Source organism: Ruminococcus sp. (assembly GCF_019423705.1).
Lineage (GTDB): Bacteria > Bacillota > Clostridia > Oscillospirales > Ruminococcaceae > Hominimerdicola.
On the sequence record NZ_JAHZAX010000009.1, the window covers coordinates 55,427 to 113,097 of the forward strand.

52 protein-coding genes, 6 tRNA genes, 1 pseudogene, 1 riboswitch and 1 other annotated feature (1 of these 61 cut by a window edge) are annotated in these 57,671 nt (G+C 46.0%); of the genes and pseudogenes, 16 read left to right on the forward strand and 43 right to left on the reverse strand.

Translation table 11 applies throughout. The annotated features are described in order from the left end of the window. The 15 genes and pseudogenes from carB to thiD form a co-directional block, all read right to left on the reverse strand. Positions 1–3,738, reverse strand: partial view of a carbamoyl-phosphate synthase large subunit gene (carB, locus tag QZ371_RS08615; protein ID WP_295211711.1) — the 5' portion only. Its footprint begins 318 nt before the window's first position; 3,738 of the gene's 4,056 nt are visible here — the first part of the coding sequence; its start codon is at positions 3,736–3,738; its stop codon lies off the left edge, out of view. Positions 3,739–3,871: 133 nt separating this feature from the next. Continuing rightward, positions 3,872–4,260 (reverse strand): annotated as a pseudogene (locus QZ371_RS08620) (four helix bundle protein). A gap of 95 nt (positions 4,261–4,355) precedes the next feature. Then, positions 4,356–5,432, reverse strand: a complete 1,077-nt coding sequence (locus tag QZ371_RS08625) for a carbamoyl phosphate synthase small subunit (RefSeq protein WP_295211810.1) — start codon at positions 5,430–5,432, stop codon at positions 4,356–4,358. Between the two features lie 135 nt (positions 5,433–5,567). Further along, positions 5,568–6,065: a DUF2798 domain-containing protein gene (locus tag QZ371_RS08630; RefSeq protein ID WP_295211712.1), complete on the reverse strand. Its 498-nt coding sequence runs from the start codon at positions 6,063–6,065 to the stop codon at positions 5,568–5,570. Between the two features lie 370 nt (positions 6,066–6,435). Then, on the reverse strand, positions 6,436–7,179 hold the full coding sequence (gene pflA / locus QZ371_RS08635; protein ID WP_295211713.1) for a pyruvate formate-lyase-activating protein: 744 nt from the start codon (positions 7,177–7,179) through the stop codon (positions 6,436–6,438). A 480-nt stretch (positions 7,180–7,659) separates the two neighbouring features. Further along, a complete protein-coding gene (gene grcA3, locus QZ371_RS08640) occupies positions 7,660–7,911 on the reverse strand; it encodes an autonomous glycyl radical cofactor GrcA3 (protein WP_178182254.1) in 252 nt (83 codons plus the stop codon). A gap of 80 nt (positions 7,912–7,991) precedes the next feature. Further along, positions 7,992–8,219, reverse strand: a complete 228-nt coding sequence (locus QZ371_RS08645) for a hypothetical protein (RefSeq protein WP_295211716.1) — start codon at positions 8,217–8,219, stop codon at positions 7,992–7,994. Then, positions 8,209–10,284, reverse strand: coding sequence for a formate C-acetyltransferase (gene pflB / locus QZ371_RS08650; RefSeq protein WP_295211717.1), 2,076 nt, complete (start codon positions 10,282–10,284; stop codon positions 8,209–8,211). The genes QZ371_RS08645 and pflB overlap by 11 nt, the downstream gene beginning before the upstream one ends. Positions 10,285–11,074: 790 nt before the next feature. Beyond that, entirely contained in the window at positions 11,075–12,493 is a 1,419-nt protein-coding gene (pyk, locus tag QZ371_RS08655; RefSeq protein WP_295211719.1) for a pyruvate kinase, read from the reverse strand. Positions 12,494–12,706: 213 nt separating this feature from the next. Further along, complete coding sequence (gene thiE, locus QZ371_RS08660) at positions 12,707–13,348, reverse strand: thiamine phosphate synthase (RefSeq protein ID WP_295211720.1); 642 nt, start codon at positions 13,346–13,348, stop codon at positions 12,707–12,709. Positions 13,349–13,370: 22 nt separating this feature from the next. Beyond that, positions 13,371–13,841 (reverse strand): GNAT family N-acetyltransferase, encoded by a 471-nt coding sequence (locus tag QZ371_RS08665; RefSeq protein WP_295211721.1) that lies wholly within the window; start codon positions 13,839–13,841, stop codon positions 13,371–13,373. Positions 13,842–13,927: 86 nt separating this feature from the next. Then, positions 13,928–14,743: a hydroxyethylthiazole kinase gene (gene thiM / locus QZ371_RS08670; RefSeq protein WP_295211722.1), complete on the reverse strand. Its 816-nt coding sequence runs from the start codon at positions 14,741–14,743 to the stop codon at positions 13,928–13,930. Continuing rightward, positions 14,743–15,264, reverse strand: a complete 522-nt coding sequence (gene thiW, locus QZ371_RS08675) for an energy coupling factor transporter S component ThiW (RefSeq protein ID WP_295211723.1) — start codon at positions 15,262–15,264, stop codon at positions 14,743–14,745. The genes thiM and thiW overlap by 1 nt, the downstream gene beginning before the upstream one ends. A 449-nt stretch (positions 15,265–15,713) precedes the next feature. Beyond that, positions 15,714–17,027, reverse strand: coding sequence for a phosphomethylpyrimidine synthase ThiC (thiC, locus tag QZ371_RS08680; RefSeq protein WP_295211724.1), 1,314 nt, complete (start codon positions 17,025–17,027; stop codon positions 15,714–15,716). Then, entirely contained in the window at positions 17,024–17,836 is an 813-nt protein-coding gene (gene thiD / locus QZ371_RS08685) for a bifunctional hydroxymethylpyrimidine kinase/phosphomethylpyrimidine kinase (RefSeq protein ID WP_295211725.1), read from the reverse strand. The genes thiC and thiD overlap by 4 nt, the downstream gene beginning before the upstream one ends. 80 nt (positions 17,837–17,916) lie before the next feature. Next, a riboswitch (TPP riboswitch) is annotated at positions 17,917–18,023 on the reverse strand. Between the two features lie 215 nt (positions 18,024–18,238). Here thiD and QZ371_RS08690 point away from each other — a divergent pair. The 7 genes from QZ371_RS08690 (at position 18,239) to QZ371_RS08720 (ending at position 21,598) form a co-directional block, all read left to right on the forward strand. Next, positions 18,239–19,141, forward strand: a complete 903-nt coding sequence (locus tag QZ371_RS08690; RefSeq protein WP_295211727.1) for a DUF5685 family protein — start codon at positions 18,239–18,241, stop codon at positions 19,139–19,141. Between the two features lie 5 nt (positions 19,142–19,146). Next, positions 19,147–19,761, forward strand: coding sequence for a J domain-containing protein (locus QZ371_RS08695; RefSeq protein ID WP_295211728.1), 615 nt, complete (start codon positions 19,147–19,149; stop codon positions 19,759–19,761). A gap of 19 nt (positions 19,762–19,780) precedes the next feature. Next, the gene (locus QZ371_RS08700; protein ID WP_295211730.1) at positions 19,781–20,323 is read left to right on the forward strand and encodes a hypothetical protein; all 543 of its coding nucleotides are present in this window, start codon (positions 19,781–19,783) and stop codon (positions 20,321–20,323) included. A 42-nt stretch (positions 20,324–20,365) separates the two neighbouring features. Then, positions 20,366–21,133 (forward strand): TVP38/TMEM64 family protein, encoded by a 768-nt coding sequence (locus QZ371_RS08705; RefSeq protein WP_295211731.1) that lies wholly within the window; start codon positions 20,366–20,368, stop codon positions 21,131–21,133. Between the two features lie 131 nt (positions 21,134–21,264). Next, positions 21,265–21,338, forward strand: a tRNA-Gly gene (locus QZ371_RS08710). Positions 21,339–21,387: 49 nt separating this feature from the next. Next, positions 21,388–21,464, forward strand: a tRNA-Arg gene (locus QZ371_RS08715). Between the two features lie 56 nt (positions 21,465–21,520). Next, positions 21,521–21,598, forward strand: a tRNA-His gene (locus tag QZ371_RS08720). A gap of 135 nt (positions 21,599–21,733) precedes the next feature. On the opposite strand, the gene QZ371_RS08725 is transcribed toward QZ371_RS08720, so the two are convergent. Further along, the gene (locus QZ371_RS08725) at positions 21,734–22,897 is read right to left on the reverse strand and encodes a leucine-rich repeat domain-containing protein (protein ID WP_295211732.1); all 1,164 of its coding nucleotides are present in this window, start codon (positions 22,895–22,897) and stop codon (positions 21,734–21,736) included. Positions 22,898–23,535: 638 nt separating this feature from the next. Between QZ371_RS08725 and QZ371_RS08730 the strand changes: the two genes are divergently transcribed. After that, positions 23,536–24,504: a C40 family peptidase gene (locus QZ371_RS08730; protein WP_295211734.1), complete on the forward strand. Its 969-nt coding sequence runs from the start codon at positions 23,536–23,538 to the stop codon at positions 24,502–24,504. An 82-nt stretch (positions 24,505–24,586) separates the two neighbouring features. Here QZ371_RS08730 and QZ371_RS08735 read toward each other — a convergent pair whose 3' ends face one another. After that, the gene (locus QZ371_RS08735) at positions 24,587–25,750 is read right to left on the reverse strand and encodes a serine hydrolase domain-containing protein (protein ID WP_295211736.1); all 1,164 of its coding nucleotides are present in this window, start codon (positions 25,748–25,750) and stop codon (positions 24,587–24,589) included. A gap of 188 nt (positions 25,751–25,938) precedes the next feature. Beyond that, complete coding sequence (gene mscL / locus QZ371_RS08740) at positions 25,939–26,409, reverse strand: large conductance mechanosensitive channel protein MscL (protein ID WP_366558723.1); 471 nt, start codon at positions 26,407–26,409, stop codon at positions 25,939–25,941. Positions 26,410–26,656: 247 nt separating this feature from the next. On the opposite strand from mscL, the gene QZ371_RS08745 reads away from it, so the two are divergent. From QZ371_RS08745 to QZ371_RS08755, 3 genes are all read left to right on the forward strand, one after another. After that, positions 26,657–26,732 (forward strand) — tRNA-Gln (locus QZ371_RS08745). Positions 26,733–26,753: 21 nt separating this feature from the next. Then, positions 26,754–26,829: transfer RNA gene (locus tag QZ371_RS08750), tRNA-Gln, on the forward strand. A gap of 243 nt (positions 26,830–27,072) precedes the next feature. Continuing rightward, positions 27,073–27,148: transfer RNA gene (locus QZ371_RS08755), tRNA-Gln, on the forward strand. A gap of 179 nt (positions 27,149–27,327) precedes the next feature. On the opposite strand, the gene QZ371_RS08760 is transcribed toward QZ371_RS08755, so the two are convergent. From QZ371_RS08760 to QZ371_RS08825, 14 genes are all read right to left on the reverse strand, one after another. Next, on the reverse strand, positions 27,328–28,212 hold the full coding sequence (locus QZ371_RS08760) for a peptidylprolyl isomerase (RefSeq protein WP_295211738.1): 885 nt from the start codon (positions 28,210–28,212) through the stop codon (positions 27,328–27,330). An 11-nt stretch (positions 28,213–28,223) separates the two neighbouring features. Beyond that, the gene (gene cysS / locus QZ371_RS08765; protein WP_295211740.1) at positions 28,224–29,639 is read right to left on the reverse strand and encodes a cysteine--tRNA ligase; all 1,416 of its coding nucleotides are present in this window, start codon (positions 29,637–29,639) and stop codon (positions 28,224–28,226) included. Between the two features lie 25 nt (positions 29,640–29,664). Beyond that, a complete protein-coding gene (gene cysE / locus QZ371_RS08770) occupies positions 29,665–30,336 on the reverse strand; it encodes a serine O-acetyltransferase (protein WP_295211813.1) in 672 nt (223 codons plus the stop codon). A gap of 50 nt (positions 30,337–30,386) precedes the next feature. Next, positions 30,387–30,610, reverse strand: a binding site (T-box leader). A 42-nt stretch (positions 30,611–30,652) separates the two neighbouring features. Then, complete coding sequence (gene pgsA, locus QZ371_RS08775) at positions 30,653–31,231, reverse strand: CDP-diacylglycerol--glycerol-3-phosphate 3-phosphatidyltransferase (RefSeq protein WP_295211741.1); 579 nt, start codon at positions 31,229–31,231, stop codon at positions 30,653–30,655. A gap of 32 nt (positions 31,232–31,263) precedes the next feature. Next, the gene (gene rimO / locus QZ371_RS08780; RefSeq protein WP_295211742.1) at positions 31,264–32,592 is read right to left on the reverse strand and encodes a 30S ribosomal protein S12 methylthiotransferase RimO; all 1,329 of its coding nucleotides are present in this window, start codon (positions 32,590–32,592) and stop codon (positions 31,264–31,266) included. A 393-nt stretch (positions 32,593–32,985) separates the two neighbouring features. Next, positions 32,986–33,840, reverse strand: a complete 855-nt coding sequence (locus tag QZ371_RS08785; protein ID WP_295211743.1) for a hypothetical protein — start codon at positions 33,838–33,840, stop codon at positions 32,986–32,988. A 27-nt stretch (positions 33,841–33,867) separates the two neighbouring features. After that, positions 33,868–34,491 (reverse strand): regulatory protein RecX, encoded by a 624-nt coding sequence (locus QZ371_RS08790; RefSeq protein WP_295211745.1) that lies wholly within the window; start codon positions 34,489–34,491, stop codon positions 33,868–33,870. A gap of 3 nt (positions 34,492–34,494) precedes the next feature. Continuing rightward, a complete protein-coding gene (gene recA, locus QZ371_RS08795; protein ID WP_295211746.1) occupies positions 34,495–35,742 on the reverse strand; it encodes a recombinase RecA in 1,248 nt (415 codons plus the stop codon). A gap of 114 nt (positions 35,743–35,856) precedes the next feature. Continuing rightward, positions 35,857–36,693 carry a peptide chain release factor N(5)-glutamine methyltransferase gene (gene prmC, locus QZ371_RS08800; RefSeq protein WP_295211748.1) on the reverse strand — a complete coding sequence of 279 codons (837 nt, stop codon included), beginning with the start codon at positions 36,691–36,693 and terminating at the stop codon, positions 35,857–35,859. Further along, positions 36,687–37,652, reverse strand: a complete 966-nt coding sequence (locus QZ371_RS08805; protein WP_295211750.1) for a DUF1385 domain-containing protein — start codon at positions 37,650–37,652, stop codon at positions 36,687–36,689. The genes prmC and QZ371_RS08805 overlap by 7 nt, the downstream gene beginning before the upstream one ends. Before the next feature lie 30 nt (positions 37,653–37,682). Beyond that, entirely contained in the window at positions 37,683–39,197 is a 1,515-nt protein-coding gene (locus QZ371_RS08810) for a HAMP domain-containing sensor histidine kinase (RefSeq protein WP_295211751.1), read from the reverse strand. A gap of 47 nt (positions 39,198–39,244) precedes the next feature. After that, positions 39,245–39,949, reverse strand: coding sequence for a response regulator transcription factor (locus QZ371_RS08815; protein ID WP_295211752.1), 705 nt, complete (start codon positions 39,947–39,949; stop codon positions 39,245–39,247). A gap of 68 nt (positions 39,950–40,017) precedes the next feature. Next, complete coding sequence (locus QZ371_RS08820) at positions 40,018–41,352, reverse strand: hypothetical protein (RefSeq protein WP_295211754.1); 1,335 nt, start codon at positions 41,350–41,352, stop codon at positions 40,018–40,020. 118 nt (positions 41,353–41,470) lie between these two features. Further along, a complete protein-coding gene (locus tag QZ371_RS08825) occupies positions 41,471–42,817 on the reverse strand; it encodes a citrate/2-methylcitrate synthase (protein WP_295211755.1) in 1,347 nt (448 codons plus the stop codon). A 254-nt stretch (positions 42,818–43,071) separates the two neighbouring features. Between QZ371_RS08825 and spoIID the strand changes: the two genes are divergently transcribed. Further along, positions 43,072–44,046, forward strand: a complete 975-nt coding sequence (gene spoIID, locus QZ371_RS08830; protein ID WP_295211756.1) for a stage II sporulation protein D — start codon at positions 43,072–43,074, stop codon at positions 44,044–44,046. Here spoIID and QZ371_RS08835 read toward each other — a convergent pair. The 5 genes from QZ371_RS08835 to QZ371_RS08855 form a co-directional block, all read right to left on the reverse strand. After that, positions 44,036–44,365 carry a cupin domain-containing protein gene (locus tag QZ371_RS08835; protein WP_295211757.1) on the reverse strand — a complete coding sequence of 110 codons (330 nt, stop codon included), beginning with the start codon at positions 44,363–44,365 and terminating at the stop codon, positions 44,036–44,038. The genes spoIID and QZ371_RS08835 overlap by 11 nt on opposite strands. A gap of 143 nt (positions 44,366–44,508) precedes the next feature. Beyond that, the gene (locus QZ371_RS08840; RefSeq protein ID WP_295211758.1) at positions 44,509–45,783 is read right to left on the reverse strand and encodes an NPXTG-anchored protein; all 1,275 of its coding nucleotides are present in this window, start codon (positions 45,781–45,783) and stop codon (positions 44,509–44,511) included. A gap of 339 nt (positions 45,784–46,122) precedes the next feature. After that, entirely contained in the window at positions 46,123–47,457 is a 1,335-nt protein-coding gene (locus QZ371_RS08845) for an NPXTG-anchored protein (RefSeq protein WP_295211759.1), read from the reverse strand. Between the two features lie 203 nt (positions 47,458–47,660). After that, on the reverse strand, positions 47,661–48,311 hold the full coding sequence (locus tag QZ371_RS08850) for an epoxyqueuosine reductase QueH (RefSeq protein ID WP_366558724.1): 651 nt from the start codon (positions 48,309–48,311) through the stop codon (positions 47,661–47,663). Positions 48,312–48,469: 158 nt separating this feature from the next. Then, a complete protein-coding gene (locus QZ371_RS08855) occupies positions 48,470–48,874 on the reverse strand; it encodes a hypothetical protein (RefSeq protein WP_295211761.1) in 405 nt (134 codons plus the stop codon). 405 nt (positions 48,875–49,279) lie between these two features. On the opposite strand from QZ371_RS08855, the gene QZ371_RS08860 reads away from it, so the two are divergent. The 3 genes from QZ371_RS08860 (at position 49,280) to QZ371_RS08870 (ending at position 52,989) form a co-directional block, all read left to right on the forward strand. Beyond that, a complete protein-coding gene (locus QZ371_RS08860; protein ID WP_295211762.1) occupies positions 49,280–49,489 on the forward strand; it encodes a DUF3343 domain-containing protein in 210 nt (69 codons plus the stop codon). Between the two features lie 7 nt (positions 49,490–49,496). After that, positions 49,497–50,654 carry an aminotransferase class V-fold PLP-dependent enzyme gene (locus QZ371_RS08865; RefSeq protein WP_295211763.1) on the forward strand — a complete coding sequence of 386 codons (1,158 nt, stop codon included), beginning with the start codon at positions 49,497–49,499 and terminating at the stop codon, positions 50,652–50,654. 100 nt (positions 50,655–50,754) lie between these two features. Continuing rightward, positions 50,755–52,989 carry a cell wall-binding protein gene (locus tag QZ371_RS08870; protein ID WP_295211764.1) on the forward strand — a complete coding sequence of 745 codons (2,235 nt, stop codon included), beginning with the start codon at positions 50,755–50,757 and terminating at the stop codon, positions 52,987–52,989. A 125-nt stretch (positions 52,990–53,114) separates the two neighbouring features. On the opposite strand, the gene ispF is transcribed toward QZ371_RS08870, so the two are convergent. The 4 genes from ispF to QZ371_RS08890 all read right to left on the reverse strand — a co-directional run bounded on the left by ispF (position 53,115) and on the right by QZ371_RS08890 (position 55,810). Beyond that, entirely contained in the window at positions 53,115–53,588 is a 474-nt protein-coding gene (gene ispF, locus QZ371_RS08875; RefSeq protein WP_295211765.1) for a 2-C-methyl-D-erythritol 2,4-cyclodiphosphate synthase, read from the reverse strand. Positions 53,589–53,604: 16 nt separating this feature from the next. Beyond that, on the reverse strand, positions 53,605–54,717 hold the full coding sequence (locus tag QZ371_RS08880) for a bifunctional chorismate mutase/prephenate dehydratase (protein WP_295211766.1): 1,113 nt from the start codon (positions 54,715–54,717) through the stop codon (positions 53,605–53,607). Between the two features lie 82 nt (positions 54,718–54,799). Then, entirely contained in the window at positions 54,800–55,381 is a 582-nt protein-coding gene (locus QZ371_RS08885; RefSeq protein ID WP_295211767.1) for a GNAT family N-acetyltransferase, read from the reverse strand. 15 nt (positions 55,382–55,396) lie between these two features. Then, on the reverse strand, positions 55,397–55,810 hold the full coding sequence (locus QZ371_RS08890) for an EamA family transporter (RefSeq protein WP_295211768.1): 414 nt from the start codon (positions 55,808–55,810) through the stop codon (positions 55,397–55,399). A gap of 240 nt (positions 55,811–56,050) precedes the next feature. On the opposite strand from QZ371_RS08890, the gene QZ371_RS08895 reads away from it, so the two are divergent. Next, positions 56,051–56,806, forward strand: coding sequence for a tRNA threonylcarbamoyladenosine dehydratase (locus QZ371_RS08895; RefSeq protein ID WP_295211769.1), 756 nt, complete (start codon positions 56,051–56,053; stop codon positions 56,804–56,806). A gap of 71 nt (positions 56,807–56,877) precedes the next feature. Here the strand turns inward: QZ371_RS08895 and QZ371_RS08900 are convergent, their stop codons facing one another. Together QZ371_RS08900 and QZ371_RS08905 are read right to left on the reverse strand one after the other, a co-directional pair. Then, the gene (locus QZ371_RS08900; protein WP_295211770.1) at positions 56,878–57,048 is read right to left on the reverse strand and encodes a 4Fe-4S binding protein; all 171 of its coding nucleotides are present in this window, start codon (positions 57,046–57,048) and stop codon (positions 56,878–56,880) included. Between the two features lie 178 nt (positions 57,049–57,226). Continuing rightward, the gene (locus QZ371_RS08905; protein WP_295211771.1) at positions 57,227–57,661 is read right to left on the reverse strand and encodes an ACT domain-containing protein; all 435 of its coding nucleotides are present in this window, start codon (positions 57,659–57,661) and stop codon (positions 57,227–57,229) included. Positions 57,662–57,671 lie beyond the last annotated feature (10 nt).

Below are 57,671 nucleotides of genomic sequence, written 5' to 3' on the forward strand. Positions count from 1 at the left end.
GCTGTCAACATTGTTCATAAATACAACAGCGTGTGGGTTGCCCATTGAAACGCAAGTGATGTTGTAATCATTGCCGCCAATGTTCACCTTTCTGTCAACAACTCTGCCCTCAGCGTCAGGCTCAAGATCAACAGGCACAAGATGTGGCGCAAGAATAGCTTTGCCCATATTAACAGTAGCGCCGCTCACCTCGCCGTAATGACGAATAAGTGAAACTGTCATAATGCCCGACAGAGTCTCTATAGTCATTTCGTCCTTGTTTACGATGCCGTTGTCTCTCATAAACTTGGCAACACATCTGATACCGTTGCCGCACATCTTGCCCTCAGAACCGTCAAGGTTGAACATTCTCATCTTGGCGTCAGCCACCTTTGAACGGCAGATAAGTATAACGCCGTCGCCGCCGATACCGAAGTGTCTGTCAGAAAGGTTCAGCGCAAGACCCTCAGGGTTGTCGATCCTCTGATTGAAGCAGTTGAAGTAAATGTAGTCATTGCCGCAGCCCTGCATTTTTGTGAACTCAAAGTTCTGCTTCTCAGTTCTCATATTGTTGATATCAACTATCTCAGTAGTTGACTCTGTGTACTTACTTCTGATAGAAGCCGCAATAGCGTTAGCCGTGTCGATAGAAGTAAGACAAGGAATGTTCCATTCAACAGTCTTTCTTCTGATCTTAACAGAGTCTCTTGTAGGTATCCTACCCTTAGAAGATGTGGAGATAACATAAGCGATCTTTCCGCTCTCGATAAGCGTAAGAGTGTTGTTCTCCTCGTTCTCGTGTATCTTAGCAACTACCTCAGCATTGATACCGTGCTCGTGAAGCACCTTAGCCGTGCCGTGTGTAGCGTATATCTTAAATCCAAGATCAGCAAACATCTTTGCCGTCTGAGGGATCTCAGCCTTGTCAGAGTCTCTAACTGTAATGAATACTCCGCCCTTCTTGCCAAGCTTGTATCCCGCAGCCGTCAGACCCTTGTAAAGCGACTCTTCAAGAGAGTTAGAAACTGCAAGTACCTCACCTGTTGACTTCATCTCAGGTCCAAGGTGGTTATCAACGCCGATAAGCTTCTCGAATGAGAATACAGGCACCTTAACAGCAACATATGGTGAATTTCTGTAAAGACCCGTGCCGTAACCCATATCCTTGAGCTTCTCGCCAAGCATACACTTAGTAGCAAGATCGACCATCGGTACGCCCGTTACCTTAGAAATGTAAGGGATAGTTCTTGAAGAACGTGGGTTTACCTCGATAACATAGATCTCATCGTGATAAGCGATGTACTGAATGTTTACAAGACCCTTTGTGTTAAGTGCGATAGCAAGCTTCTTTGAGCATTCGATAATTCTGTCGATAAGGCTGTCAGAAACGTTCCAAGCAGGATATACCGCAATAGAGTCGCCCGAGTGGATACCCGTTCTCTCGATATGCTCCATAATACCAGGGATAAGTATATCCTCGCCGTCGCAGATAGCGTCGATCTCAAGCTCAGTACCCATAAGATACTTGTCGATAAGTACAGGGTTCTCTATTCCCTGATCGAGAATGATAGCCATATACTCCTTGATATCGTCATCGTTGAATGCGATTATCATATTCTGTCCGCCGAGAACGTAAGACGGTCTCATAAGAACAGGATAATGTATCTTGTTTGCCACCTCGAGAGCCTCGTCGCAGGTCATAACCGTGAAGCCCTGTGGTCTCTTTATCTTGAGCTGCTCGAGCAGTTCGTCAAATCTCTCTCTGTCTTCTGCGGCGTCGATAGCGTCAGGAGGTGTTCCGAGAATATTAACTCCGTGCTCAGCCATATGTTTTGTGAGCTTGATAGCAGTCTGTCCGCCGAATGCAACAACAACGCCAACAGGCTTCTCAACTCTGATGATGTTCATAACGTCCTCATCAGTCAATGGCTCAAAGTAAAGTCTGTCCGCAGTATCAAAGTCAGTCGAAACAGTCTCAGGGTTGTTATTAACGATAACAACGTCATAACCCTTCTCCTTCAAAGCCCATACGCAATGAACGGAAGCATAGTCGAACTCGATACCCTGACCGATTCTGATAGGACCTGAACCGAATACGATAACGGTCTTTCTGTCGTGACCCTTGTTTGCAATGAATTCGCTTGCCTCGTCCTCATTGTCATATGTTGAGTAGAAGTAAGGCGTCATAGCCGCAAACTCAGCCGCACAAGTATCAACCATCTTGAATACAGCGTGTACAGGCTTGTCGATCTTCTTTCCTGTTATCTTCTCGATCACCTTGTCAGTATAACCGATCTTCTTAGCCTCAAGATATGTCTCCTCGTTGAAGTCATCCTTAAGCTTCTTTTCCATATCAATAAGCTTGCAAAGCTTGTAAAGGAACCATTCGTCGATCTTAGTAATGCTGTGTATCTCGTCAACAGAAACACCACGTCTGAGAGCCTCGTATACAACGAACAGTCTCTCGTCTGTGCAGTCATAAAGTCTGTCGTGGATAGTCTTGTCGTCAAGATCAAGCATCTTAGGCGAGATAAGGCAGTCGTGACCGATCTCAGCGCCTCTGACAGCCTTCATTATAGCCTGCTCGAAAGTTGAGCCGATAGCCATAACCTCACCGGTAGCCTTCATCTGTGTGCCCAGCTCACGCTTAGCGTAAACGAACTTGTCGAAAGGCCACTTAGGCAGCTTAACAACAACGTAGTCAAGTGCAGGCTCAAAGCAAGCATAAGTCTTGCCTGTAACAGCGTTCTTGATCTCGTCAAGTGTATATCCGATAGCGATCTGAGCCGCTACCTTTGCGATAGGATAACCTGTCGCCTTAGAAGCAAGTGCAGAAGAACGTGAAACTCTCGGGTTGACCTCGATAACAGCGTATTCAAAGCTGTCAGGATTAAGTGCGAACTGACAGTTGCAGCCGCCCTCAACTTTAAGAGTGTCAATGATCTTCAATGCTGCGGAACGAAGCATCTGATATTCCTTGTCCGCAAGCGTAACAGCAGGAGCGATAACGATAGAGTCGCCTGTGTGAACGCCGACAGGGTCGAAATTCTCCATCGAGCAAACTGTGATAACGTTGCCCTTTGCGTCTCTCATTACCTCGAACTCGATCTCTTTCCAGCCTGCGATACATTTCTCAACAAGCACCTGAGTGATAGGTGAAAGATAAAGACCGTTTCTTGTGATCTCCTTGAGCTCTTCCTCATCATTTACGATACCGCCGCCTGTACCGCCAAGGGTAAATGCAGGTCTGATGATAAGCGGATAACCGATACCCGGCTGATTAGCGAAGTCAACAGCGTCCTCAACAGTATTAACGACCTTAGAAGGGATACAAGGCTGTCCGATAGACTCCATAGTATCCTTGAACATCTGTCTGTCCTCAGCCTTGTCGATAGTCTCAGGGTTAGCGCCAAGGAGCTTAACATTATACTTGTCAAGGAAGCCTTCCTTAGCAAGCTGCATTGAAAGGGTAAGACCCGTCTGACCGCCCAGCGTAGAAAGCAGGCTGTCAGGACGTTCTTTCTTGATAACTCTCTTAACAGTTTCAAGAGTGAGCGGTTCAATGTATATCTTATCAGCCATAGCATTATCAGTCATGATAGTAGCCGGGTTAGAGTTGATAAGAATTACCTCAAGACCTTCCTGCTTGAGCGCACGGCAAGCCTGTGTACCCGCATAGTCAAACTCAGCAGCCTGACCGATAACGATAGGACCGGAACCGATAACGAGAACTCGCTTTATATCTTTATTTAAAGGCACTTAAATTCAATCCTTTCCGAAAAGTTTAGGGAAACACCGAAAGTGAGGAGTGAGGAGTGAGGAGTGAGGAATTGTTCCTCATCTCACTTCCAGCAACGCCAGACATTCAGCTCTCTTATATACTATGAGCGTTTTATTCTTCATCGCCCATTGATTTTGTTATAGAAGACAATATCCTTTTCAATTCTATGCAGTCAAGCTGAATTGAATCATATTGTTCCTTCGTCAGATATTCAGACGCCGCCAGCAGATCAAGCCAGTACATAGTTTCCACATTCTCTTTAAATGCGATATACATTTTAGAACGGAAATCTTTTCGGCTTACCGCACATTCAGCCTCCGCAACATTTGCACCAATGCTCGAGCGCTGCGAAGCACCTGTTTCGACATAACGTACTCACGCTTTTCATCACACAAGTATTTATACAAATTAACTATTCTGAGTGCAAAAGCAAAGCTTTTGCTTGCAATAGGATTTTTGCCGAAATGCTCGCTATAAGCATATGAATAACCATTTTCCATACTTCACCTAAATAATTTACGTTCGGAGCGTATAAGTTATAATAACCTCAGAAGTTTCAGAGCAGGATAATTCCTCACTCCTCACTCCCCACTCCTCACTTGTTAGCATCTATCAGCGAAACGAATTCATCAAACAAGAAATCCGTGTCGTGTGGGCCGCCGCAAGCCTCTGGGTGGAACTGTACAGAAAATGCCGGCTTGTCAAGATATCTCACACCCTCGCAAGTGCCGTCGTTGGCATTAACGTAAAGCACCTTTGCGTTCTCGGGCAGCGAGTCGTTCTCAACTGCGTAACCGTGGTTCTGCGATGTTATGTAAACTCTGCCTGTCTCTGTGTTCTCCGCAGGCTGGTTCGCACCTCTGTGACCGTACTTCAGCTTGTGAGTTACAGCACCGTGAGCAAGGGCAAGCAACTGATGACCAAGACAAATGCCGAATGTCGGTATCTTCATCTCAGATATCTTTCTCAGCTCTTCAATGATCTCAACATTCTCCGCTGGGTCTCCAGGGCCGTTTGAAAGCATTATGCCGTCCGGCGCAAGCTCCTTGATCCTCTCAGCCGTCGTGTATGCAGGAACGACTGTTACCTCGCAGCCTCTCTTAACAAGCTCTCTGCCGATGTTGTGCTTTGCACCGAAATCGTAAAGAACTACCTTTCTCTTGACCTCGCCCTCTGGCTCAAAGGTCTTTTCCTCGCTGCAAGTCGTGTTCTTGACTGCGTCAACTATCGTGTAGTTCTTAAGGTCAGTCAAACCGAAGCTTGAACCCTCCGGAACGATCTTTCCGTTCATAACGCCCGACTCACGCACGATCTTTGTGAGCTGACGTGTGTCGATACCGTAAAGACCAACGATGTTGTTCTTCTTTAAAAAAGTGTCAAGATCACCCTCACAACGGAAGTTGCTGGGCTCTTGACACCAATCTCTAACAATATAAGCTTTAACGTGAGGACATTCACTTTCAAAATCCTCGGGAATAACGCCGTAATTACCAATTAACGGGAAAGTCTGAACGACTATCTGTCCATAGTAACTAGGGTCAGTAAGTGTTTCGAGATAGCCTGTCATAGCCGTAGTAAAAACAATTTCGCCAATAGCTTCGCCTGCTGCGCCAAAGCTTTTGCCCTCGAATATAGTACCGTTCTCCAAAATCAGATATGCCTTCTGCACTATAAGCTCCTCCTTTTTCACGCAAATTTTTACGATTACTATTATAGCACAAATTAAAGTTCTTGTAAAGGGTTTTAACACTTTTTTAACTAAAAAAAAGACCCCGACGAAATATCGCCGAAGTCTAATTACAATACCTTATTCCGCAGCCGCAGATACAGCCCCGTTTTCCTGTTCACGCTCTCTGAAAATAAGTCCGAAAACCGATCTCACCAGCGGGCCTGCAAAGAAAAGCTGCCAGCAAAGCGCCATAGGAAAGTTCATCGCCGTGGTCTCAAGCCATACCGCAATTACTTCCCTTCCTGCATTCTTAAAAAGCAGCGTAGCCGCAAGGCTCATAAGCGGACACATAAAAATGACAGATATCACCGATATGGCAAGCACAAGATGAAACGGATTGTCCTTTCTCACATCAACGATCTTGAACGCCTTCTTTTTTGCTATCTTTCCAACAGCGAAAAAGTCGATAACAAAAGCTATCGGTGCCATAATGATAAGCTCGTGGAAAGCCTTGAGAAAAACAGCGTTTGACATTCCGCCCATATTCAGCGCAATGTTGTAGCATATCATAGCGTACACCATTACAAACACCATAATCACAGTAAAAACGATCTCTTGAAACAAATTCTTTGGCATAAAAAAATCCTCCTTATGATAAAAACTTTACAGCTTTTTTCAGAAGCTGTGTTGTTCGTTAATCATTCAGAGAATGTGCGTTTCCAATATAAACCTGTTCCAATATTCAATTGCTGCATTTTTGCCGTAAATTATTTTACCACATTTGCGCCGCCCCGTCAATCGTCCAAATAAGCAGAAATTTATCCAAATCAAAGCCATAAAAATGTTTATTTTGCAAAAAAATAAAAACGAGCAGACCGAGATCTACTCGTTTCAATTGTAGGGACGAAAAATTGTTATTCGACTAAGCTCATAACAATTTATGGTAGCTTGTTATGTTGTCGCCACATCATTAATCACGCCAACCACGCAAACACGCCATTTCCAGCTACTTCTTCTTTTTCAGTGCCGCCTTCAAGCCGCTCATAACGATATCTCTCGCCTTAACGGCCTCGCTCTTGTCAAGTGGCGGCGTGTCGCCCAGCGGATAATCAATGCCAAGCTGCTCGTACTTGACCTTTCCCATAGTATGGTAAGGCAGCACGTCCAGCGCCTTGAGGGTCTTGAGCTGAGAAATAAACTCGCCCAGCCTGAAAAGGTACTCCTCCTTGTCCGTTATGCCCGGCACAACAACGTGGCGTATCCAAATCGGCACGCCCTGCTCCGACAAAAACTTCGCAAAAGCAAGAATATTGTCGTTATAATGCCCCGTGAGCTTTTTGTGCTCCTCACGGTCAATGTGCTTGATATCCAGCATAACAAGGTCGGTGCATTTGCAGAGTCTTTCAAACTTTTCTGTGTGCTCCGGCGTAAAAGTTATGCCCGAGCTGTCAAGGCAGGTGTGGATATTTTTCGCCTTAGCCTTTTCAAAAAGCTCCGTCACGAAATCTATCTGAACCAGCGGCTCGCCGCCTGTGCAGGTAATGCCGCCGTTTTTCATAAATTCCTTCACCGAGTCGTACTCTTCCAGCAGACTTTCGGCAGTTCTTTTCGTGCCCTTGCCGATCTCCCACGTATCGGGATTATGGCAATAAAGGCACCTCATCGGACAGCCCTGAAAGAAAATAACAAATCTGATACCCGGGCCGTCCACCGTACCAAAGCTCTCCGTAGAATGTATAAATCCTTCCAAAAAACACACCTCTTTTTTTAATTCGCATAATCTGGACTTCGGGCAAGTTACGACTCAGCCCGAAGACTGGACAAACTGTAAACCGTACACAGCATTAAACCGTACATAGTCCGTTTGGTTTGGTGCTGAAACATTGTAGTAATTATCTGTCAATTTGTAAGGGACGGCGTCCTCGACGTCCCACTTTCTCAGCGTCTTTAGACAAGCAAAGGCATTTCTCATTAACCTTTTACATTCTGTCAACAGGTAGGGGCGAACATCGTTCGCCCGTTTTTCGCCAACGTCGCAACTTTTATCGCAACCGACTTGACTGCACCCCCGACCGATCCCCTCAGTCCGACTATACAGCAATCGGGCGACGGCTATACTCCCACACATTGGCGAACCACGCCGCTATGTAAGAACGATCGCCGACCGCCCGTTTGCTTTTATGTTCCGCAAAAAGCACTCAGCTCTTCACGGGGATACTCATATTAAGTATTAAAGGCTCTTGTGGAATGTTCTTGAAATAACATCGTCCTGCTGTTCCTTTGTAAGCTTTACAAAGTTTACAGCGTAGCCCGAAACTCTGATAGTGAGCTGTGGGTACTTCTCAGGGTGAGCCTGAGCGTCGAGAAGAGTTTCTCTGTTAAGTACATTTACGTTAAGATGATGTCCGCCTTTTTCAGCATAACCATCAAGCAGACCGATAAGGTTATCGACCTGTGCATCTGTTGGTTCAAAATTTGCCATAATATCATTTCCTTTCTGTAATTTATGACACCGAAGCTTCAAGAGAGCCGCAAAAACTCTCCTTTGCTTCTTTTAGGACTTTAGTCCTCAGTATTATCAATAGCATCCTCTTCCGTTGGCTGGCAGCAAGCAGTTTTGCCGTCACCTCCGCAATCGGAAGTGCTGTAAGTTCTGACGTTAAGACCATCTGCTGTCTCGTCAAAGTCAACTGTAAGATGACCCTTTCCGTCCTGCATAAGTCTGTCAATGACGTCCACAAGTTCGTTTACCTGTGCTTCGTCCTCGTCTTTCTTTACATTAAACCCCATCGTTGAGCTCCTTAGCTATGCTTTCGATATCGAGATCGCCCATAAATACCTTATCGTCCTTGCCGAGTGCGTCAGGAATAATGGAGAATGTATTAGAAATACCGTCCTGAGCATGTCTGAATGGGAGCTTAGCAACAGAAGAAAGTGAAGAGGAAGCGCCGTGTGTATCTCTGCCGTGCATTGGGTTAGCACCAGGAGCCAGAGGCACGCCGATCTTTCTGCCGTCAGGTGTAGAACCTGTCTTCTTGCCGTATACAACGTTTGAAGTAATTGTAAGGATAGACATTGTAGGAACACCGTCTCTGTAAGTGTGGTGCTTTCTGATCTTATCCATAAATGTTCTTACGAGGTCAACTGCGATCTTGTCAACTCTCTCATCGTTGTTACCATACTTAGGGAAATCGCCCTCAACTTCGTAATCTGTTACGATGCCGTCCTCATCTCTGATGCACTTGACTTTTGCATACTTGATAGCAGAAAGTGAGTCAGCAACAACTGAAAGTCCAGCGATACCTGTTGCGAAGTATCTCTTAACATCTCTGTCGTGGAGAGCCATCTGAACTCTCTCGTAAGAATACTTATCGTGCATATAGTGGATAACGTTAAGTGTATTAACGTAGAGGCCTGCGAGCCATTCCATCATATCGTCGTACTTAGACATTACATCATCGTAATCGAGGTAATCGCCTGTAACTGGACGATACTTAGGACCAACCTGGATCTTAAGTCTCTCATCGACACCGCCGTTGATAGCGTAGAGGAGGCACTTAGCGAGGTTAGCTCTCGCGCCGAAGAACTGCATTTCCTTACCAATTCTCATTGAAGATACGCAGCAAGCGATAGCGTAGTCATCGCCGTGTGTAACTCTCATAAGGTCGTCGTTCTCGTACTGGATAGCAGAAGTCTTGATAGAAGTCTTAGCGCAGAACTTCTTGAAGTTTGTTGGAAGCTTTGTGCTCCACAGAACTGTCATGTTCGGCTCCGGTGCAGGGCCGAGGTTCTCGAGAGTGTGGAGATATCTGAATGAAGTCTTTGTAACCATTGGAACGCCGTCGATAGAAACGCCGCCGATAGACTCAGTTACCCAAGTCGGGTCGCCGGAGAAGAGTGAGTTATACTCAGGTGTTCTTGCGAACTTAACAAGTCTGAGCTTCATAATGAAGTGGTCTACGAGTTCCTGAGCCTCTTCCTCTGTGAGGATACCTCTCTCCATATCTCTCTTGATATAGATGTCGATAAATGTAGATGTTCTGCCCAGTGACATTGCGGCACCGTTCTGCTCCTTAACAGCAGCAAGGTAGCCGAAGTACAGCCATTGGATAGCTTCCTTAGCGTTCTTAGCAGGACGTGAGATATCGTAACCGTAGATCTCACCGAGCTTCTTGAGTTCGCCGAGGGCTCTGATCTGCTCAGAAAGTTCCTCTCTGAGTCTGATGTTCTTAGAAGTCATTCTAACGAGAGAAGTTGCAAGCTGATCCTTCTTGTCTTCAACAAGGTAATCAATACCGTAAAGAGCAACTCTTCTGTAGTCGCCGATGATTCTTCCTCTGCCGTAAGCGTCCGGCAGACCTGTGATGATAGCAGCGTGTCTAGCAAGCTTCATCTCAGGTGTATAAGCGTCAAATACGCCCTGGTTATGTGTTTTTCTATATTCTGTGAAGATCTTTACGATCTCTGGGTCAACTGTGTAGCCATTCTGCTCGCAAGCATTGATAGCCATTCTGATACCGCCGAAAGGCTGAAGTGAACGCTTGAAAGGCTTATCTGTCTGGAAGCCAACGATCTTCTCAAGATCCTTATTGAGGTATCCAGGGCCGTGAGAAGTGATAGTGGAAACGATCTTTGTATCCATATCAAGAACTCCGCCTGCTTCTCTTTCCTGCTTAGAAAGATCCATTACCTGTTCCCAAAGCTTCTTGGTTGCGTCTGTCGGACCTGCGAGGAAGCTGTCGTCGCCGTCATATGGTGTGAAGTTCTTCTGGATAAAATCACGAAGATTTATAGAAGTATTTGACCATCTGCCGGGCTTAAAGCCTTCCCATTCGTCATAAAACTGTCTTTCCATTTTATACTCTCCTGACATACAGATTTCAAGCGGCGTGGTATTCATTTTTGAATTGCCTACCTTATTTATAATACACACCGCTTGTATACTAAAATAGTAACATATTTGTTTTCTATTGTCAAGCAAAAGTCAAAAATATTACTTATCAGCCATATTTCAGTCATATGTTAACATAGGTTTAGTATTCCACAATATTCTCTAAACCCCGATAATATTCGATTTTCAAGCTGCTTTTCGGAGAAGATCAAACGTGATCAAAGCCCTTGGTTATGTACACAATGTCCACATTATCATTTCTCAACATTTGGGTGCAAGTCCTTAGATGCGCCAGCCAAAACTATCACGTCGAGTTTCCTAAGACCTCAGTCCAACAAGTTTCCCTTGCCACTCTACAAATGTCTTTCTACTTATCCCGAAAAATCGGCGAAAAGTTGCATTAAAAATACAACAATTGCTCAATTATTATCAAATTAAAACATAAATCATTGGTTTGTACAAATTAGTGAGCATAAAATTAGTAAAATTGTACAACAAAATAAGGACGACCAAAGGTCGCCCCGAGACTGTTGAAAAACACCAAAATAACGGACGAACGCTGTTCGCCCCTACAATTGACAGGTTCAAAAACGTTGTAGTTAAACCGCACCAAACGCACTTTGTACGGTTTAATCCTGTGTGCGGTTTAAAGTCTGTCCAGTCCTCGGGCTACTATGAGGGCCGCCCGAAGTACAGATTATGCGAATAAAAAAAAATCGGCAGAGTACACCCTGCCGATCTGCGATATCAAAATTTATGCACGCTCAACTTTGAGCAGATTTGTCGTTCCGCTCATTCCAAGAGGTACGCCTGCTGTGATAACAACAAGCTCGCCCTTCTTGAGATAGCCAAGCTCTACTGAGCGCTCGAGGGCGTGACGGATAAGTTCATCGGTGTTGTCCTTTTCCTCGATGATACCGGCCTCGATACCCCAAGAGAGGTTCAGCTGGTGACAGGTCGTCAGATCAGTCGTGAGGGCGATTATCGGGCAGTTCGGACGGAACTTCGAGAGCGTTCTCGCAGTCGTGCCGCCCTTTGTTACTGTAAGGATAGCTGCGGCGTTAAGGTCGTGGGCTGTGGTCACAGTTGCGTGGGAGATAGCGTCTGTGATAGTTGAATTGCGCTCGTCTGCTCTCTTTCTGAAACGACCGATATAGTCGATATCCTTCTCAGTTGTCTCGGCGATAAGGCTCATTGTCTTGACTGCTTCAACAGGATATTTGCCTGCTGCGGTCTCGCCCGAAAGCATTATTGCTGATGAACCGTCATAGATAGCATTTGCAACGTCCGTGATCTCGGCTCTTGTTGGTCTTGCGTTGGAAATCATAGACTCCAACATCTGTGTTGCTGTGATAACGTTCTTGCCTGCGTTGTATGCCTTTCTGATAAGCTCTTTCTGAATCGCAGGTATCTGCTCGAAAGGTATCTCAACACCCATATCGCCTCTTGCGACCATTATTCCGTCAGCGGCTTCAAGTATCTCGTCGATATTTGCAACGCCCTGTGCGTTCTCAATCTTTGCGATGATCCTAGGATTGAACCAGCCAAGGCTCTGTGTGAATTTTCTCAGATATATAACGTCTGCGCCTGTTCTAACAAATGAAGCTGCGATATAGTCAAAGCCCATTTTTGCGCCGAACTCAAGGTCAGCCATATCAGCGTCGGAGATATAAGGCATTGAAAGGTTGACGTCAGGAACATTGATGCCCTTGTGGTCGGAAACAACGCCGCCGTGGATAACTTCGCAAACGATATCCGTACTGTCAACCCTGAGGGCTTTCAGCTCGATATTACCGTCGTTTATAAGAATTCTCGTGCCGATAGAAACGTCCTTTGGAAGCTGTGGGAAAGTGCTTGAGCAGATAGTCTCATCGCCCTCGACTTCTCTTGTTGTGAGAGTGAACTTGTCGCCGTCCTTTATCGTTACAGGCTTGTGATCCTTGAAATTTTTTAGTCTTACCTCAGGACCTTTTGTATCAAGCAGCGTTGCGACGTTCACGCCCAGTTCTTCTCTAAGTCTGCTGACTGTTTCAAAACGTGCCTTATGAACGCTGTGGTCGGAATGTGAGAAGTTGAATCTCGCAACGTCCATACCATTTTTCATAAGCTCACGCATTATGTTTTCGTCATCTGTTGAAGGTCCTATGGTGCATACGATCTTGGTCTTTTTCATTTTTACTCTCCTAACATAGTTACTTGTTTCAACGCATTAGTGCTTTAATTCAAAAAATAAACCTTTTTAAATCATTATAACCGATTTCCTTCAAAAGGTCAATAGGGCGGCATATAAATTTACACAAATTATACATAAATAAATGCTTCCACTTTTCTGTTATCAGCATTTATTGTACAAAAAAACGGACGATTTTTCATCGCCCGTCTGATATTATCTGCCGAAAGTATCGTCGCAAAGGGCACGGAGGTCTTTTGCGGCTTTTTCGATATCTGGCTGGGAAACAACTGCGGAAACCACCGCTGCGCCGTCAATGCCCATACCTTTGAAGTTCGGAACAGTTTTCTGATTCACGCCGCCGATTATAACTATCGGGATATCAACAGCAGCTCTAATTTCCGCAAGCTGTTCCTTTGTGACCGCTCTTGCGTCGGTCTTGGTATTTGTGGCGTACATTGCACCAACACCGAGGTAATCAGCGCCATCGGCCTGAGCTTTTTTCGCTTCTTCAAGAGTTGCGGCGGAAATGCCGATAAGCTTATCATCGCCGAGAATCTTTCTTGCAACGGCGCAAGGCATATCGCTCTGACCCAAATGAACGCCTGCGCAGTCAACTGCTTGTGCGATATCAAGTCGGTCGTTGATGATGAGTGGCACGTTATACTTGTCCGTTATCTTTTTCACTCTTACGGCAAGCTCATAGAACTCTCTCGATGAGCAATCCTTTTCTCTAAGCTGAATGACGGTACAGCCGCCCTTTACGCCCTCTTCCACAGACTGTTCGATAGTATCGCAGGACATAAGTCCACGGTCGGTGCAGAGATACAATGTATAGTCAATTTTTGATTTGTCCATTTTTTTACCCTCTTATTTCTTATCAGAGAATGACTTCCATTCCCGTTTTATATGGTTTAAGGCCTGCTTTTTCGTAGAATTTTCTTGCGGAAGGGTTGCACTCCCACACGTTGAGAGTTACGTTATAACAGCCCTGCTCCTTGGCAAATTTCTTGACGGCCTCATAAAGAACTGAGCCGATATGCTGGCCTCTGCAATTCTCGTCCACGCACAGGTCGTCGATATAAAGTGTCTTGATATCCGTCAGAACGTTATCACCCTTATGCTCCTGAAAAATGCAGAAGGCATAGCCTTTCATAATGTCATTATCGTCAACGGCCGCAAAGATCGGCTTTGAATTATCCTTGAGCATTACTTTAAGCTCTTCCTCGGTATACTTTTTTGCGCCCTCTTTGAAGAGGTCTGGTCTGCCCTGCTGGTGAACTCTTTCCACCTGATAGAGCAGCTCATTCATTTGCGGTATATCCTTTTCATTAGCAAATCTGACGGTCATTGATATGCAACTCCTTTATGTTAATTTGCAAAAAATTTAATGGTATCACATTACTATGATACCACTAAACTTGAAATATTGCAAGACTAAGCTTCTTCTATCTTTGCTTTTGCGGCAAAAACCTTGCTGTTCATTTTGCTGATAGCGTCGATTATTGCAATATGGAAGCTGCCAGAGCCGATGTCGCCAGCTTTTTCGTATGCGAACTCCCCTGCTATGCCCATTGCGGCAATGCCTGCTGCGGCGGCTGTGAACATATCCACCCCTGTGCCTGCGAACGAGCCAACAAGGCCTGTGGTCATACAGCCTGTGCCTGTTACCTTTGAAAGGTATGGGTGGCCGTTGGATATCCTTGCGACCTTTTTGCCGTCTGTGATAGTATCGACTGCGCCTGTTATTGCGGCAACGCAGTTATACTTTGCGGCGGTCTTTTTTGCGACTGAAACAGGGTCGTTTCTCTCGTCGGCTTCGGAGGTATCAACGCCCTTTGTGGAGACTTCCAGCCCTGCGAGATACGACATTTCCGAGAGGTTGCCCCTCAGGATACTGATATCAACATTTTCGAGGATACGCTTTGCTGTTTCGTTTCTGAAATTTGAAGCGCCTGCGCCGACTGGATCGAACACAACGTGGATACCAAGCTCATTGGCTTTTTTGCCTGCGGCGACCATTGACTCGACTGTGCGTGCGTTAAGCGTGCCCATATTTATCACGAGGGCTTTTGAGATAGACGTAATATCGGCTGCTTCTGCGATATCGTCCGCCATGATCGGCGAAGCGCCTACTGCGAGAATACAGTTTGCGACGTCGTTTACTGTGACATAATTTGTTATGCAATGGACGAGAGGGCAAAGTTCTCTTACTTTATCTGCGGCATTTGCGCAGCTTTCAACAATGCTCATTATGCTTTTGCCTCCTTTTGGAAGCCCAAGAAGCTATCGAATACTTTTGCTTTCTTGAGGGCTGTTACGATAACTATTGCGAGGACTGTTCCGCCTGCGCAGCTTACAAAGAATGGGAAGATATACATTGTGATGGCTGCGGCCGGTGAGCCAACGAGAAATCTTGCGACAGGATATGCAAGAAGTCCGCCCAAGACTGACGTGCCGAAAAGTTCGCCAACATAAGCGGCTGGGAGCTTTTTGATATACTTATAAAGCATACCTGCAACGAATGCGCCCACCATTGAGCCGGGGAATGCGAGAAGCGAACCAAGGCCGAGAAGATTTCTGAGAAGCGCTGCTGTAAAGCCTACGCCCACAGCCCAAGCAGGACCTAAAAATACTGCGCCGATGATGTTTACAAGGTGCTGAACAGGTGCGCACTTAGACGCTCCGATCGGGAATGAGACCAATGAACCTACTACTGCGACTGCTACCAATACGGCTGCGAAAACCAGCTTGTGAATGTTTGTCTTTTTCATTTTTATTCCTCCATATCGTATCGCACCGCCGAACGAAAAAGAGTAAAGTTATCCAGCGGCACGCAGACCATAAGCTTATGCTCAAAGCTCATAGTCCGGTGTTAAAATATTTTTCGGTCGGCGCTTGATTGCACCCTCTCACCCCGAAACACGGGTTCCCTCGCTGAATACTTTTTGAAAAAGTTCGCAAGACGCTCCTCTTGCACATTACATTCTTTTTATATCTGCCTTATGCAATTGTACGAATTTTCGTACAATTAATAGGCTGACATTCTTTGATATTGCTGTACGTTTTATTGTACAATTACACGTTGTATCGTATCAAACGGGCGAACGTAAATTGTTATGAGCCTTGTCGAATAACAATTTTCGCCCCTACAAAATTTGTAGGAGACGGCGTCCTCGACGTCCCATTTGTCGTTTTTTACAATGACTTATGTTTCAGACAATTACTTTTCTGAGCAGAACTTAACTTCCTTGCCTTCGAGTATCATATTTGTTGTTCTTACGGCGCACATTTTGCCGCACATTGAACAGGTATGTCTGTCGGCAGGCGGGGTCTGCTCGAAAAATCTTCTTGCTTTTTCGCCGTCGATAGCGATATCGAACATTTCGTCCCAATCCATTTTGTGACGGGCTGCTGCCATTTTATCGTCGATATCTCTTGCGCCCTTTATGCCCTTTGCGATATCTGCGGCGTGGGCTGCGATCTTGCTGGCGATTATACCCTCCTTAACGTCGTCAACATCCGGAAGTCTAAGGTGCTCGGCTGGAGTTACATAGCAGAGGAAGTCTGCGCCGTTTGCTGCGGCGATAGCTCCGCCGATGGCTGATGTGATATGGTCATAACCAGGTGCGATATCTGTTACCAGAGGTCCGAGGACATAGAACGGTGCGCCGTGGCAGATCTTCTTTTCCATTATCATATTTGCGGCGATCTCGTTCATTGCCATATGGCCTGGGCCTTCCACCATAACCTGAACGTCCTTTTCCCAAGCCCTCTTTGTGAGGTTGCCCAGCTCGATAAGCTCTGATATCTGTGCGGCGTCAGAGGCGTCGGCGAGACATCCCGGACGGAGTGCGTCACCGAGGGAGATCGTTACGTCATACTCTCTGAGGATCTCGAGGACTTCGTCGTAATACTCAAAGAATGGGTTCTCATTGCCTGTCATCATCATCCAAGCGAAAAGAAGTGAGCCGCCACGGGAGACGATATTCATTTTTCTGCCTTCACGTCTGAAAGCTTCAACGGCACGTCTGTTGATACCGGCGTGGATAGTCATAAAGTCTACGCCCTCTTCTGCGTGGGCTCTTACGACCTTGAGAAAATCCTGTGCGGAGATCTCGAGAAGGTCTTTATCAAGATAGCCGATCGCATCATACATTGGAACTGTGCCGATCATTGCAGGGGACTTTGCGATAAGTTCTTTTCTGAAAGTATTGGTCTTGCCGTAATTGGAAAGATCCATAATAGCTTCTGCGCCGAACTTTATTGCCATATCGACTTTCTGCATTTCGATATCGTAATTTTTAGCGTCTCCAGAGATACCGAGGTTTACGTTTATCTTGGTCTTGAGGCCTTTACCGATACCCTCGGCGGAAAGTGCGGTATGGTTTACGTTTGCAGGGATAGCGATCTGACCTGCGGCAACGAGCTCCATAAGCTCACTTACGTCCATATTTTCCTTTTTAGCGACGGTCTCCATTTCAGGAGTTACAATGCCTTTTTTAGCGGCTTCCATCTGAGTTTTATAATTTCTCATATTTGATTTCCTTTCATAGCTTTCATAGCATAATAATCATAGAAATGATTTACGGGGCTGTGCCCTTTTCCGACTGTGAATGATCTTTCTATGGCTTCTGTGATATAGTCCTTTGCAGACCTCACGGCGGTGAGCATATCCATTCCGTTGGCGAGGTTTGCGGTTATGGCAGAGGAAAGCGTACAGCCTGTTCCGTGGGTGTTCGGTGAATCCACACGTTTGCTTGAAAGCTTATGGGAGCCTGTTTCGGTGTACAGGATATCAACGGCGTCGCCTGTTAAGTGGCCGCCTTTGACGAGGACGTTTTTCACGCCCATATCCATTATAAGCTTTGCGGCTGTTTCCATATCCTGCTCGTTATGTATCTCCACCCCTGCGATAGCTTCCGCTTCGGGGATATTGGGTGTGAGCAGGTCGATCATAGGAAAGAGCTTTTCCTTCATCGTGGTGACTGTTCCGCCCTCTGAAAGAGCGTCGCCGCTGGTGGCTACCATAACTGGGTCGCAGACTATTATCTTTGGTCTATACTGACAAAGTTTATCTGCAACGGCGGAGATTATCTCGGCTGTGGGCAGCATACCAAGCTTTACGGCGTCAACTTCGATATCTTCAAAGACGGCGTCTATCTGCTTTTTTATCTCCTCTGTGGGGACGTTGAAAACGGACAGCACTCTTGTGGTGTTTTCAGCCACGACTGATGTTATAACGCTCATTCCGAAGGTGCGGTTGGCGGAAAAGGCTTTAAGATCGGCCTGTATCCCTGCGCCGCCCGAACAGTCTGAGCCTGCGATAGAAAGACATTTTTTCATAGAAATATCCTTTCAGCTTTCGGCAGGGAAACACAAAAAGGCACAAAAAATACCCCCTGTTTATGCAGGAGGTATCAGAGATAACTTGTCTTTTTGCTTCCTACAATGGTATTGACCAACAGGTTCTAAGGGTCAGGTTCTACCTTCTCAACCAAGCCTTGCGGCTTTAGTCCCCCTGCAAACTTGATATTCGATTACATTTGCTTATGTGCAAATTTTGCAGCACTCATTCTTGCTGCAATTTCATTATAGCACCGCACTTCTGTATTGTCAAGCAAATTTCTTTTAATTTGGCGTGTATGCGAAATTAAGAGAAGTTTATCACGGGATATACACAATTATGTTTTATAATATGGTATAATATAAAAATATAAAATAAAGAATTTAGCAAAGGGTGTTTTTATGTTCGGGTATGTCCGTCCTTTCAAGCCTTATATGAGAATGTTTGAATATGATATTTACAAGGCTGTTTACTGCGGACTGTGCAAGGATATGGGCAGGCGGTTCGGATTTGTGACACGGTTCACGCTGAGCTATGATTTTGCTTTTTTATCGCTTATGGACTTATCCGTGCGAGGTGAAAAGCTTGACGCTGAGAGACAGCGCTGCATTGCTCACCCTTTCAAAAAAACGATGTGCGCAAAATGCACCTGCGATCTGAGATACGCTTCTTCATCGGCTGTGATACTTACTTATCACAAGCTGAGGGACGATATTTCCGACAAGGGCTTTGGCGGAAAGGCTTTGGCGATTATGCTGCTGCCCTTTTTCAATAAGCCTTACAAGGTCGCTTGTGGTGATTATCCTAAGCTTGCGCCGAAGATCGAAGAGGCTATGAGACTTCAAACAAGGGTCGAGGGCGAAAAGACTGTGGGGATAGATATGGCTTGCGAGCCGACGGCGCAGATGATGACGGCAATATGCGGCGACCTTTGCGGCGATGATGATGAGCGGCGGTCTTTATTGGAGCGGTTCGGGTATCTGCTGGGGCGGTTTATTTACATTTGCGACGCATTGGACGATCTCGAAGATGATTACAAAGAAGGGGGATACAATCCCCTGCTTTTGAAATTTCCCATTGATGAGGGGCTGGACGAGATACCCCGAGAGGATATGGAAAAGATACACGCTTACACGGACGACAGCATTAATTTTACGCTGGGAGAGCTTGCGGAGGTTTACGTCAAGCTTGACTTGAAAAGATATCGTGATATACTTGACAACATTGTATATCTTGGGCTGAAAAACGTGTATAATATGATTAAGAGCGGAAAGTTCCGCAAAAAAGAAGAGAGAGGAAAGTAAAGTTTATGAACGGTAAAGACCCATACAAGGTTTTAGGCGTTTCGCCAACGGCTTCTGACGCTGAGATCAAGGCGGCCTACAAGGAGCTTGTAAAAAAATATCACCCTGACCAATATCAGGACAACCCTTTGGCGGACGTTGCGGCGGAGAAAATGGCTGAGATAAACGCCGCTTACGACGAGATTATGACGGGCAGGCGAAACGGCGGATATTCGGGCGGAAGCTCTTACGGCGCAGGTTCCCAGGGATTTGATCCAAACTATGTGAGAAGCCTTATACAATCGGGCAGCATTACGGCGGCAGATCAGCTTCTTGACAATGTTTCGATGGATATGAGAAACGGCGAATGGTATTTTCTCAAAGGCTCGGTATGTTACAAGAGGGGCTGGCTCAACGAGGCTTACAATCATTTTTCAAGGGCTGTTCAGCTTGAACCGGGCAACGCTGAATACTCGGCGGCTTTGGCGCAGATGAACAGGCAGAGAAGCGGATATATGAACGGCAATCCTACTCAGGGGTATTCTACGGGAGCGATGAGCGGCCCTGACTGCTGCACTTCTCTTTGCTGCGCTGACTGCTGCTGTGAAATGATGGGCGGAGACCTTATACCTTGCTGCTAGATACGGGAATGATGAAGTTATGAGAGACAAAAAGGCATTCCGTGTGGCGCTGGGGGGGATATGCTCGGCGATATGCTTGCTTGCGATGTTTTGCAGCGGTTTTCTGCCGATGCTCAGCTATGCGATACCGACATTTGCTGGCTTTATAATGGTCGTGATGATCGTTGAGGTGAACAAGAGCTGGGCATTTGCGACATACTGTGCGGTGAGCCTGCTGTGCATTTTCACGACGCCGAATTACGAGGCTTCCCTGCTGTTCATACTATTTATGGGATATTACCCCATACTGAAATTTTATCTCGATCAAAAGCCGAACAAGCTTATGGTATGGGTGATAAAATTTGCGGTATTCAATGCTGCGATCGTGATATTCTTTTTAGCGTTCCAATTTATTTTCACCTCGGTGGATATGCTTGAGGGAATGGAGATGTTCGGGCGTTACGCTGTGCTTGTATTATGGGCGATGGCGAACGTATTCTTTTTGGTATATGAATATGCGCTTACGCAGCTTACTGATATGTACATAAACTGGTTTAGAAAAAAGATACTTAGGCGGAAATAGAAAAACAGACAACAAAACAAAAACAACAAAAGGGTGAGCCGTATGATGGACGAACAAAAGAAAGAAAAAACATTAGACGAAAAAGAGAAAGAGATATTAGACGAGGCAACTATTCAGACGCAGAGGCACAAAAAGAAGATACAGATAATAAGTCTATCGGCGATAATTGCGGTGATACTTATTGCGACTGTGGCGTGCATACCGCTTATAAAGGCGCTTTACAGCGACAACGGAATGGCGGCTTTGGAGCAGAAGCTTGACAATTACAGCGGTTTTGTGGGAGTTTTGATATTCACCTTCATACAGGCTTTGCAAGTTGTCATTGCGGTGATACCGCCGATACAGGTGGTTGGCGGAGTGTTGTTCGGCTGGTTCTGGGGTGGGTTATTATCATTCCTTGGAACGCTCCTTGGAACGATGGCGATATTTGCACTTGTGAAGAAATTCGGTCGGCCAATAGTTGAGGCCTTTGTTGACGAGAAGCAGCTGAAAAAGTTCAAATTTTTGCAGGATGAGAAGAAGCTGACGGTGATACTGATAATTCTTTATCTTATCCCGGGCATACCGAAAGATGTTATATCATACATTGTGCCGCTGACGCCGATCAGCAAGCGTGATTTCTTTTACTACGTTATGCCTTGCCGTCTGCCAGCGATAATGCTTTCGACGATACTTGGCAGCAATGTTAAGAGCGGAAACTTCACCATAGCGCTTGTTGTGCTTGGCATTGCCATTGTACTTGGCATTATCGGTTATTTATTCAAAGATGTTATTTTGAATAAAATGAAGCAACACAAGAAGTCCAAATAGGCATTAATGCACAAAGTTGGCTTTTCGAGAAAAAAATTATAAAAAGTGCTTGACAAAGGGTGTTTGGTGTGCTATAATTAATATCGTTGATTGAGCGGTACACAAAACAAACACCTCAGTCAAGCGGGTATGCGGGTGTAGTTCAGTGGTAGAACTCCAGCCTTCCAAGCTGGTCATGTGGGTTCGATTCCCATCACCCGCTCCAATATATCTTAGATCCTTATCCAAATTTAAGGTATTGATGAGTACAGTATGCGTCATTAGCTCAGTTGGATAGAGCAACCGCCTTCTAAGCGGTAGGTCACTGGTTCGAATCCAGTATGGCGTACCATTTAACTCGTTACAGGCTTTCGTCTGCTGCGAGTATTCTTTTCTAAATAGGATATGGTGGGTATAGCGTAGCTGGCCTAACGCGTCAGTTTGTGGCACTGAAGACCGTGAGTTCGAATCTCACTACCCACCCCACCGAATACGTTCTGCTTTTTGCAGGACGTATTTTTTTGCTTACTTGGATTTTCAAAACGTTGCTCGTTTTTATCTTCTTACAGAAAAAGAGCAACAGAAATCTCTTCCTGCTGCTCTTATCCAGAGGTTATATTTTTATAATGCGAAATTCTTATTCTCTGCTGCGAACACCGAGCTCGCAAATTTGAAGCTATCAAGCTCCGCTGCTTTCGTTGCTGAGCCAAAGGATATATTATCGAACGCCACTTCCGACACACCCTGTGCGCCCTCTTGCACGATCACGCTTCTCAGACTTTTACAGTCGCAAAAGGACTTATCTCCCACGCTTTTTACTGCGCTTGGTATAACGACTTCCCTAAGCGCTTCGCAACTATGGAATGCGTCTGCGCCGATCTCTACCAGCTTTGGTGAAAATCTTACTGTTCTTACATTTTTACAATTTGCAAAGGATTTTTCGCCCAACATAAGGACGGAATCTGCAAGGTAGACTGTTTCAAGGGCTTCGCAAAGTGCAAATGCGCAGCTTTCGATAGTCTTAGCGCCGCTTGGTACTGTCAGCTTTTTCATTGCTGAGCAACCGAAAAACGCAAAGCTTGCGATCTTTTCTACCCCGGCAGGTATGCTGAACTCTTCAACTGACGAACAGCAGGCAAACACGCTGTCGCCAATCTCGTTCAGTGCCTTTGGGATATTTACCAATCTAAGTGAGCCGCAACCCTGAAATGCACCTTTTTCTATGATGGCGATATTATCGCACAATTCTATCTCTTTAAGTGACGAACAGAAGCCGAACGCAAACTCGCCGATCTTTTTCACGTTTGTCGGCATATCGACTCTTTCGAGGCTGTCGCAGTCATAGAATGTGAAAGGCTTGATCTCGGTTACATTCTGTGGAACTGCCGCAAATCTCAGGGATTCGCAGCTATAAAATGCTTTCTCGCCGATATACTGAACGCTTTCAGGTATTGTTACGTTCACGAGCTCGCAGCATTTGTAAAACGCTTTTCTGCCGATAGCAACAACTCCCTCGGGGATAACGGCACACTTCATTTCATATAGGTGAGCAAATGCGCTGCCTGCTATGGCAACTACCTTTCTGCCGCCCAGCACGCTTGGCACCATAAGCACTTCGACGTGGCTATTGCCGCAGAAACCTGTCAGCACGCAATTGTCGTCAACTGCAACATTTTTAAAATGGCCGCAGATCTTCTCGCTGCTGATCTTGCTGTCTGCACCGCAGCCGACAGCCTCCAGCGCTTTCATAAAGCCGCTGTCACCCATAAAATTTACGTTCATCATCAGCGATTACCTCCGCATTTTATCATCTTAAACGTTTTCTGTTCGATATACTCAAATTATACTACACAATTATAACTTTGTCAATGGTTTTAGCAATATTCTATTTATAAAAAATTAATTTTTAGCTATATTGACTGTTTACACCGTCTAATTTTGACGTTTTACACAAACGAGCTGTTAATTTTGTTCTTTTTTAAACATTTATTTTGCTATTATATTGCAGCCTTTAGATATATTTACAGCGAACGTTTTCGTAATTGGGCGTATCTGCGGGCTTCCCTGTTTTGAAAACTTTGCTGACATTTGCACAAAATTGCGCTTTTATTTGTAATGTAGTTGTAACCTTTATATAGTTTATATGGATATTGTGTTAAATAAATTTGTTTGCACATTAATATTATCGGCTTATTATTGCATATTCTGTCTTTTTATAGGTACTTGTTGAACCTGTATATTCTATTTATACCATATTATACTATCTATGTTTACAAAATGGATACTTAACTATTACAGACTGTAATAATTATTCTGATATAATAATATACATAGGCATATGGCTTATACAAAAAACTGAATTGTAAAGAAAGGGTTGGTTTGTCATCAATATCAAAAAGATAACTGCAACTATTTTATCAGCTATGACAATGCTTGGCTGCACGGCGCTTATGCCTGTGGGCAGCGATCTGCCTGTAATGACGGCTTACGCTGCAAGCGCTCAAAGCTCCGCAAAGCCTGCTGTCACCACAAAACAGGCTTATTCAAACAAGATCGAATTATCAGTTAAAAATCTCGGCAGCTTTACCTCTTCCACGATTTTTGAGGTTTATGTTGACGGAAAATACGTTAAGAAATACACATATCAGACATTGAAAAAGAAAAACCTCATCGAGATATTCCACAACGGAAGCGTTTATCTCAAGGGGGCGACGAATTATACTGTAAAGCTCAAGGCCGTTATCGGCGGCGAAAGCAAGGAATCTGCGGCGGTAAAGATCAAGACCGAGGACAAGACTTATTACAAGATCACAAAGGGCGTGCAGCTTTACACATACAAGAACGGCAAATTCAGCAAAGCTTCCAAGACCACGAAAATGGTTATGCCTGCCTGCGTGCTGACATCGTCGAAGGCGAAGCGCATTGCAGGACAGAGCAAGAGCCTTGACAACGGCTGGCTGCTCATCAATGAGGGCGATTACAAGGGCAAGTACGTCAAGGTCGGCACGGGGGTCAGCAGAACGCCCCAGCGCAATGCTAAGATCAAGAAGGTCGTTGACTATGCCGCAAGTATGAACGGCGGACGCTACGTTTACGGCGGCGCAAGCTATCGTGCCACCGATTGCAGCGGATTGACTATGCAGGCGTACAATCAGATCGGTGTAAACATCAGCCACAGCGTTTACACTCAGTCCAAAATGGGCAAGGCGGTGTCGATGAAAAACATTCAGGCAGGCGATATCATTGTATGCAACAATTACGGACACGTTGCGATGTACATTGGCGACGGCAAGATCGTACACGCAATGAACAGCTATTATGGAATTCGCATTCAGCCATTGAACAGAATTTCTTACTGCGGCAGGATAAACACCATACGCAGGATAATATAGTGTACAAAAAAACGGACAACATTATGTTGCCCGTTTTTATTTTATATACGTCTGCGTAAAATTTAATTGCTCTTTTCGGCTATCAAAGCGCACCGAATGCGATATTTTGCAGTCTTATAACGGCGTCCGTTGTGCCTGCACCTGCTTGCTGGATAAAATAGAGGACGGATGCTTCCTTGACGGGATCTAGGCTGAAATAGCAGCCCATCCAGCCGTCCCAGCCGAAAGAGCCTTCCGACTGTATAAGGCCTGCTCTTGCAGGATCTTTGAGGACACGCATAAAGTTGCCGTAGCTATGGCCTATTGTGCTATCCCAATTAAGGCTTTCAGTCTGTTTTGGTGTGAGGGAGCTGCGGCGCATATACTCAACGGTGTTTGCGCCGAGGACACGCTTGCCATTAAGTTCGCCGTGGTTCATCAGCATTTTGGCGAACTTTGCGTAATCGTCCATTGTGGAGATAAGGCCTGCTCCACCCGACTCGAATGCCGGCGGCTCTTTATAGTCCGTCAAACAGAGGTGGAAGTGGGTGAAAGGCTTTATGCCGTTGTCAGAATACTCATAGCATTGTGCAAGGCGGTTGTATTTTTCCTGCGGTATCCAAAAGCCTGTATCGTTCATTTCAAGAGGCTCGAAAATTTCTTTTTGCAGGAATTCGCCGAACTTCATACCTGTTACGGCTTCAACGACTGCGCCCATTATATCAGCGGAAGCGCCGTACATCCACTTTTCGCCCGGGTCGAACACCAGCGGACACTTGCCCATTTCCATTGCGAAGTCATAGGTATTGAAGAGCTTTTCGCCCTTGAGGTAGTTTTCAGACTGACCGCCCCAAAGAGCACCCATTTTCTGTCCTGCAGGCGTCCAATCGGGATAAGGGATACCAGAAGTCATATTCAGCAGGTCGCCGATAGTGATATCACGGGAAGCTGGTCGCTCACCGTTTTCGTCAAGGACTTTCGGGTCAGCAAAGGTGGGGATATACCACTTGAGAAGGTGCCTTGTATCAAGAAGTCCACGCTCGATAAGTATCATTGCGGCGCAGGCTGTTATTGGTTTTGACATTGAGAAGAGGCGGAACATTTTGTCCTCTGTCATCGGGATATCACGTTCCATATCAGATTTTCCGAATGAGCGGCGGTAGACGGTTTCACCCTTATGGATAACGCAGAGGTTTGCGCCGGCTATGCCGCCATTTGCTATTTCTTTTTCGACGACGGGGGCTAAGTATTTGAAATTTTCGTACATATCAAGTCCTCCAATTTGATTTTCTGTATAGTTTGATTATAGCACATTTGCGTGAAAAATTCAACCGAAATGTGCTTATTTACGCAAAAAAGCGGACGATCATCTCGTCCGCTTATGTACTTATATATTTTTGATATGCACCGTATGATCCTCTATCGTGATCTTGCGATCTTGCGATCTTGTGATCGTTATTCCTTTGCTTCCGTGTCAGCTTCAACAGGCTGTGTGCTTGCTGCGACTGCGTTCTGTGACTGCTGAGCTTTCAGAAGGTCTCTGATCTCTGTAAGGAGAGCGATGTCAACAGGTGGTTCAGCAGGAGCTTCAGGCTCATCGTGCTTGCCAAGTGACGCCAGTTTATTGATAAGCTTCATTATAACGAAAATTACAAACGCCATAATGATGAAATTGATAACGGCGGTAAGAAATGCTCCATAGTTTATGTACTGATTGCCGAGGAGGTGAATCTTGCCCTCCACGTCAGCGCCGCCGATACAGCCGATGATCGGGTTGATGAAGTTCTCTGTGAAAGAAGTTACGATGTCTTGGAAAGCTGCACCGATGATAACGCCGACAGCCAGATCCATTACGTTTCCTTTAAGTGCGAACGCCTTGAACTCATTGATAAACTTCTTGATAAATCCTAACTTCTTTTCTTCCATTTTACGGTTACGACCTTTCTTATATAAGATTACTTTCATTTTATCATATTTTTTTATTTATTTCAATACTTGTCCGCCTTTTTAAGCATTTTTTTAGCCTTTGTTTACTCTTTTGACGATTTCAAAGGTTATCGGCGGTGTTTTGTTAATGAACGATTGAAATTATGTAAAAAATATATTATAGCTCTTGCAAAGTAAAAAAAAGTATGGTATAATAAATAAGCTGTTTGAGTGAGGGACACTATGATGGGATATAGCCAAGAGGTAAGGCAGCGGACTTTGACTCCGTCATTCCGATGGTTCGAATCCATCTATCCCAACCAACAACACTTTTTGACACACATTGGGGTGTCGCCAAGTGGTAAGGCAACGGACTCTGACTCCGTCATTCCGAAGGTTCGAATCCTTCCACCCCAGCCAGGTTAGCGCTATACGATTTGTATAGCGCTTTTTTGTTTGACAAATTTGACAGCATAACAGACGGGCGAACAATGTTCTCCCCCTACCCTGCATATCAAAAAGAACCTAACATATACTTCCCATCTTAATTTTACAGCGCATAATTCGTGACGAAATTGTAAACAATCAAGTTTACCCCTTGCAATCTGTTTCAAAGTATGCTATAATAATTAAGTCGTTTGAGAGACAAATAAAATTGAACATTGGGGTGTCGCCAAGTGGTAAGGCAACGGACTCTGACTCCGTCATTCCGAAGGTTCGAATCCTTCCACCCCAGCCAGTCAAGTCGCTGTACATTGTATGGCGACTTTTTTTGTGCTTTTAATTTGTTATCATAACGCAACGATAAGTACAAAGACGGGCGAACGATGTTCGCCCCTACCCTGTAAAGAAAAAAGCATACAAAAAAACGCCACAACATACTGCTTGATATGCTGTGGCGTTTTATTATTACGCTTTTTATTCGGCGCTTGTGTCTGTATCTGAAAGGCTTTCAGAGCTTTCTGCTGTGCTGTCTGAGCTGTCGGCTGCAAAAGCTGCGCTGCTTTTATTCTCGCCGTAGGTGGACATATAGACCTTTGTGAACTGGATATCCTCAGTTGGCTGCAAGGTCTCTGAGTCTGTGATATCTGCGGCGCAGATCGTATCGTAGATATCCATTCCGTCGTAGACCTGTCCGAAGATCGTGTACTGCTGGGAGAAGTTCAGTACGCCGCCATACTGCTTGAAGGCGTTCGTGACGTCCTCATTGATGTTGTTGCTGTCGGCAAGCTTGCTGTCAAGCTCTGCCTGCTCCTCGTCTGTGAGGGTGTAGTTATCAACGAAAAGGAGATAGCTGTTTGAGACGGTCTTTTTATTGAAGAGGTGGCCTTCCTCTTGTGTATATGCGCAGAGTGCGCCTTTGAGCGGCCATAGGTTCTTTGAATACTCCGCCTCGACTGTTGTGGTATCGGTATCGGAAGTGGTCTGACCGTCGGCCTGCTTTGTTCCGCCGATAAAGTACACGCCGTCCTGCACCATACTTACATATGTGCCGTCATAGTAGCCGTCATTCACGAGGTCGGTGAAAAACTTACAGTAATTTGGGGCTTCATCGGGGAAGAGCACGGCTTTGAACGTGCCTTTATTTGTCTCGAACACGACAACGGGGCTATCGTCGGCAGGTTCGTTCATCTGAATGATCTTTGCGTCGGAATAGTCGATATCCTTCTTATTACTTCTGCCTGTGCAGGCATAGAACAGCACGAAAACTATTACGAAGCATATTGCGATCATCGAGAACTGAAAGTAAGTTTGGAACTGCTTTTTGCGGTAAGGTCTGATGTCCTGATTATTTTTGCTCATTTTGCGCTCCTTTATTTCTTTCTTACCTTTGTGCCCTGTCTTGTTTCCTCGACGATATAGCCAAGCTCGCCGATCTTATCTCTGAGCTGGTCAGCTTTTGCGAAGTCCTTTGCCTTTCTTGCGGCTTTTCTCTCTTCAAGAAGCTGTGCGATCTCGGCAGGTATCTCTTCATCGTCGCCGCCTGCAAGCTTTTCTGCGGCCTTGATAAGGTCGAGAGAGAGCACCTTGTCAAAGTCTACGATAAGGGCAAGCTTTGTGGCAGGGTTCGTGTCGGCCTTGAAAACGTCATAGAGGGCTGTTACTGCATTTGATGTATTGAGGTCATCGTCCATTGCTGCGCAGAAAGCGGCTTTGAGCTTATCAAAGGCTTCCTTATCGACAGCTTCGTCCGCCTTTTTATCCGCCATAAGCTGTGCTATCCTTGCGGTGAGCTTGTTATAAGCGATCTTTGCGTTGTCGAGGTTCTCATAGCTGAACACGAGGGACTTTCTGTAATGGGACTGGAGGCAGAAGAATCTGTAAACCAGCGGATCGTAGCCCTTTGATTCGAGAAGGGAGACTGTGAGGAACTCGCCCTTTGATTTTGACATTTTGCCGCTGTTGGTATTAAGGTGGTAAATATGGAACCAATAGTTACACCACTTGTGGCCGAGGTATGCCTCAGACTGTGCGATCTCGTTTGTATGGTGTGGGAAAGCGTTGTCGATACCGCCGCAATGGATATCAAGCTTTTCGCCAAGGTGCTTCATTGAAATGCAGGAGCACTCGATATGCCAGCCGGGGTAGCCGACGCCCCAAGGGGAATCCCACTTGAGTTCCTGATCGTCGAACTTTGATTTTGTGAACCAGAGGACGAAGTCGGCTTTATTGCGCTTATTGGAGTCCTCTTCAACGCCCTCACGAACGCCGACGGCAAGGTCTTCCTCATTGAAGTTATGGAAAACGTAATACTCGTCGAGCTTTGAGGTATCGAAATAGATATTTCCGCCTGCTTCATAGGCATAGCCTTTTTCGATGAGCGAAGAGATCACCTTGATGAAGTCGTCAATACAGCCTGTTGCAGGCTCGACAACGTCAGGGGTCTTGATATTGAGCTTTTTGCAATCGGCAAAGAAGGCGTCGGTATAGAATTTAGCTATTTCCATAACTGTTTTGTGCTCACGCTTTGCGCCCTTGAGCATTTTATCGTCGCCTGTATCGCCATCAGAGGTGAGGTGTCCCACGTCGGTGATATTCATTACACGCTTAACGTCATAGCCGTCATAGCGGAGATACTTCTCGAGGACGTCTTCCATAATATAGCTTCTGAGGTTGCCGATATGGGCATAGTGATAAACTGTCGGGCCGCAGGTATACATTGACACCTTGCCGGGCTCATTCGGTACGAACTCTTCGATCTTGTGTGTAAGGGTGTTGTAAATGTTCATTGCTTTGACCTCTTTCTATGACCTGTTATTTATCTTCCTGTGTGTTTTTCTTGATCTGCTGGAGCTTTTCAAGCTCGGCCACTCTCTTTTCCAGCTTGACGAGCTGGCGCTTTGTCTGGCAGAGTTCCTGTGCGACGGGATCGGGAATATGCACTTGATCGAGGTCGCAGGTGCGCTTGCCGTCCTGCTTTACTATCCTTGCAGGAACGCCGACGGCTGTTGAATTGGCAGGTACCGGTTCAAGAACGACGGCATTTGCGGCGATCTTTGCGTTATCGCCGACTGTGAATGGGCCGAGGACTTTTGCGCCGCAGCCCACCATTACGTTGTTGCCCAAAGTCGGGTGCCTTTTGCCTTGATCTTTGCCTGTGCCGCCCAATGTGCAGCCTTGATAAAGCAGGCAGTAATCGCCGATCTCTGCGGTCTCGCCGATAACGACGCCTGAGCCGTGGTCGATAAGCAGACCCTTGCCGATCTTTGCGCCTGGGTGTATCTCGATACCTGTCAGCATTCTTGCGAACTGTGAGATACATCTTGCGATGACCTTATGCTTGTGAACATAGAACCAATGGGATACTCTGTAAAACGCAACTGCGTGAAGTCCCGAATATGTGAGTATCTCCAAGGTGCTTGTCGCAGCAGGGTCTCTGTCCTTTATGGTCTGTATATCGTGTTTGATATTTTCTATGATAGTCATTACGATCTCTGCCTTTCTATACAAAAAAGCCTCCGAAGCGTGTTGTGCGCTTCGGAGGCAGATTTTACTCTACGGTCCCACTCCGATTTTCTCCGCTCAATATCGAACGGAGCTTTACATCATTAACGCTGATGGAACGAAGGGGAATACTGAGCGTGAGCCGTTGTTCGCCCTCTGCTGTCAGCCGCACTTCACGCCGAGTCCTTAAAGCCTTGCACCAAACGGCTTCTCTCTGAAAATTACCTCTGCGTTACTTTTGCTGATACGCATTTATACTATTATATTATATTATATTCATTTGCCGACCTGCGGTGAATTATTTGCCCGAGTCGATATATTTCCAATAGCCTTTGAGATAAACTGCGCCCGAGATGATAGTCAGCGCAACAGCAATCCAAATAAGCACCTCATTCACAAGGAAGATAGGTGTTCCCCAAGTGAAATCGGGGCTGCCCTTTGGCGCAGGGAAAACTATCTGGAGCACCATAATTGCGATAAGTGCGACCATTGTGAAAGCGGTCTTGAGCTTGCCCCATATTCCTGCGGCAACCACAACGCCCTCGCCTGCGACCACAAGTCTAAGACCTGTTACCATAAATTCTCTTGAAAGAATGAGCACCACGGCAACAGGGTCGATCCACCTTTCAAAGGTAAAGCAGATAAGCGCCGTCATAACGAGGAGCTTATCGGCAAGGGGGTCGAGGAACTTGCCAAAGGTGGTGACAAGGTTGTGCTTTCTTGCGATCTTGCCGTCAAACCAGTCTGTAATGGAAGCGGCGGCGAATATCACCAGCGCATAGACCATATGGTGCGGTATTTTGAAAACCAGCACGAACAGAAGGAAAAACGGTATAAGGATAACTCTCAGAACTGTTAATTTATTAGGTAAATTCATATTGATTTCCTTTCAAAAAGACTTTTGCAAATTCACACCTTAGAGCCGATAAGGTCATAATCCATTGTGTCGTCGATCTTGACGTTCACATACTCGCCGACTCTTACCTTATCGTCGCTTAGGAAGAATATCTTTCCGTCGATCTCGGGAGCGTCTGCGGCGCTTCTGCCGTAATAGCACTCGGCGTATCTGTCAAAGCCCTCGCACACGACCTCGATAGTCTTGCCAAGAGCCTGCTCGTTGAGCTGCTCGGAAATTATCATCTGCTCTTCCATAATAACTTCCGCTCTGCGCTCTCTGACCTTCATCGGTATCTGATCCTCGAACTTCTCGGCAGGAGTTCCCTCCTCGGCGGAATATGAGAAGCAGCCAAGTCTTTCAAAGCGTGTTTCCTTTACGAACTCGCAAAGCTCCTCAAACTGCTCCTCGGTCTCTCCCGGGAAGCCTGTTATGAGGGTAGTTCTTATGGTGACATTTGGTATTTTGCTTCTTATCTTATTTATAAGCGTATCGAGGCTTGCCTTATCGCCCTGTCGGTTCATACGCTTGAGCACCTGTCCGTTACAATGCTGTATCGGGATATCGAGGTACTTAACGAGCTTTTCCTCGCTGGCGATAGTGTCGATAAGCTCATCGGTAATTCTTTCGGGGTAGCAATAAAGCGTTCTTATCCACTTGAAGCCGTCGATCTCGCAGAGAGCTTTCAAAAGCTCGGGGAGCATTGACTTGCCGTAGATATCCTCGCCGTATCTTGTGGTATCCTGCGCCACAACGACAAGCTCGGTCACGCCGTTTTCTGCAAGCCAGCGTGCTTCCTTGACGATATCCTCCATAAGGCGGCTCCTATACTTGCCTCTTATAGCTGGGATAGCGCAATAGGTGCAGTTATTGCTGCAGCCCTCGGCGATCTTAAGGTATGCGTAAAATGGTTCGGTGGAAATGATCCTTCCGCCCTCCATTGAAAGCTCGGTCTTTGTGCCATAGGAACAGACGCATTGCTTATCAACGAGTATCTCTCTAATTATGTCACATATCTTGCCGTTTGAACCGATACCAACAACGGCGTCAAGCTCGGGTATCTCTTTTTTCATTTCGTCACGATATCTTTCAGCAAGGCAGCCTGTTGCGATAACGGCCTTTATCCTGCCCTCTTCTTTAAGGGTGCAGAACTCAAGGATAGTGTCGATAGCTTCCTGCTTTGCGGACTCGATAAAGCCGCAGGTATTGATAATAACCACATCAGCCAAAGCGGCGTCGGAAACGATCTGAAAGCCCTGCTGTCTCAGATCATAAAGAATGTGCTCAGCGTCCACCTGATTTTTAGGACAGCCGAGAGAGACCATTCCCACTCTAGTAGCCATTTAAAAATCTCCAATCCAATGCTTGCCAAAAGGCAGCATTACAGTATTCCAATAATCTATATTATTATCTCACTTTTGCACACTTTTGTCAAGTCCCTTTTCGTCACTATTGTATGACAAAAATCAAAATATTTATGAAATTTTCACAAAAGATAGGTGTCGGCGATTTGGCAGAGTATTTAAACACAAAAAAAGGCCGGCGCAAGTGGGACGTCAATTTATCAGCGAGTACATTGAGCTGATAAATTTCGCCGTCCCCTACATTCTTTATATCAACACAAATGAAGTCCCTAAAAGCTGCAACTTTCAGGGACTTCATTTGTGTGTCGATATATATACAATCAATCTCGTGGTTGATTGCATTATACATCACTTTTATATTTTTGTCAAGCCTTAATTTTTCTTTTCGGGATAGGTGACGGTTATCTCGTCCCCTGCCTGCTGCGACCAAACGACATAATCGAGCTTGCCCTCATCGAGGAAAACTGTGAAATAGGTGTCCTCGAGGTCATCGGACAGCAGTTCTTTTATTTTTGTGATGAACTTATCGTCCTCGGTGGAGATATAATTCATATAGTCGAATTTATAGCTTTTGTCCTTTGAAAGCTCTGTGACTGCCTTATCGGCGGCTTCATAGACCGCTTGGGCGTTGGCTTCGGCTTTCTTTGAATCGTCATCGCTTATAATGCCCTCGGCATAGGCCTGCGCTTTTGTGCCTGCAAAGCAAACTTTCCAATCGTTGTCCTTATCAAGCACCATTAAAATATACTGCAATGAAGTGACTTCGCCCTCTGAGCTGTCATATGCGATAGTCACATAGAGCTCGGCCGCTTTTGAATACTCTTCGCTGATGTTCACGCTGTCGATAAAGCCGCTTTTTTCCTTGTCAAAGCTGTATCTCACACCGCTCAGCTGTTCGTCCGTGCCGTACTCGTTATCGTTGCCCATATGCTGCTTCATATACTCATAGTCCGCCGCATAATCGTCGGTCATAAGCTTTACCATTGACTGATCGAACTCGGCGTTTGCGGCTTTGAGGTAGAGAGCTGCAACGTCCTCGGCTTCTGCGAGAGGGTCGGCTTTTTCAATGCTGTCAGTGGTGGTATCGTCAGTTGTCTGAGCTGTCTGCCCTGCCGTCCTGCTGTCGGCAACAGTCGTAGTATTATTATCGCCGCCGAAATCCAGCGAACAGCCTGTTATAGGTGCACAAGCCAGCACCGCTGCCGCAATAAGTGTCAGCTTTTTCATCTGCGTTCCTTTCTTTGCAAAGTGTCTTTATTCTTCCGTTTCGTAATCCTGCTTGATATCGTTTATAACTTCTTTGATGATATCATATGAATATCCCAGCCGAACGAGGGCGTTTTTCACCTTGATATCGCCCTTTTCGCCGTCAAGATAGCGCAGATACTTGCGCTCAACAAGCTCATAGAGCCGCTCATAAACGCCGTCCTCATACTCTTCAAGGGCTTCTTCGATTATTTCTTTTGTGAGACCCTTTTGACGCATTTGCTGGAAGGCTCTGTATCGGCCGTACTTTCTGACCTCGACATAATTCCTTGCCAGACCCTTTGCATAGCGCCTATCGTTTATGGTGCCAAGCTCCAGCATTTTATCCATTACGGTGTCGCATATCTCTTCGCTGTAATTCTTTTCAAGCTTTTTATAAAGCTCGATATAGGAATAGTCACGATAGTCCAGCAGATAAAGGGCACGCTCTCTCGCCTTGCGGTACTCGTTATCGAAAAGCACCTTTTCCCACGCTGATTCGGGGATATCAAGCCCTGCCCTCAGACCATAGGCGGAGACGATCTCGTGATTGAGAAAGGCAGGCTCGCCATCCTCAAACTCGATCATATATGTTGCGCCTTTATACTTTGAAACGCCTGTTATTTTCAGCATTTATCAGTCACCAAGAGTGCTGAGGTCAACGGGAGCGAACTCCTCAAAGTCCTCCTCGGGATTTACAACGGCAGGCTTATCAGCTGCTGCCTTGCGGATCTTCTTTGCAGGCTTATCATCCTCTGCTTCTGCGCTCTGAGCGGCCGCGCCTGCGTTTGCCTTGGCTTCAAGCTTTGAAGTCTTTTTATCCTTCTCCTGTGCCGCAAGAGCCAGCGCTGCTTGATTTTCCTTGATCTTTGCTTCGATCTCCGCCATAATGTCGGGATTTGCCAACAGGAATTCCTTAGCGTTATCTCTGCCCTGTCCGAGCTTCATATCGTTATAGCTGAACCAAGCGCCGCCCTTCTTGACAACGTTGAGATCGACTGCCATATCGAGGACTTCACCCACACGGGAGATACCCTTGCCGTACATAATATCGAACTCGCACTCCTTGAACGGCGGTGCGACCTTGTTCTTTACGACCTTACACTTTGTTCTGTTACCGATAACTTCTGAGCCGTTCTTGATCTGCTCGCCTCTTCTTACTTCTATTCTTACGGAAGCGTAGAACTTGAGTGCACGGCCGCCTGGGGTTGTCTCAGGGTTGCCGTACATAACGCCGATCTTTTCACGCACCTGATTGATGAAGATAGCTGTTGTATTTGACTTTGCGATAACTGAAGTGAGCTTTCTCATTGCCTGCGACATAAGTCTTGCAAGCTGACCAACGTGAGTATCGCCCATTTCGCCGTCGATCTCTGACTTTGTTACCATTGCGGCAACGGAGTCGATAACGATACAGTCGATTGCGCCCGAACGTGCCAGCGCTTCTGCGATCTCGAGTGCCTGCTCGCCGCTGTCCGGCTGAGAGACCAGCATATTGTCGATATCAACGCCAAGCTTGCCTGCATAGATCGGGTCGAGGGCGTGCTCAACGTCGATGAACGCAACTTCGCCGCCAAGCTTTTGGGTCTCGGCGATAACGTGGAGGGCAACTGTTGTTTTACCCGATGACTCAGGGCCGTATATCTCGATGATACGTCCTCTCGGCACGCCGCCAATTCCCAGCGCCATATCCAGCGTCATTGAACCTGTTGGGATAGCTTCGATATCCATTGCCTTTGCTTCGCCCAGCTTCATAATTGCGCCCTTGCCAAACTGCTTTTCGATATATGCGATGGCGGTATCGAGGGCTTTTTTCTTTTCCTCTGCGTCTGTTATTTTTGTGACAGCCTTAACGGCTTCCTTTTTCTTCTTGTCGATAGCCATTTATTTGACCTCCTCAAATATGGTGGATCTTCTTCTGTATTTATATCATAACACACTAACTGTCCATTTGTCTGTACAGAAAGGATATTTTTCGCATTTGTACAGATTTTTGTACTATTCTTCAAAAATGCCCGAAACGCAGCGGACAACTCCGCACAAGTCCTTGCGGCACCTTACGTTTTTGAAGCCGTGCTGTATCATAAGGCGCATAACCTCGTCCTCTTGACCTATGCCGATCTCAAAGAGCATTACGCCGCCGTTTTTGAGCTTTTTCTTCCATTTGCGGACAATATCACGATAAAAGTCAAGTCCGTCCTCGCCGCCGAAAAGCGCTTCCTTTGGTTCAAATGTCACCTCACGCTGGAGGTTTTCCATATCCTCCGCTGTGAGATAGGGCGGATTGCATATGATAAGATCGGCCATTGGTGCGGCGTTTATAACGCTTTCGTCCTTGACGTCCCCAAGCAGCAGCTCCGCTTTTGAGGCGTTTGACCGAACATTCGTCTTTAGATACTCTACCGCCTGCGGTGAACGCTCAATGCAGAGCACTTTCTTGCAGGAGAGATTTTTATCCAAAGTAACACCTATACAGCCCGAACCCGAACAGAGGTCGATAACTGTGATATCGGATTTATCCTTGAACATTTTAAGGGCGATATCAACGGCGGTCTCGGTATCCTGTCTCGGGATAAGGACGCCCTCGCCAACTTTGAATTTCAGTCCGTAAAATTCCCACTCTCCCAACAGATATTGCAAGGGATAGCCTTCGCAGCGGCGTGAAATTATTGCTTTTATCTTTTCCGCCTGCTCCGCCGTAATATTGTCGGCATTGCCTGTGATATCCTCAAAGACCCAGTTTGCTTCGCAAGCGCTGTTCTCTTCAAGTCCGTTTTTATCAAGAAGCTCCACACATTCTTTTAGGAGCTCGGCTCTTTTAAATTCTTTTACCATTTGTCTTCTTCCTTATTTTCGGGGATACAAGCCTTCAATGCGGCGATAGCGCACTCGATCTGGCTTGCGTCGGGCTCGCTGGTGGTTATTCGCTGTATCCAAAGGCCGGGGGCGGAGATTATTCTCGTGAAGATATTGTCATATCTGCCCGCAAGTCTTATAAGCTCATAGGCGATACCCGTTACAACCGGCAGGAGCGCAACTTTTATCAGCACTCTGAGCATAATATTTGCCCAAGAAACTCTGAATATGGTGTTGACAAAAATGCTTATGAACAGCACAAGGAAAATGAAGCTTGTGCCGCAGCGTGGGTGAAAACGTGTGAACTTCTTGACGTTTTCCACCGTCAGCTCCTCCTCGTGCTCATAGCAGGCGATAGTTTTATGCTCTGCACCGTGATATTCATACGTACGTCTGATATCTTTCATTAGTGCGGTCAGAGCGGTATAGCCGATGAAAACAGCTATTTTGAGCAGTCCCTCGATAACGTTCTTGCCAAAAGAGGAAAGGCTTATGATATGCTTATCAATGAATTTTGATATCAGCGACGGGATATACATAAAAAGCAGCAGTGCCAGCACAACGCCCAGCACCATTGATATGCCCGAGATTATGGGCGTAAGCTTATCGCCAAGCTTTTCGTCCAGCCATTTCTCAAAGGCGGTCATTTCTTCCTCGTCGTCCTCAGTCATCTGCTTGTTCGCCGATCTTGTCAGGCATTTATAGCCGTCGATCAGCGAGGTGAGGAAGCTGAAAATTCCTCTCACGAATGGCGTTTTGCGATACCAAGGGGGATTTTTGCCGCCCTTTATCTCCCACTCTTCAAGGTCGATAGTTCCGTCGGGCAGGCGGCAAGCCATTGCGGCTTTGTCGATACCCCTCATCATAACGCCCTCGATAACAGCCTGTCCGCCGATCTTGGTCTTGAATTTTTCCTTTGGTTGTGATTTACCGCTCATTTTACTTTCCTTTCCAGGGACAGCGCCGTTTTACTTGGGCGCATTTTCATTGTCAATAGGTTCGATAGGCTCTGAAGATATCAGTTCCACATCGACTGTTGCCTGATTATCTGGCTTTTCTTTCTGCTCGATACAAGGCAAGGTTATCATTACTGTTGTGCCGACGCCCTGCTCGCTGTTTATTTCAAGTGAGCCGCCGTGGCGCTGGATAATTTCATCTGCCACCGCAAGACCGATACCCGAACCACGTCTTGTATGGTTGGCCTTGAAGAACTTTGTTTTGACCTTCGGCAGGTCTTCTTTGGATATTCCCATACCTGTATCTGAGATAGAGATACAAATTTCGTTATCCTCTTCATAGGCTTCAACGGATACTGTATCGCCCTTGTTTGAATACTTTATAGCGTTATCGACGATATTTATGAACACCTGTCTGAGCCTGTTCTTATCGCCGTAAACGAACGGCAGCATTTTTGGCTCGTAATAATTCAGCGTTATGCCGAGGGCTTTCGCACGCTCTTGATAGATGAGCACGGTCTCGCCAAGTTCCGCAAGGATATCTATGGTATCCATAATAAGGGTGAGCCTGTTATCCTGTATTCTCGAGAAGTCAAGAAGCTCTTCGACCATTTGTGAAAGCCTTTCCGTCTCGCTGGTGATAACACGCATACCTTTCTTAAAGGTCTCCTTATCGTCGTACATACTTGTGACGGTCTCAGTCCAGCCCTTTATTGCGGTGAGCGGCGTTCTAAGCTCGTGGGATACTGAGGAGATGAACTCATTTTTCATCTGCTCGGTATTGGAAAGCTCCTGCGCCATATAGTTGATAGAGTCGCAAAGCTCGCCAAGCTCGTCGTTGCGCTTTTTCTCAAGACGTTCGCTGAAATCCCCTGTTGCGAATTTTCTCGCAATGCTGTTTATGCTTCTTATCGGCATTACGATAGACTTGATAAAGAACATTCCCGAGAAAAACAGCAGCAGCACTATTGCCAGCACTATTATAGTTATCAATATGGATATCATCAAGATCTGATGATCTATATTCTTCATTGAGGACAACATTCTCAGCGCTTCATACTCGCTTCCCCTCGGTGATATAACGGAGGTTACCGCCATTACCTTTTCCCCTGTGGAAAGGTCGTATATCTGCACGCCGACGCCTGTATCGGACTTTTTGGCTTCCTCATAATCGCTCATACTGTCGTCCACCGATGGTGAAAAGCCCGATGAGGTAACGTCAACCTCGCCGTCGGTCTTTATTGCCATAAGCTCGATCTTGTCCTTTTCGTCATAGCCCTCGACTATTGAGCGTATTTCCGTATTATAATTTGTCTGATCGTCCCCCGAGGCGTTCATTACCGCCGTGGTGACTATCTTCATTTTTGACGTTAGATACTGTCTTGCAGAGCTGTAATAATAATTTCTCACAACAAAGATAAGAAGTATCTCAAGCACGACAAGTATCGCCGTCACGACGCCGATATTATTTCTCAGCCAATGCTGCGTAATACTGTGCTTGCTGCTTTTTCTGTTTTCTGCACTCAACTGCTAAAAACTCCGTTCGTTATGACTTTACGCTTCTCGATTTGCGCTCAGTTCGAGCCGCCTGCCCATTTATAGCCGAAGCCCCAAATGGTAAGGATATACTTCGGGTTGGAAGGTTCGTCCTCTATCTTCATTCTTATTCTTCTGATATTTACGTCAACGATCTTATCATCGCCGTAATAGCTTTCGCCCCAAATATGATTAAGTATGCTGGAACGATCGAGGGCGGTGTTCTGATTTTTGAAGAAATACTCCATTATCTGATACTCCACCTGAGTGAGGTCGATCTGCTCGCCGTTTTTGAAAACAGTTCTGCTCTTGAGATTGAGGGTGAACGGACCTGAGATTATCCGCGAAGCTTCTTCGGGCTTTGTACCGGAACGATTGACACGTCTGCAAACGGCGTCAACTCTTGCGATAAGCTCGGATATCGAGAACGGCTTTGTGATATAATCGTCTGCGCCGCTCATAAGGCAGGATATCTTATCCATTTCCTGTGACTTTGCGGAAAGCATAATTATACCGATAGAGCTGTTTCTCTCTCTTATCTTCTTGCATACCTGCATTCCGTCGATGCCGGGCATCATAATATCCAGCAGGGCAACGTCAAAGCCGCCGTCCTTTTCGTCATATGCTTTTAGAGCGTCCTCGCCGCAGTTTACGTCAACTACTTCATAGCCGCTTCTCACAAGGTTGATAACGACAAATTCTCTGATGGAATCTTCGTCTTCGCACACTAATACTCTTTTCATCTGATCTACTCCTCTCCTGTAATAAAGGCACTAAACGCAAATCACGCCGCCTTGAAAATAATCAGTTGTCAGTTTATGATATAGAAATTGTTTTGTATCTCATCAATTGTGGGGATAAGTTTTTCTCGCCTGTCGGAATTGAGCTTCACAAAAAAGTCAAGCTGACCTTTGCTGTCGATAAGCTCATAACCATCTGACAGATATTGGTCTGAATCATTTTTTGAAGAAACTGCTATCCGCATAAGCTCTTCAATGCTGGTGTTTATATCCCCTGTATATTTATAGAACACAAGCTCGCCTGTGTCGGCGTCCTTTTTGACTGTGACGGAATCGTTCCAGCGGTTAGGAAATGTAAGGAAATATCCGTCCGAAATGGAATAAAAGCCCGTATATTTGGCTTCAAGGCTGTAAAAGTCCTTATAGACGTTCCAAGTTGTCATATAGAGCATATCGTCCGCCACGGCATTTTCATAGCCTATCATCGGGGCTGTGGAGGGTATCTCAACAACGCCGTCGCTGTCAACATCCTCGCTGTAATATCCGGCAGGTCGGGTACAAAGTGGCAGGAGCTTTTCGCTTCTCAGCTGCATAGGGTCTTGCAGGCTGGAATATCTGTAATATATTATCTCAGTCTGAAGCTCACCGCTGCTTGTAAGGCCGTCAATGAATATAGCCTTTCGTCCGCCGTCGATAACGCCTGTTCTTGTTGAGACATAAGAAGTCACGTTATCGCACATATCAATGCCCTCGTCACGGGTTATCTCGCCGTTTTGCATTCTGAGCATTGAAGCCTTTGCGCTGACTGCGCCTGTATCGCTCTTTGTGCTGCGCTGGACTGTTATAAGCTCGTTATAGCCGTCGTTATTTATATCAAGCGGTTGGAGTATCGAATATGTATCAAGTCCGACACGCTTGAAATCGCCGTCTGAATAGCTGTATATCTCGAGGGTCTTGTCATCGTTTGCAAGATTTTGATATCCCACCAGCACGTCTATCTGATTGCCGTTGCCCATTGGCGAGATTATTACCTGGTCGATATCCGTGCCTGCGCCTGCAAGCTCCTTGACGGAATGCCATTTGCCCTCGTCATTTTTATCGAGGATATTCACCCTAAGTCCGTCCTCTTCCGAGCCGTTTGAGGTATACTCATAGAAAACTATAGCCTCGTCAGTTGATTCGTCGTCGATATTTGCGATAACATACGCCGAGCGGTTCTCGCCGTTTTTAGGATATTTCAGCGTGATATTGCTTCCAACGCTTTCTATAAGCGCTTGGTGTATCTCGCTTTGCTCAGAGGTGAGCTTGGGGGCGTTCAAAAGACCGTCCACCGTAAAATTCAGCGCCGTACAGCCCGTCATAGCCAAACAGGAAAGGCAGGCGGCAGCTTTCATAATAGTCTTCAAAATATCCCTCCACATCGCAAACAATAAAAAATAGAACCGGACATATTTGCATATACCCGATTCTATTATAACATACTAGAAAATATATTTCAAGTCTTTTTGCGCCCACAAGAACATATTATCTCTCATCGAGAGGGATATATTTCTTTTCGCCGGAGATAGCCTTATAAGCAGGTCTGATGATACGCTTGCCTGTTACCAGCTCCTCAAATCTGTGTGCGCACCAACCAGCCATTCTTGACACGGCAAACATTGGTGTGAAGAGATCCTCAGGGATACCAAGCATTCTGTAAACAAAGCCCGAATACATATCGACGTTTGCGCACATTGCCTTATCGCTGCCCTTGATCTTCTTGAACAGCTCAGGCGTGAGCCTTTCGACAGTTGCAAGAAGCTTGAACTCCTTCTCGAACTCTGTGTTCTCTGCCATTTTGCCTGCATTTTCCTTGAGTATAACGGCTCTCGGGTCAGACAGGGTGTAAACGGCGTGACCCATACCATAGATAAGTCCTGTATGGTCGAATGCTTCCTTATTAAGAATCTTTGTAAGGAAGTCGGCAACTTCGCCTTCGTCCTCCCAGTTCTTTACGTTGTCCTTGATACACTGCTGCATTGCTGCCACCTTGAGGTTTGCACCGCCGTGACGTGGGCCTTTAAGTGAACCGATAGCTGCGGAATATGCAGAATATGGGTCTGTGCCCGATGATGTAAGAACTCGACAGGAGAATGTTGAGTTATTACCGCCGCCGTGCTCAGAGTGGAGCATAAGCATAAGGTCGAGTATCTTCGCCTCTTCGTCAGTAAACTGTCTGTCGGGACGGAGTGCGGAAAGTATCATCTCGGCTGTGGAATGTGTCGGGATAAGCGGGTGCATAAACAGGCTGAGGCCGTCATAGCAGCGTTTTTTTACCTGATATGCCGACACCATTATATTCGGCAGCTTTGAGATTATGGAGATAGCCGTTGCCATTTCATACTCAGGTGAACGGTTCTCCGGATTATCGTCATAGGAATAAAGAGCCAGCAAAGCTCTTGCCATTTTATTCATAATACTCTTTGACGGAGCTTTAAGTATCATATCCTCAAAGAAGTTATTTGGCAGAGGTCTGTTCTCAGCCATTATCTCTCTGAAAGCTGTAAGCTCTTCCTTGTTTGGCAGGTCGCCCATAAGAAGGAGATAGACTATCTCCTCATAACCGAAACGGTTTTCTTTCTGTGCATTGCTGACAAGGTCGTTGATATTATAGCCACGAAAAATCAGTTGGCCCTGTATAGGCGACTTTTCTCCTTCGTTTACCACATAGCCATGTACGTTACAAATATTAGTAAGTCCAGCCATAACGCCTGTGCCGTCAGAATTTCTCAGACCTCTTTTGACAACATATCTGTCATAGAGCTTAGGGTCGATGGTGTTGTTGGCGATGAACTGCTCACACAGGAGCGATCTTGCTGTATTGTTTATCATAGAAAAAAATCATCTCACTTTCCGTTTTATCAACGTATATTATGAATATAAATTAAAATATAAAATATATTATACACCTTTTTTATATTCTTGTCAAGTATTCGCAGAGGTCGTCGAAAAATAAATTTATTTCAAAGTCCTTTGATACGCACTTTAAAAAATTTCTGTACAAAAATATTCCCAAAAGTAATATTTTGCTCAGCCTGTGAATATAAATATAATACTGTATAGTCAAAATGAGAAAGGACAGAAAAATGAAAGACATAATGCAGATAACGGCGGCATTTGCGGTGCTTCTGACCATAATACCGATGATAGTGTTCCTGCGTGCGGAAGCTCCAGAAGCGAAAGCTGCCTCCGCTGACAGCGCCAAGGTCGTTTCGGTCTATTTCACCGAAAGCGGCGAGGTCAAGGACTACACTCTTGAGGAATATCTCACAGGGGCTGTGCTGGCGCAAATGCCTGCGGACTTTGAGGACGAGGCTATCAAGGCGCAGGCGGTGCTTGCTCACACATACATTGAGCGCAGGAAGCTTACGGAAGCCCAGTCCCCCACCGCTGAGCTAAAAGGTGCAGACATAAGCGACGACACGACGCTTTACCAAAGCTTTTTCACCGAGGAGGCGGCAAAGGCTTACTATGGCGATGATTACGAGGCGGCGCACAAAAAGGTGGCAAAGCTTGTCGCCGAAGTATCAAGCGACATCATCACCTATGAGGGCGAGCCAATAATCGCCGCATTTCACGCCGCTTCAAGCGGTCAAACGCAGTCGGCAAAGGTCGCTTGGGGGCAGGATATACCTTATCTCCAGTCGGTAAAAAGCGAAAGCGACTTGGAGCTTGAAGGCGCAAAAAGCGTTGTGACATTGACCGCCGCACAATTTCGTGACAAGCTGAAAAAAGCCTGCCCCGACGTTGCCCTCACCGACTTATCGGACGCTGAGAATTGGCTTGAATGCACCGCCGACAAGACGGGCTATGTGACAAAAATTACCGTCTGCGGCAAGGTCATTGACCGCAATGTTTTTCTTGAAGCCTTTGATATCGCCTCGCCCTGCTTTGAGTTTGATTTCAAGAACACGAAATTCACTTTTACGGCGCAGGGCTTTGGACACCTCGTCGGAATGAGCCAATATGGCGCAAACGCTATGGCGAAGTCGGGTTCGGACTACAAGGCGATAATTGGGCATTATTTCACGGGTGTGGATATCCAAAAAGTTACTGCTTAGGCACAACGGCATAGAAAACGAGGTCGCAGTCGCCGTCATTCACGAAGCTATGGGTATGGTTTTCGGGGCAATAGTGGCAATCGCCTGCATTAAGGCGCTCTTCGCCGCCGTCATAGAGCATTTTTCCGCTGCCTTCGAGAACAAAAATTATCTCGCAATTGCCATGATGTGTGTGCATACCGATAGAAGCGCCGGGGATAAGTCTGCCCTTCATAATCTTGTTGACACCGTCATCGAAAGCCTTTGTTGCGAAGCTTTTTTCGCCGCCCTTGAAATTCGGCACGATGTTTTCGTTTATTTGGTCAAAACTGATCTTCATAATATTACCTCCAAAAGTTTATGAAATCTAACGATTATATTATACCACTTTGCTATTGATATTGCAACAAAAAAAGGCCTGCCCCGAAGGACAGGTCTTTGATTATTTAAGTATAAAACTTAGCAAGCTATCTGATATTCAGATTACTTTCTCTTCTTAGTAGCTACAACAGCAGCACCAGCAAGAGCTACGCCTACTGCAGCAAGAGCAGCAGCGCCTGTGCTTGGGTTTGTGTTAGATGCGTTGTTAGCAGCCTTTGAAGATGTTGTGCCCTTAGAATCAGTTGCCTTTGAATCTGTTGTTGATTCTGTCTTAGAATCAGCTGTTGAATCAACTACTGAATCAACTAACCCAGTGTCGCTGTCGCTGTCACTATCGCTATCGGAAGGTGTTGGAGCTGGTTCCTTATCTGTAAGAGCCTTAACGCTTGTTACCTTAACTGCGAATGGGATAGCATCGTCGCTGTCAGCGGCAAAGTTTGTCTGGAGATCCATAAAGAGATCGCCTGTTACATCAAGAGCAGAATCGAACTTGATGAGGAATGTGTAAGTGCCGTCAGCATTTACAGTAATTGTGTCTGTTGTGCAGCCAGAGTTTGCTGAATTGCCGTCACCCCAGAATGCAGGAGCGCCGTCAGAGAATACAGCGAAGTTGATAGCGAAATCAACAGGATCAACGATACCTGAGATATCAGCTGTTACAGCGATGGCATTTGCGCCCTGAAGATCAGCAGGAGTGATGATCTTGTCCTCATCAGCTGCCCAAGGGTTGTGAATGTTTACTCTAGCGATACCATTGTCTACCTTAGCAACGCCGTCACCGGAAAGTGCGAGCTCAGTTGCGTCATAATCGCTGAGGTCAACTGAATTTCCGCCAGCAGGGTTTGTAACAACAACGAGTGGATCGCCGTTCTTGTCAAGAAGTGTGAATGCGTTGAATGTGAAGTCAGATGTTGACCAGTTCTGGAGCCATACCTGTGCATATGTATCTGTATCAGCAAATGCAGCAGCGTCGCCCTTAAGAACGAAGTCATAAGAACCGTCCTCAGCCTTTGCAGCTGTGATGTCCTTAGCGCCATCCTGGAATGACCACTCTGTTGAAGCCCAGCCTGTGGACTCAGAGTTGTAACCCATTCCGCCGCCTACCCAGTCACCTGCTTCAATAGCAGCTGCTGTGTCAGCGCCTACTGTTACGTTGATGTCAACGCCATATACGTCTGTTACAGCTACGCCTGTACCTGTAAGAAGACCTGTCTTTGTTACGTTGCCTTCCTTATCTGTCTCATCGATAAGGGAAATTACTCCGCCTGAAAGATCAGCTTCTGCCTTTACTGGATCAGCAGCAAATGCAGCAAGTGACATCATTGAAGCTGCCAGCGCAGCTGCTGACATACCTGCGAAAATCTTAGAAATCTTCATTTTGATTTTCCTCCATTTTTAATTTATTCAATAGATGTTGAGCGATATCTCCCCAACATAAATTGTAATCATATTGTATCATATCATTCACAAAATTACAATAACCTTTTTTCACAAATTTATCACCTTGCTTTATGCATTTTAGCCAAATCTGCACATAAAATCTCCTATAATGTAGAAAAAGAAAAGGTTTTCAAACCTAATATATGTAATTCCTTTTGTGCAATATATCAACAAAGGCTAATATTATTATATAAGTACAGTAAAAAAAGACCCGCCCCGAGGGACAGGTCTTTGATTATTTAAGTATAAAACTTAGCAAGCTATCTGATATTCAGATTACTTTCTCTTCTTAGTAGCTACAACAGCAGCACCAGCAAGAGCTACGCCTACTGCAGCAAGAGCAGCAGCGCCTGTGCTTGGGTTTGTGTTAGATGCGTTGTTAGCAGCCTTTGAAGATGTTGTGCCCTTAGAATCAGTTGCCTTTGAATCTGTTGTTGACTCTGTCTTAGAATCAGCTGTTGAATCAGACTCAGCTGGTGAATCTACATCAGAGTCACCGCCATTGTTGTCGCCGTCAACCTTTGGCTGCTCTGGGTTAGCATATACGTTGTCGCCTGTTGGGTTGAGGATGATGCTGTCAAGTGTAATATCATTATCAGAATAATCCTGCATCCAAACCTGTGCGTATGTTACATCAGTAAAGATAGGCTCATCGCTTGTGAATGTGCAAGCATACTTGTTATCGCCGATCTTTGTGAGTGTGAGCTCCTTAACTCTGTCAGCAAGTCCATCGCCGTCAGCATCAACGTAGTTACCATCTTCGTCAGTAGCGAATGCCTGAGTTGTGAACTCGTGACCAGCCCAACCTGTGGACTCAGAGTTAAAGCCAACTGCTCCACCTACCCAATCAGCTTCTGCAAGCTTAGCATCGTCTGCATTGAGAATGAATGTGATGGACTTGATGTTAGCTTCTGCAAGCTCTTCAGCTGTTGCATAGTAACCTACCTCTGTGCCAGTAGTTGTATCGGAGTTTTCCTTGTCAGCACTGCCGAGGAGATAGAATACGTTAGCACCTGTGTTGAAGTTGCAGTTATCTGGTGTGATAACAAAATCCTTAACGCCTGTGTCAGCAGGATTTGTAACAACAACGAGTGGATCGCCGTTCTTGTCAAGAAGTGTGAATGCATTGAATGTGAAGTCAGATGTTGACCAGTTCTGGAGCCATACCTGTGCATATGTATCTGTATCAGCAAATGCAGCAGCGTCGCCCTTAAGAACGAAGTCATAAGAACCGTCCTCAGCCTTTGCAGCTGTGATGTCCTTAGCGCCATCCTGGAATGACCACTCTGTTGAAGCCCAGCCTGTGGACTCAGAGTTGTAACCCATTCCGCCGCCTACCCAGTCACCTGCTTCAATAGCAGCTGCTGTGTCAGCGCCTACTGTTACGTTGATGTCAACGCCATATACGTCTGTTACAGCTACGCCTGTACCTGTAAGAAGACCTGTCTTTGTTACGTTGCCTTCCTTATCTGTCTCATCGATAAGGGAAATTACTCCGCCTGAAAGATCAGCTTCTGCCTTTACTGGATCAGCAGCAAATGCAGCAAGTGACATCATTGAAGCTGCCAGCGCAGCTGCTGACATACCTGCGAAAATCTTAGAAATCTTCATTTTGATTTTCCTCCATTTTTAATTTATTCAATAGATGTTGAGCGATATCTCCCCAACATAAACTGTATCTACATTGTAACATACATTTAACAATTTTTCAATCAACATTTTTCACAAATTTATCACAAGTGCTTTAGCAATTTGCACAATTTTGGCTACAAAAATTAATTTAAAATGCCAATAACAAATATTGCGCCGATAATTCAGTCATTTTGCACAAGCTGTTCGGCGAGTTGTCGCTCACGTTCACGCTTTGAGAAAGCGCAGCCGCAATAGTCCTGTCGGTATAGGCCGTACTCCGCCGAAAGCTGTATGGAACGCTTATAACCCTCACGCTTTTTGAAGTCGGCAGGCAAGGCTTTCACGTCATATATCTCCCCAAGCTCTTGCGATATCTCGTTGAGCTTTGGTGCGTTTTTATATGGAGATATCGACAGGGTCGTGGTGAAATAATCAAAGCCCAGCTCTTTGGCAAGCTTTGCCGTGCGCTCAAGTCTCAGCCTATAGCATTTGAAGCATCGTTCGCCGCCCTCGGGGATATGCTCGAAGCCCTTTACGGCTTCAAAAAATTCTTTCTCGTCATAACCACGCTCCACGAACGTGACAGGATTTTTCACAGGCATTTGCGCTATGAGCCTTTGAAGCTCCGCTACACGCTTATCGTACTCCTCATGGGGATAAATGTTCGGGTTGTAATAGAACACGGTTATGTTGAAAAATTGTGAAAGATATTCCAGCACATATGACGAACAGGGCGCACAACAGCTATGCAAAAGCAGCGTTGGGGTCATTTCCTGCTTTTGGTTATCGGCGATTATTTTATCAAGCATTTTCTGATAGTTTATCTTCTGCATCATCTGCATTGCTCCCTTTGTGTAATAACATTACGACAATAACGTGCTATGAACCAACGGGACGTCGAGGGCGCCGTCCCCTACAAATAAAATGTTGGCAAAATTGCGTTATCGTATGTATTATAAATAGTATACCACAATTCGGGCTTTGCCGCAAGCTATATTTTCATCTTGAACTTGTTTCTGCAATTCGGACAGCAGACTGTATGCTCGCCCTTGGCTTTTGGCAGTCTGAGGGTCTTTTTGCAGGTGGGACACTTGCAGTAAACGTGAGTTTTTCTGTCTCTGAACTTTCTCTGACAGAGGGATATCTTCTTTGAAACGCCGCCGAATATCTGCTCGAACTTCTGATTTTCAGCATATCGCTTCTGCAAATTCCTTGAAAGCGATCTTACCACCGCAAGGATAAGTATAGCATACACAATGAGCTGAACTATCCAAGAGCGTATGAACAAATTTGCGGCGCTGACTATCACAGCAAGCACGCAGAACCCGTAAAAAAGCTTATCTATTCCATATCTGCCCTGAAAAAATCTTGACAGCTTGTACATAAATCCATTCATTCTGATTACCTCTTTTCTTACTCTCGGCGATATATCTTCGCCACATTATAAATAGTACACCAAGTTTATAAACTCATTATTAACTTTTGTCAAATTTCACATACATTTCACAAAAGACAAGGTGCATAAGCCTATGCGCTTCAGACTGCCGCAAAAGCCGCAAACCAACGGGCGACCAAAGGTCGCCCCTACATTAAATTGCGTATTTTAGCACATATGTAGGGGAAAATTGTTGTTCGACAATGCTCACAACAATTTGCGTCCTCGACGTCCCACTTGTTTGAACCATTATCAACAAACTGAGGCATATAATCCTATGCACTTCCCTGCAATGGTGAACATATAATGTACTGTGTTCGTAACAGGCAATGCGGACAAGGACATTTCAAAGAAGGGGTAAACAAAATGACTAAGAGATATATTGCAATGACTTCCATAACCTACGCCATGAAGGCGAAAACTTTGCTTAATGAAAAGAAATTTTACTGTGAGATAGAAAGAACGCCGAAAAATCTCGGCACGGGCTGCGGATATTCCATAGTTGTAAAGGCCGACCCGCAGGAGGTCGCCGCTGTGCTTTCTCAAAACCGTATACCTTACAAGGAGATACTCTGACAAGGGGGTGACTATCATAAACGCAAACGATCGGATAATAAATTTTGACAACTCGGCAACGAGCTTTCCAAAGCCCCCTGCGGTGAAAAACGCTGTTGCGCTGGCGGTGGCGCAATACGGCGGCAATCCCGGACGGAGCGGTCACAAGCTTTCGCTGCGGACGGCTGAAAAGGTCTTTGAGGTGCGGAGCCTTGCGGCGGAGATGTTCGGGGCTGAAACGGAAAATGTGGCTTTTACGGTCAACTGCACCTTCGCCCTCAATATGGCGATAAAGGGCATTATGCAGTACGGCGGACATATCATCATATCAAATTATGAGCACAATTCCGTGGCAAGGCCTGTTTACGCTCTGTCCCAGACAAGGGGCGTTGAATACTCTATCGCCAAAGTTGAGGACGACGACAATGCCACTATCGAGAACTTCCGCAGGCTCATCACGCCGAAAACAAAGTGCATATGCTGCTGCATCGCTTCAAACGTAACTGGGCGTATCCTGCCATATCGTGAGATAGGAAAGCTTTGCAAAGAGCACAACATCTGCTTTATTGCTGACGGCGCACAAGGCTGCGGACTGCTTGACCTTTCACTTGCAGACGGATTTAACTTCATCTGCACAGCAGGCCACAAGGCACTTTACGGCCCCACGGGCACGGGGCTTCTCATTACCGACGGCGAATATCCTCTTTCGACTATCGTTGAGGGCGGAACCGGTGCGACTTCATCGGAGCTTGCGCAGACGCCGTTTTTGCCCGAAAAGCTTGAAAGCGGAACTATCAACACGGTCGGCATAATCGGTCTTGGTGAGGGGCTTAAATTCGTGAAGAGCAAAACTCCGCAGGTCATAAGGGCGCACGAAGAAAAGCTTTGCAGGCAGCTTTACGGCGCATTGTCAAGGCTTGACAACGTGAGATTCTATGAGCCGAACGTCAGAAAAGTGCCAATACTTGCATTTAACATCGGGGATATGAACTCCCAGCAGGCGGCTTCAATGCTCAGTCAGAGGGGCTTTGCTCTCCGTGGAGGGCTGCAATGCGCCGCCGTGACCCACAACACTCTCGGCACAACTGAACAGGGCGTTGTACGCTTTTCGCCGTCGGCGTTCAGCACCCCTGCGCAGGTGAACGCACTTGCGGAAGAGATAAAAAAGCTTGCGAGAGGACAGTAAGTTTTGGGCATTATGAGGGCAAAAAACTGTTGCAATAAGATGAAGAGTGTGCTATAATGATACTATCTAAAGTTGTGTAAATTATCGGAAAGGACTTTTTATGAGCGTTGATAATAAAGACGAGAGACTGATCCCCGACAGATATGATCGGGTACTGAAACGTGATAAAAAGAAAATGATAGCTGCCGCTGCTGCCTGCACCATCGTTATGGGCGCAGGCTTCGGCGGATACCTTTACTACGGCGCATTCTATGCGTCGGGCTGGCACACCCACGACGGCAGCACATATTATATAATGAAAGAGACCGGCGAAAAAGCTCTTGGTTATCATATGATCGACAACACCTGTTATCTTTTTGACGACAAGGGCAATGCTATGGCGGACGGCTGGCAGACATACCGCGGCGATAAATATTACATCAAGGACGGCGTCGTTCAGCGTGGAAAAATAAAGATCGACGGCGAGGAATATTACTTCTCGGAAGAATCAGGCATTTTCAGAACGGGGCTTTGCGAGATAAACGGCGGCGAATATTATTTCGACGATCACGGCTTCCCTGACACGGGTTTTGACAGTCAGGGCGGATATTACTATGACGAAAACGGTCAGCGTGTAACGGGATGGACGAAGATAAACAATTTCCAGTATTACTTCCTCAAGACCGGCAAAATGGCAACGGGCTTCATTGAGATCGACGACAAGCTTTATTACTTCAACAGCGAGGGTCATATGGTCACAGGCTGGCAGGAGATCGAGGGCAAGAAATATTACTTCTCCAAGACAGGTGTGGCTCACAAGGGCTGGATGGAGATTGAGAAGAAGTATTATTACTGCGACGAAGAGACCGGCGCTTGCGCACAGGGCTTTGCGGAGATCGATGGGTCAAGCTATTATTTCAACGACAGCTGTGAAATGGTCAAGGGCTGGATAACAATTGACAAGAACAGGTATCATTTCTCTGACGACGGAAAGATGACCACAGGCTGGTATGAAGAACCCCCGAACAAATATCACTTCAACAGCAAGGGCGTTGCAGGCAAGGGCTTCCGTGAGATCGACGGCAAGTATTATTACTTCAACAAGAAAAATATCCTCCTTGACGGCTGGCAGACCATAAACGACAACCTTTACTATTTCGGCAGAGGCGGCGTTGTTGCGGACGGCTGGCAGGAACTTGACGGCGACACTTACTACTTTGACAAAAAGACTCACGCTGCGGCAACGGGCTGGACGAACACAGACCAGTATACGGACGCTGAGAAAAAGACTATCAAGGACTTCAAGAGCAATGTTTCAAGCCTTGTGAAGTATGAAAAAGACGATTACAAGAAGGACGAAAAGCCTGACGAGGAAGAGACAAAGAAGCTTGAAGAGCTTGCGGAGAAGTTTGACAAAAAGACATTCAACGCCTTTGACCGCAAGGTATACGAGAAATTCGGCGGCGCTGTTTTCTATCAGTATTATTTCTATTCCGACCACACCCTTTGCACGGGGCTCACGAAGATAGACGGATATTATTTCTACTTTGACGAGGAGACAGGCAAAAAGGCAACAGGCTGGAAGACCATTGACGGCAAGCGTTACTATTTCGGCGTGACGGGCGCTGCTATGGTGGGCGAGTTTGAAGTTGACGACAAGAAGTACACATTCTCCAACGAGGGCGTATTTGCTGACGGACTTGTGAAGATAGACGGCGATCTGAAATACAAGAAGAGCGATGACGAATGGGCAAAGTCTGAATTTATCACCGCAAACGGAAAGATATACTATTTTAATGAGAGTGAAGCCGCTGTTACAGGCTGGCAGACTATCGAGGACAAACGTTATCATTTCGACAGCGAGGGCAGGCTCACCACAGGTCTTTTCAAGGACGATTCGGGTATTTACTACATCGACAAAAACGGCGCACAGACCGACAAATGGGTTGCTGTTGGCGACAAGACTTATTACTTTGACGGCGAGGGCAAAGCTGTTGCAGGCTGGACGGATATTGATGGCACGACCTTCTATTTCAACAATGACGGCGTGCTCCAAAGCGAATGGACGACCATTGACGGCAAGAAATATTTCCTGCAAAACGGCGTTATGATAAGAGGCCCTGTTTATATCGACGACAAGTTCTACAACTTCGGCGAGGACGGCTATCTCAAAGGCGGCTGGATAAACTGGTGCGGACAGAAATTCTACAACAACAAGGACGGCACAGTTGTGACGGGCTGGAAAAAGATAGGCGGCAAGCGTTACTACTTTGACGGCTCGGGAATGATGCTCATAAACACCACCATTGACGGCTATGACCTTGATAATGACGGTGTTGCGCACAAGGCAAAATAAAAATGCGTTAATGCGCTGCGCAAAAAAAAACGGGCGAACGCTGTTCGCCCCTACAAGTGTAAAAGATAGAATTGCGACAAAAAAGGACTGCTGAGTTTTATGACAGCAGTCCTTTTGATTTTGTATTATATTTCTTCCAGCAGGCACACAGACGTTGCCGATATGCCAAGGCCTTCGCCTGTAAAGCCAAGTCCCTCTTCGGTGGTGGCTTTGACTGATATTTGCGAGATATCGCAGCCGCAGACTTCGGCGATACGCTCACGCATTTTCACGATATAGGGCGCAAGCTTCGGTCGCTGGGCACAGATCGTGGCGTCGATATTGCCGATATTATAACCCTTTTCCTTGATTATCCTGCATACCTCAGCCATAAGCTTCATACTGTCAGCGCCCTCATATGCGGGGTCGTTATCGGGAAAAAGATGTCCGATATCCCCCAAGGCAAGTGCCCCCAACACAGCGTCCATAATTGCGTGGGCGAGGACGTCTGCGTCAGAATGGCCTAGCAGGCCTTTTTCATACTCTATCTCAATTCCGCCGAGGATAAGCTTTCTTCCCTCGACCAGCTTGTGAACGTCATAACCGTGTCCGATACGCATTTTTATCCCTCCAACGTTATATTTCTTCATAGTTGCCAAGAAACTTGAAATAGGAAAGCTCAGAATTGAGCTCGCTCATAAGCTTTGCAACGTCGGGCGAATTGATAGCGCCCTCGAAATCGAGATAGAAAACAACGTCAAAATCCGTGTTTGCGATAGGTCGGCTTTCGATCATCGAAAGGTTAAGGCCTGCAACGGAGAACTTTGTCAGCAGTCTGTAAAGCGCCGATGATGTGTGCGGCAGGGAAAGAGACACCGACACGATGTTTGCGTTATCGGAGCGCAAGGTCTCCTTTGAGATCAAAATGAACTTAGTGTAATTCTCCGCAGCGTTTGCGATATCACGGCGAAGTATCTCAAGCCCCTGCTCCTTTGCGCAGGTCTCAGAGCATATCGCCGCATAAGGCTCGCTGCTTTCCTTTATGTAGCAAGCCGCTATCGCCGTATTTGCGTACTTATGGCTCTTCAAGCCGTTGTCTGCCAAAAAGTCAGAGCATTGGCTAAGCGCCTGTTCGTGAGAATAAACTATCTTGATATCCTCGAACTTTGTACCCTTTTTCACAGCAAGGCAATGGGATATTTTTACCTTTGTTGCGGCACATATCTTGAAATCGTGCTTTTTCATAAGCTCATAGGTCTGACCCACAGAGCCTGCCGTTGAATTTGCGATAGGCAGGATACCGAAATCTGCGCCGCCGTTTTCAACGGTCTTGAACACGTCGTCAAAGTCCTCAAAGAATATCGGCTCGAAATCCTCGAATATCTGTCCGCAAGCGATGTGTGAATAAGAGCCGCTGGTTCCCGGAACCGCAACGGTCTTTTTACCTGACAAGTCCAGTTTTTTGTACTCTATCTTATCGAAATCCGCAAAAAGCTCCTGATACTGGCGGCACTTTGAGATATCCATAATATTCTGGAAAAAGACCTTTGAAGCGCTTGCAAGCCCCTCGGGAGCGTTTGCGCCAACTCGTTCAAGTATCTCCTGCTCACGTCCGCTCTGAAAAACAGGCAGATCGTTTGCGATCTTGTATTCAGCCACCTTAAAGCACAGCCCCATACGCTGATTAAAAAGCTTCTGAAGCTGTTCGTCGATAGCATTTATATTACTTCTCAATTCTTGCAGATCCATAAATTTGCTCCTTTAAATCAATAAATTATCATAAAAGCCGCTATATATTTTATCATATTTTAGCAGCATATTCAAGCACTTTTTATGAATTTGAAGTTATTTTGCAAGCTTCGGGAAAACTTATCACCTTTGGCGGCTGACCGGAATACTCTTTGAGCTGTTTCCCAAGCCAAACCATATCGTAACGCCTGCCGAATTTATATGCGCAGCCCCCGAAAGTGCCCACAAGCTTATAGCCAAGCCTTTCGTGAAATCTCACGCTGTCGTTGGTGAGATATTCGTCCTCTGTTTTGGTGCAGGCAATGCAGGCATAAAGATTTGTGATATTCTGCAAAGCAAGGCAGCGCTCAAGTTTGGCGTATAACATTCTGCCGATACCCTTGCGGTGCTGACCCTCTTTGACATATACCGTTGTCTCCACCGACCAGTCATAGGCGGCCCTGTCCTTGAAAACGCCTGCATAGGCATAGCCCAATATCTCGCCGTTTTCCACAGCTTTGATATACGGATAGCGAGCCTTTATGCTGACGATACGCTGAGAGAATTCCTCCACAGTCGGCACGTCATATTCAAATGTTATGGCGGTCTTTTCAACATATGGGCGATAAATTTCCAAAAGCTCTGCGGCGTCGGTGACTTCCACAGCTTTTATTTCGATACTCATTGTATTATTTGCTCCTTAAATTACCATTAAGATAGTGCCGGCGGTGACAAGCGCCGCACCGATAGCTGACTTTGCCGTGAAATCCTCGTGGAGAAATATTACCGCAAGGATAAGTGTGATAACAACGCTGAGCTTGTCCACAGGTGCCACCTTTGAAGCGCTGCCCATTTGGAGCGCCTTATAATAGCACAGCCAAGAAGCGCCCGTTGCCAGACCCGAAAGTATAAGGAACACCCAGCTTTTCTTTCCGATAGACGTTATTCCGCCCTGAGTATGGGTGATGAAAACCATTGCCCAAGCCATTACCAGCACGACGCAGGTACGCACGGCGGTAGCAAGATTAGAATTCACCCCGTCAATACCGACCTTTGCAAGTATTGACGTTGCGGCGGCGAATACCGCTGACAAAAGTGCAAATACAAACCACATATTATGACCTTCTTTCACGTTATATTATAGCACTTTTTTTACATATTGCAACGATATCGGCGCAGATTTTACTTTTCTCCGATGATTCGCGGTAAATTTCGGTGAATTATCAGAAAATTAATAAATCGCTCTAGTTATCGCCCTTGAATTAATTATAGTTTTATGGTATGATTATTCTCAGTTATATGCAGACGGCGAAGCTTTCAATGCCGTCTTTATGAAAGGCTGGAATATACAGGTATGCTTAATCAGTTTTCAAGAACGGAGCTTCTTTTCGGCAAAGAGGCTATGGAAAAGCTTTGGAACAGCAGAGTTGCTGTTTTCGGAATAGGCGGCGTGGGCGGATATGCCGTTGAGGCGCTGGCAAGAAGCGGCGTTGGAACGCTCGATCTTATTGACGATGACAAGGTCTGTCTCACAAATCTTAATCGTCAGATATTCGCAACAAGAAGCACAGTTGGCAAATACAAGGTCGATGTTGCCGCAGATCGTGTGCACGATATATGCCCCGACATAACAGTGAACACATACAAGTGCTTTTATATGCCCGACACCGCCGATCAGTTCGATTTTTCACAGTACGACTATGTTATCGATGCTATCGACACAGTAACAGGAAAGATCGAGATAATAAGGCGTGCCGAGGCTTCAAAGACCGCTGTTATTTCATCAATGGGCGCAGGTAACAAGCTCGACCCGACAGCATTCAAGGTGGCTGACATTTACAGCACAAAGGTCTGCCCTCTTGCAAAGGTTATGCGCCGTGAGCTCAAAAAGTACGGTATCAAAAAGCTCAAGGTGGTTTACTCTGAGGAACAGCCTATCAGACCTATCGAAGATATGGCTATATCCTGCCGTCAGCATTGCATTTGCCCTCCCGGTACTGCAAGAAAATGCACTGCTCGCCGTGATATCCCCGGTTCAAACGCATTCGTGCCGTCAACTGTTGGTCTTATCATCGCAGGCGAAGTCATCAAGGATATCGTCAATAAATAAAAAGCGCAACAGCAAAACAAAAAACGTCTGCCCGCAATGGACAGACGTTTTATTTTTCAGCTATGTATAAATTACTCAGCCTGTGGTGCACCAACAGGGCAAGTACCTGCGCAAGAACCGCAGTCAATACACTCGTCAGCGTTGATAACGCACTTTCCGTCAACCTCAGAGATTGCTCCTACTGGACAGGCGTCCATACAAGCGCCGCAGCCAACGCACTCGTCACTAATCTTGTAAGCCATTTTTACAGACCTCCTTATATAAAGATAACATAAATTCTAAAGGTACAGGCAACAAGCCTTAAAATACCTATACTTATATAATATCACATTTTGAGAAAAAATCAAGAGGTTTGCGTGATTTCATAAAAATTTCACATTGCTTATATACAAAAATGACTGAGCGTTAACATAGACAAACTTAAATGTCGCTGAGCACGTCCTGTGTCGCCAGCGCAAAGCCTGCTTCTGTCAGAGCTTGCACCGCCGATGTGACGTTTTCAACTCTCACAATAAGATATGCCGTGTTATCCTGTGTGTTTATAAATGCGGAATACATATACTCAACGCTTATGTTATCGTTGTAAAGTGTCTGCATTGCCGCAGCAAGTCCGCCCGGTGTGTCGCTTATCTTTACTGCGAGCACGCCTGTTTCAGTAACGGAGAAGCCGTTTTCCTTGAGGACTGCCTTAGACTTGTCGCTGTCGTCAACGATAAGTCTCAAAATACCGAAATCCTTTGTGTCAGCAAGGGACATTGCACGGATATTGATATCGTTATCCCCAAGTATTTTTGTAACGGCAGACAATCTGCCAGGTCTGTTTTCAATAAAAACTGAAAGCTGTTTTACTGTCATATTATTACCC

Bases quoted from the DNA above. Each gene is read 5' to 3' on its own strand.
- thiW (WP_295211723.1), bottom strand. From the start codon at position 15,264: ATGAAAAAGACAAACATTCACAAGCTGGTTTTCGCAGCCGTATTGGTA.
- pyk (WP_295211719.1), bottom strand. From the start codon at position 12,493: ATGAAAAAGACCAAGATCGTATGCACCATAGGACCTTCAACAGATGAC.
- QZ371_RS08835 (WP_295211757.1), bottom strand. From the start codon at position 44,365: ATGAAGATCAGTTTTGACCAAATAAACGAAAACATCGTGCCGAATTTC.
- grcA3 (WP_178182254.1), bottom strand. From the start codon at position 7,911: ATGGCAAATTTTGAACCAACAGATGCACAGGTCGATAACCTTATCGGT.
- thiC (WP_295211724.1), bottom strand. From the start codon at position 17,027: ATGAGAAATTATAAAACTCAGATGGAAGCCGCTAAAAAAGGCATTGTA.
- prmC (WP_295211748.1), bottom strand. From the start codon at position 36,693: ATGGTAAAAGAATTTAAAAGAGCCGAGCTCCTAAAAGAATGTGTGGAG.
- cysE (WP_295211813.1), bottom strand. From the start codon at position 30,336: ATGACTATCATAGAAAATATCAAACACGATATACAGACCATAAAGGAC.
- QZ371_RS08815 (WP_295211752.1), bottom strand. From the start codon at position 39,949: ATGAAAAGAGTATTAGTGTGCGAAGACGAAGATTCCATCAGAGAATTT.
- QZ371_RS08725 (WP_295211732.1), bottom strand. From the start codon at position 22,897: ATGATGAACGTAAATTTTATGGGTGACAGCGGCTTTATGAAAGCGCTG.
- QZ371_RS08645 (WP_295211716.1), bottom strand. From the start codon at position 8,219: ATGGGGTTTAATGTAAAGAAAGACGAGGACGAAGCACAGGTAAACGAA.
- QZ371_RS08905 (WP_295211771.1), bottom strand. From the start codon at position 57,661: ATGACAGTAAAACAGCTTTCAGTTTTTATTGAAAACAGACCTGGCAGA.
- cysS (WP_295211740.1), bottom strand. From the start codon at position 29,639: ATGAACATTTACAACACCCTTACACACAAGATCGAAGAGTTCGTACCG.
- QZ371_RS08860 (WP_295211762.1), top strand. From the start codon at position 49,280: ATGACTAAGAGATATATTGCAATGACTTCCATAACCTACGCCATGAAG.
- QZ371_RS08895 (WP_295211769.1), top strand. From the start codon at position 56,051: ATGCTTAATCAGTTTTCAAGAACGGAGCTTCTTTTCGGCAAAGAGGCT.
- QZ371_RS08845 (WP_295211759.1), bottom strand. From the start codon at position 47,457: ATGAAGATTTCTAAGATTTTCGCAGGTATGTCAGCAGCTGCGCTGGCA.
- QZ371_RS08690 (WP_295211727.1), top strand. From the start codon at position 18,239: ATGTTCGGGTATGTCCGTCCTTTCAAGCCTTATATGAGAATGTTTGAA.
- QZ371_RS08900 (WP_295211770.1), bottom strand. From the start codon at position 57,048: ATGGCTTACAAGATTAGTGACGAGTGCGTTGGCTGCGGCGCTTGTATG.
- pgsA (WP_295211741.1), bottom strand. From the start codon at position 31,231: ATGAATTTACCTAATAAATTAACAGTTCTGAGAGTTATCCTTATACCG.
- QZ371_RS08825 (WP_295211755.1), bottom strand. From the start codon at position 42,817: ATGATAAACAATACAGCAAGATCGCTCCTGTGTGAGCAGTTCATCGCC.
- ispF (WP_295211765.1), bottom strand. From the start codon at position 53,588: ATGCGTATCGGACACGGTTATGACGTTCACAAGCTGGTCGAGGGAAGA.
- spoIID (WP_295211756.1), top strand. From the start codon at position 43,072: ATGAAAGACATAATGCAGATAACGGCGGCATTTGCGGTGCTTCTGACC.
- QZ371_RS08665 (WP_295211721.1), bottom strand. From the start codon at position 13,841: ATGACCGTCAGATTTGCTAATGAAAAGGATATACCGCAAATGAATGAG.
- QZ371_RS08840 (WP_295211758.1), bottom strand. From the start codon at position 45,783: ATGAAGATTTCTAAGATTTTCGCAGGTATGTCAGCAGCTGCGCTGGCA.
- thiE (WP_295211720.1), bottom strand. From the start codon at position 13,348: ATGGACAAATCAAAAATTGACTATACATTGTATCTCTGCACCGACCGT.
- QZ371_RS08700 (WP_295211730.1), top strand. From the start codon at position 19,781: ATGAGAGACAAAAAGGCATTCCGTGTGGCGCTGGGGGGGATATGCTCG.
- QZ371_RS08850 (WP_366558724.1), bottom strand. From the start codon at position 48,311: ATGCAGAAGATAAACTATCAGAAAATGCTTGATAAAATAATCGCCGAT.
- recA (WP_295211746.1), bottom strand. From the start codon at position 35,742: ATGGCTATCGACAAGAAGAAAAAGGAAGCCGTTAAGGCTGTCACAAAA.
- QZ371_RS08880 (WP_295211766.1), bottom strand. From the start codon at position 54,717: ATGGATCTGCAAGAATTGAGAAGTAATATAAATGCTATCGACGAACAG.
- QZ371_RS08730 (WP_295211734.1), top strand. From the start codon at position 23,536: ATGACAATGCTTGGCTGCACGGCGCTTATGCCTGTGGGCAGCGATCTG.
- QZ371_RS08695 (WP_295211728.1), top strand. From the start codon at position 19,147: ATGAACGGTAAAGACCCATACAAGGTTTTAGGCGTTTCGCCAACGGCT.
- QZ371_RS08855 (WP_295211761.1), bottom strand. From the start codon at position 48,874: ATGAATGGATTTATGTACAAGCTGTCAAGATTTTTTCAGGGCAGATAT.
- QZ371_RS08805 (WP_295211750.1), bottom strand. From the start codon at position 37,652: ATGAGCGGTAAATCACAACCAAAGGAAAAATTCAAGACCAAGATCGGC.
- thiD (WP_295211725.1), bottom strand. From the start codon at position 17,836: ATGAAAAAATGTCTTTCTATCGCAGGCTCAGACTGTTCGGGCGGCGCA.
- QZ371_RS08630 (WP_295211712.1), bottom strand. From the start codon at position 6,065: ATGCCAAAGAATTTGTTTCAAGAGATCGTTTTTACTGTGATTATGGTG.
- QZ371_RS08705 (WP_295211731.1), top strand. From the start codon at position 20,366: ATGATGGACGAACAAAAGAAAGAAAAAACATTAGACGAAAAAGAGAAA.
- QZ371_RS08870 (WP_295211764.1), top strand. From the start codon at position 50,755: ATGAGCGTTGATAATAAAGACGAGAGACTGATCCCCGACAGATATGAT.
- QZ371_RS08790 (WP_295211745.1), bottom strand. From the start codon at position 34,491: ATGCTGAAAATAACAGGCGTTTCAAAGTATAAAGGCGCAACATATATG.
- rimO (WP_295211742.1), bottom strand. From the start codon at position 32,592: ATGGCTACTAGAGTGGGAATGGTCTCTCTCGGCTGTCCTAAAAATCAG.
- QZ371_RS08890 (WP_295211768.1), bottom strand. From the start codon at position 55,810: ATGTGGTTTGTATTTGCACTTTTGTCAGCGGTATTCGCCGCCGCAACG.
- pflB (WP_295211717.1), bottom strand. From the start codon at position 10,284: ATGGAAAGACAGTTTTATGACGAATGGGAAGGCTTTAAGCCCGGCAGA.
- QZ371_RS08760 (WP_295211738.1), bottom strand. From the start codon at position 28,212: ATGAGCAAAAATAATCAGGACATCAGACCTTACCGCAAAAAGCAGTTC.
- QZ371_RS08785 (WP_295211743.1), bottom strand. From the start codon at position 33,840: ATGAAAAAGCTGACACTTATTGCGGCAGCGGTGCTGGCTTGTGCACCT.
- thiM (WP_295211722.1), bottom strand. From the start codon at position 14,743: ATGAGCATTGTTGAAAGCTGCGCAAATGCCGCAGATAAAGTAAGAGAA.
- mscL (WP_366558723.1), bottom strand. From the start codon at position 26,409: ATGGAAGAAAAGAAGTTAGGATTTATCAAGAAGTTTATCAATGAGTTC.
- QZ371_RS08885 (WP_295211767.1), bottom strand. From the start codon at position 55,381: ATGAGTATCGAAATAAAAGCTGTGGAAGTCACCGACGCCGCAGAGCTT.
- QZ371_RS08735 (WP_295211736.1), bottom strand. From the start codon at position 25,750: ATGTACGAAAATTTCAAATACTTAGCCCCCGTCGTCGAAAAAGAAATA.